At 65.1% G+C, this 52,770-nt stretch carries 65 protein-coding genes (1 of these 65 only partly in view); 33 read left to right on the forward strand and 32 right to left on the reverse strand.

Features of this window, described 5'->3' with window-relative positions; genetic code table 11:
* Positions 1-186 precede the first annotated feature (186 nt).
* Positions 187-993, forward strand: a complete 807-nt coding sequence (locus B5X69_RS09455) for a class I mannose-6-phosphate isomerase (protein ID WP_079638466.1) — start codon at positions 187-189, stop codon at positions 991-993.
* 22 nt (positions 994-1,015) lie between these two features.
* On the opposite strand, the gene B5X69_RS09460 is transcribed toward B5X69_RS09455, so the two are convergent.
* The 3 genes from B5X69_RS09460 to ygfZ are packed head-to-tail and all read right to left on the reverse strand — an operon-like array spanning position 1,016 to position 2,993.
* Positions 1,016-1,567 (reverse strand): retropepsin-like aspartic protease family protein, encoded by a 552-nt coding sequence (locus tag B5X69_RS09460; RefSeq protein WP_079638467.1) that lies wholly within the window; start codon positions 1,565-1,567, stop codon positions 1,016-1,018.
* Positions 1,568-1,618: 51 nt separating this feature from the next.
* Positions 1,619-2,227 (reverse strand): hypothetical protein, encoded by a 609-nt coding sequence (locus tag B5X69_RS09465; protein ID WP_079638468.1) that lies wholly within the window; start codon positions 2,225-2,227, stop codon positions 1,619-1,621.
* Between the two features lie 34 nt (positions 2,228-2,261).
* Complete coding sequence (gene ygfZ / locus B5X69_RS09470) at positions 2,262-2,993, reverse strand: CAF17-like 4Fe-4S cluster assembly/insertion protein YgfZ (protein ID WP_079638469.1); 732 nt, start codon at positions 2,991-2,993, stop codon at positions 2,262-2,264.
* 59 nt (positions 2,994-3,052) lie between these two features.
* Here ygfZ and pyrC point away from each other — a divergent pair, with 59 nt between their 5' ends.
* Positions 3,053-4,087 carry a dihydroorotase gene (gene pyrC, locus B5X69_RS09475; RefSeq protein WP_079638470.1) on the forward strand — a complete coding sequence of 345 codons (1,035 nt, stop codon included), beginning with the start codon at positions 3,053-3,055 and terminating at the stop codon, positions 4,085-4,087.
* A gap of 4 nt (positions 4,088-4,091) precedes the next feature.
* Here the strand turns inward: pyrC and rarD are convergent, their stop codons facing one another.
* Both rarD and B5X69_RS09485 read right to left on the reverse strand, forming a co-directional pair.
* Positions 4,092-5,009, reverse strand: a complete 918-nt coding sequence (rarD, locus tag B5X69_RS09480) for an EamA family transporter RarD (protein WP_079638471.1) — start codon at positions 5,007-5,009, stop codon at positions 4,092-4,094.
* A 28-nt stretch (positions 5,010-5,037) separates the two neighbouring features.
* Positions 5,038-5,259 carry a hypothetical protein gene (locus B5X69_RS09485; protein WP_079638472.1) on the reverse strand — a complete coding sequence of 74 codons (222 nt, stop codon included), beginning with the start codon at positions 5,257-5,259 and terminating at the stop codon, positions 5,038-5,040.
* A gap of 179 nt (positions 5,260-5,438) precedes the next feature.
* Here B5X69_RS09485 and B5X69_RS09490 point away from each other — a divergent pair, with 179 nt between their 5' ends.
* The 4 genes from B5X69_RS09490 (at position 5,439) to B5X69_RS09505 (ending at position 7,850) form a co-directional block, all read left to right on the forward strand.
* On the forward strand, positions 5,439-5,843 hold the full coding sequence (locus tag B5X69_RS09490) for a glycine zipper 2TM domain-containing protein (protein ID WP_079638597.1): 405 nt from the start codon (positions 5,439-5,441) through the stop codon (positions 5,841-5,843).
* 184 nt (positions 5,844-6,027) lie between these two features.
* Positions 6,028-6,579: a GNAT family N-acetyltransferase gene (locus tag B5X69_RS09495; RefSeq protein ID WP_079638473.1), complete on the forward strand. Its 552-nt coding sequence runs from the start codon at positions 6,028-6,030 to the stop codon at positions 6,577-6,579.
* On the forward strand, positions 6,576-7,016 hold the full coding sequence (locus B5X69_RS09500; RefSeq protein WP_079638474.1) for a DUF1330 domain-containing protein: 441 nt from the start codon (positions 6,576-6,578) through the stop codon (positions 7,014-7,016). Before B5X69_RS09495 ends, B5X69_RS09500 begins: the two co-directional genes overlap by 4 nt.
* Before the next feature lie 87 nt (positions 7,017-7,103).
* Positions 7,104-7,850 carry a hypothetical protein gene (locus B5X69_RS09505; protein WP_079638475.1) on the forward strand — a complete coding sequence of 249 codons (747 nt, stop codon included), beginning with the start codon at positions 7,104-7,106 and terminating at the stop codon, positions 7,848-7,850.
* Between the two features lie 4 nt (positions 7,851-7,854).
* On the opposite strand, the gene B5X69_RS09510 is transcribed toward B5X69_RS09505, so the two are convergent.
* Complete coding sequence (locus B5X69_RS09510; RefSeq protein WP_079638476.1) at positions 7,855-8,589, reverse strand: Crp/Fnr family transcriptional regulator; 735 nt, start codon at positions 8,587-8,589, stop codon at positions 7,855-7,857.
* Between the two features lie 125 nt (positions 8,590-8,714).
* On the opposite strand from B5X69_RS09510, the gene B5X69_RS09515 reads away from it, so the two are divergent.
* Entirely contained in the window at positions 8,715-10,112 is a 1,398-nt protein-coding gene (locus B5X69_RS09515; protein WP_079638477.1) for a DUF1254 domain-containing protein, read from the forward strand.
* A 71-nt stretch (positions 10,113-10,183) separates the two neighbouring features.
* On the opposite strand, the gene B5X69_RS09520 is transcribed toward B5X69_RS09515, so the two are convergent.
* The 4 genes from B5X69_RS09520 to thiS all read right to left on the reverse strand — a co-directional run bounded on the left by B5X69_RS09520 (position 10,184) and on the right by thiS (position 11,802).
* Positions 10,184-10,366, reverse strand: coding sequence for a CsbD family protein (locus tag B5X69_RS09520; protein WP_053553872.1), 183 nt, complete (start codon positions 10,364-10,366; stop codon positions 10,184-10,186).
* A 106-nt stretch (positions 10,367-10,472) separates the two neighbouring features.
* Positions 10,473-11,249 carry a bifunctional sulfur carrier protein/thiazole synthase protein gene (locus B5X69_RS09525; RefSeq protein ID WP_079638478.1) on the reverse strand — a complete coding sequence of 259 codons (777 nt, stop codon included), beginning with the start codon at positions 11,247-11,249 and terminating at the stop codon, positions 10,473-10,475.
* Positions 11,246-11,602 carry a VOC family protein gene (locus tag B5X69_RS09530; protein WP_079638479.1) on the reverse strand — a complete coding sequence of 119 codons (357 nt, stop codon included), beginning with the start codon at positions 11,600-11,602 and terminating at the stop codon, positions 11,246-11,248. Before B5X69_RS09530 ends, B5X69_RS09525 begins: the two co-directional genes overlap by 4 nt.
* Positions 11,602-11,802 (reverse strand): sulfur carrier protein ThiS, encoded by a 201-nt coding sequence (gene thiS, locus B5X69_RS09535; RefSeq protein WP_176141558.1) that lies wholly within the window; start codon positions 11,800-11,802, stop codon positions 11,602-11,604. The genes B5X69_RS09530 and thiS overlap by 1 nt, the downstream gene beginning before the upstream one ends.
* 78 nt (positions 11,803-11,880) lie before the next feature.
* On the opposite strand from thiS, the gene B5X69_RS09540 reads away from it, so the two are divergent.
* The 4 genes from B5X69_RS09540 to B5X69_RS09555 all read left to right on the forward strand — a co-directional run bounded on the left by B5X69_RS09540 (position 11,881) and on the right by B5X69_RS09555 (position 15,790).
* Positions 11,881-12,321: a type II 3-dehydroquinate dehydratase gene (locus B5X69_RS09540; protein WP_079638480.1), complete on the forward strand. Its 441-nt coding sequence runs from the start codon at positions 11,881-11,883 to the stop codon at positions 12,319-12,321.
* Positions 12,322-12,390: 69 nt separating this feature from the next.
* Positions 12,391-12,876 carry an acetyl-CoA carboxylase biotin carboxyl carrier protein gene (gene accB / locus B5X69_RS09545; RefSeq protein ID WP_079638481.1) on the forward strand — a complete coding sequence of 162 codons (486 nt, stop codon included), beginning with the start codon at positions 12,391-12,393 and terminating at the stop codon, positions 12,874-12,876.
* 8 nt (positions 12,877-12,884) lie between these two features.
* On the forward strand, positions 12,885-14,240 hold the full coding sequence (accC, locus tag B5X69_RS09550) for an acetyl-CoA carboxylase biotin carboxylase subunit (RefSeq protein WP_079638482.1): 1,356 nt from the start codon (positions 12,885-12,887) through the stop codon (positions 14,238-14,240).
* A 155-nt stretch (positions 14,241-14,395) separates the two neighbouring features.
* Positions 14,396-15,790, forward strand: a complete 1,395-nt coding sequence (locus B5X69_RS09555) for a L,D-transpeptidase family protein (RefSeq protein WP_079638599.1) — start codon at positions 14,396-14,398, stop codon at positions 15,788-15,790.
* Between the two features lie 89 nt (positions 15,791-15,879).
* On the opposite strand, the gene B5X69_RS09560 is transcribed toward B5X69_RS09555, so the two are convergent.
* Entirely contained in the window at positions 15,880-16,602 is a 723-nt protein-coding gene (locus B5X69_RS09560) for a murein L,D-transpeptidase catalytic domain family protein (RefSeq protein WP_245798696.1), read from the reverse strand.
* 206 nt (positions 16,603-16,808) lie between these two features.
* Here B5X69_RS09560 and arsC point away from each other — a divergent pair, with 206 nt between their 5' ends.
* Positions 16,809-17,153: an arsenate reductase (glutaredoxin) gene (gene arsC, locus B5X69_RS09565; RefSeq protein ID WP_079638483.1), complete on the forward strand. Its 345-nt coding sequence runs from the start codon at positions 16,809-16,811 to the stop codon at positions 17,151-17,153.
* Positions 17,154-17,266: 113 nt separating this feature from the next.
* Here arsC and recF read toward each other — a convergent pair whose 3' ends face one another.
* Positions 17,267-18,376, reverse strand: coding sequence for a DNA replication/repair protein RecF (gene recF / locus B5X69_RS09570; protein WP_079638601.1), 1,110 nt, complete (start codon positions 18,374-18,376; stop codon positions 17,267-17,269).
* 31 nt (positions 18,377-18,407) lie between these two features.
* On the opposite strand from recF, the gene B5X69_RS21430 reads away from it, so the two are divergent.
* The 3 genes from B5X69_RS21430 to B5X69_RS09575 all read left to right on the forward strand — a co-directional run bounded on the left by B5X69_RS21430 (position 18,408) and on the right by B5X69_RS09575 (position 19,040).
* A complete protein-coding gene (locus B5X69_RS21430; protein WP_176141559.1) occupies positions 18,408-18,596 on the forward strand; it encodes a hypothetical protein in 189 nt (62 codons plus the stop codon).
* A gap of 74 nt (positions 18,597-18,670) precedes the next feature.
* On the forward strand, positions 18,671-18,799 hold the full coding sequence (locus tag B5X69_RS22240; RefSeq protein WP_281250927.1) for a hypothetical protein: 129 nt from the start codon (positions 18,671-18,673) through the stop codon (positions 18,797-18,799).
* Positions 18,800-18,860: 61 nt separating this feature from the next.
* Complete coding sequence (locus B5X69_RS09575; protein WP_079638484.1) at positions 18,861-19,040, forward strand: PspC domain-containing protein; 180 nt, start codon at positions 18,861-18,863, stop codon at positions 19,038-19,040.
* Between the two features lie 91 nt (positions 19,041-19,131).
* Here the strand turns inward: B5X69_RS09575 and B5X69_RS09580 are convergent, their stop codons facing one another.
* The gene (locus B5X69_RS09580) at positions 19,132-19,833 is read right to left on the reverse strand and encodes a hypothetical protein (RefSeq protein WP_079638485.1); all 702 of its coding nucleotides are present in this window, start codon (positions 19,831-19,833) and stop codon (positions 19,132-19,134) included.
* A 78-nt stretch (positions 19,834-19,911) separates the two neighbouring features.
* A complete protein-coding gene (locus B5X69_RS09585; RefSeq protein ID WP_245798686.1) occupies positions 19,912-20,517 on the reverse strand; it encodes a TetR/AcrR family transcriptional regulator in 606 nt (201 codons plus the stop codon).
* Positions 20,518-20,604: 87 nt separating this feature from the next.
* Between B5X69_RS09585 and B5X69_RS09590 the strand changes: the two genes are divergently transcribed.
* Both B5X69_RS09590 and B5X69_RS09595 read left to right on the forward strand, forming a co-directional pair.
* Positions 20,605-22,044: an 8'-apo-carotenoid 13,14-cleaving dioxygenase gene (locus tag B5X69_RS09590; protein WP_079638487.1), complete on the forward strand. Its 1,440-nt coding sequence runs from the start codon at positions 20,605-20,607 to the stop codon at positions 22,042-22,044.
* Between the two features lie 205 nt (positions 22,045-22,249).
* Positions 22,250-23,260, forward strand: coding sequence for a hypothetical protein (locus B5X69_RS09595; RefSeq protein ID WP_079638488.1), 1,011 nt, complete (start codon positions 22,250-22,252; stop codon positions 23,258-23,260).
* A 102-nt stretch (positions 23,261-23,362) separates the two neighbouring features.
* Here the strand turns inward: B5X69_RS09595 and rplL are convergent, their stop codons facing one another.
* From rplL to B5X69_RS09615, 4 genes are all read right to left on the reverse strand, one after another.
* Positions 23,363-23,740, reverse strand: coding sequence for a 50S ribosomal protein L7/L12 (rplL, locus tag B5X69_RS09600; RefSeq protein WP_053553858.1), 378 nt, complete (start codon positions 23,738-23,740; stop codon positions 23,363-23,365).
* Positions 23,741-23,795: 55 nt separating this feature from the next.
* The gene (gene rplJ / locus B5X69_RS09605) at positions 23,796-24,311 is read right to left on the reverse strand and encodes a 50S ribosomal protein L10 (protein ID WP_079638489.1); all 516 of its coding nucleotides are present in this window, start codon (positions 24,309-24,311) and stop codon (positions 23,796-23,798) included.
* A 332-nt stretch (positions 24,312-24,643) separates the two neighbouring features.
* A complete protein-coding gene (locus B5X69_RS09610; protein ID WP_079638490.1) occupies positions 24,644-25,582 on the reverse strand; it encodes a hypothetical protein in 939 nt (312 codons plus the stop codon).
* Entirely contained in the window at positions 25,579-26,997 is a 1,419-nt protein-coding gene (locus tag B5X69_RS09615) for a glycosyltransferase family 2 protein (RefSeq protein WP_079638491.1), read from the reverse strand. Before B5X69_RS09615 ends, B5X69_RS09610 begins: the two co-directional genes overlap by 4 nt.
* A 391-nt stretch (positions 26,998-27,388) precedes the next feature.
* On the opposite strand from B5X69_RS09615, the gene B5X69_RS09620 reads away from it, so the two are divergent.
* Positions 27,389-27,994, forward strand: a complete 606-nt coding sequence (locus tag B5X69_RS09620) for a PadR family transcriptional regulator (RefSeq protein ID WP_425441511.1) — start codon at positions 27,389-27,391, stop codon at positions 27,992-27,994.
* A 328-nt stretch (positions 27,995-28,322) separates the two neighbouring features.
* Here B5X69_RS09620 and B5X69_RS09630 read toward each other — a convergent pair whose 3' ends face one another.
* On the reverse strand, positions 28,323-28,658 hold the full coding sequence (locus tag B5X69_RS09630) for a 4a-hydroxytetrahydrobiopterin dehydratase (protein ID WP_079638492.1): 336 nt from the start codon (positions 28,656-28,658) through the stop codon (positions 28,323-28,325).
* 13 nt (positions 28,659-28,671) lie between these two features.
* Here B5X69_RS09630 and B5X69_RS09635 point away from each other — a divergent pair, with 13 nt between their 5' ends.
* The 6 genes from B5X69_RS09635 (at position 28,672) to B5X69_RS09660 (ending at position 32,020) form a co-directional block, all read left to right on the forward strand.
* Positions 28,672-29,100, forward strand: coding sequence for a metallopeptidase family protein (locus tag B5X69_RS09635; RefSeq protein ID WP_139375736.1), 429 nt, complete (start codon positions 28,672-28,674; stop codon positions 29,098-29,100).
* Positions 29,097-29,681 (forward strand): heme ABC exporter ATP-binding protein CcmA, encoded by a 585-nt coding sequence (ccmA, locus tag B5X69_RS09640; RefSeq protein ID WP_245798687.1) that lies wholly within the window; start codon positions 29,097-29,099, stop codon positions 29,679-29,681. The genes B5X69_RS09635 and ccmA overlap by 4 nt, the downstream gene beginning before the upstream one ends.
* A complete protein-coding gene (locus B5X69_RS09645) occupies positions 29,678-30,325 on the forward strand; it encodes a heme exporter protein CcmB (RefSeq protein ID WP_079638494.1) in 648 nt (215 codons plus the stop codon). Before ccmA ends, B5X69_RS09645 begins: the two co-directional genes overlap by 4 nt.
* 429 nt (positions 30,326-30,754) lie before the next feature.
* Positions 30,755-31,084, forward strand: coding sequence for an autorepressor SdpR family transcription factor (locus B5X69_RS09650; RefSeq protein ID WP_079638495.1), 330 nt, complete (start codon positions 30,755-30,757; stop codon positions 31,082-31,084).
* Complete coding sequence (locus B5X69_RS09655; RefSeq protein ID WP_079638496.1) at positions 31,081-31,515, forward strand: SdpI family protein; 435 nt, start codon at positions 31,081-31,083, stop codon at positions 31,513-31,515. The genes B5X69_RS09650 and B5X69_RS09655 overlap by 4 nt, the downstream gene beginning before the upstream one ends.
* A gap of 118 nt (positions 31,516-31,633) precedes the next feature.
* Positions 31,634-32,020, forward strand: coding sequence for a hypothetical protein (locus B5X69_RS09660; RefSeq protein WP_079638497.1), 387 nt, complete (start codon positions 31,634-31,636; stop codon positions 32,018-32,020).
* Positions 32,021-32,346: 326 nt separating this feature from the next.
* Here the strand turns inward: B5X69_RS09660 and rplA are convergent, their stop codons facing one another.
* From rplA to secE, 5 genes are all read right to left on the reverse strand, one after another.
* Complete coding sequence (gene rplA / locus B5X69_RS09665) at positions 32,347-33,042, reverse strand: 50S ribosomal protein L1 (RefSeq protein WP_053553851.1); 696 nt, start codon at positions 33,040-33,042, stop codon at positions 32,347-32,349.
* Positions 33,043-33,046: 4 nt separating this feature from the next.
* On the reverse strand, positions 33,047-33,478 hold the full coding sequence (gene rplK / locus B5X69_RS09670; protein ID WP_079638498.1) for a 50S ribosomal protein L11: 432 nt from the start codon (positions 33,476-33,478) through the stop codon (positions 33,047-33,049).
* Positions 33,479-33,644: 166 nt separating this feature from the next.
* Entirely contained in the window at positions 33,645-34,532 is an 888-nt protein-coding gene (locus B5X69_RS09675) for an acyl-CoA thioesterase (RefSeq protein WP_079638499.1), read from the reverse strand.
* A 127-nt stretch (positions 34,533-34,659) separates the two neighbouring features.
* Entirely contained in the window at positions 34,660-35,196 is a 537-nt protein-coding gene (gene nusG, locus B5X69_RS09680; RefSeq protein ID WP_079638500.1) for a transcription termination/antitermination protein NusG, read from the reverse strand.
* A gap of 27 nt (positions 35,197-35,223) precedes the next feature.
* Positions 35,224-35,421: a preprotein translocase subunit SecE gene (gene secE, locus B5X69_RS09685; RefSeq protein WP_079638501.1), complete on the reverse strand. Its 198-nt coding sequence runs from the start codon at positions 35,419-35,421 to the stop codon at positions 35,224-35,226.
* 511 nt (positions 35,422-35,932) lie between these two features.
* On the opposite strand from secE, the gene B5X69_RS09690 reads away from it, so the two are divergent.
* Entirely contained in the window at positions 35,933-36,553 is a 621-nt protein-coding gene (locus B5X69_RS09690) for a PilZ domain-containing protein (protein ID WP_079638502.1), read from the forward strand.
* Positions 36,554-36,573: 20 nt separating this feature from the next.
* On the opposite strand, the gene sugE is transcribed toward B5X69_RS09690, so the two are convergent.
* The 4 genes from sugE to B5X69_RS09710 form a co-directional block, all read right to left on the reverse strand.
* Complete coding sequence (gene sugE / locus B5X69_RS09695) at positions 36,574-36,894, reverse strand: quaternary ammonium compound efflux SMR transporter SugE (protein WP_079638503.1); 321 nt, start codon at positions 36,892-36,894, stop codon at positions 36,574-36,576.
* A gap of 157 nt (positions 36,895-37,051) precedes the next feature.
* Complete coding sequence (locus B5X69_RS09700) at positions 37,052-39,145, reverse strand: malate synthase G (protein ID WP_079638504.1); 2,094 nt, start codon at positions 39,143-39,145, stop codon at positions 37,052-37,054.
* 105 nt (positions 39,146-39,250) lie between these two features.
* Positions 39,251-40,462, reverse strand: coding sequence for a GGDEF domain-containing protein (locus B5X69_RS09705; protein WP_079638505.1), 1,212 nt, complete (start codon positions 40,460-40,462; stop codon positions 39,251-39,253).
* A gap of 277 nt (positions 40,463-40,739) precedes the next feature.
* Entirely contained in the window at positions 40,740-42,449 is a 1,710-nt protein-coding gene (locus tag B5X69_RS09710) for a chloride channel protein (protein ID WP_079638603.1), read from the reverse strand.
* Positions 42,450-42,585: 136 nt separating this feature from the next.
* Between B5X69_RS09710 and B5X69_RS09715 the strand changes: the two genes are divergently transcribed.
* Positions 42,586-42,999, forward strand: coding sequence for a MarR family winged helix-turn-helix transcriptional regulator (locus tag B5X69_RS09715; RefSeq protein WP_079638604.1), 414 nt, complete (start codon positions 42,586-42,588; stop codon positions 42,997-42,999).
* 302 nt (positions 43,000-43,301) lie between these two features.
* Here B5X69_RS09715 and B5X69_RS22245 read toward each other — a convergent pair whose 3' ends face one another.
* Positions 43,302-43,436, reverse strand: a complete 135-nt coding sequence (locus B5X69_RS22245) for a hypothetical protein (RefSeq protein WP_281250928.1) — start codon at positions 43,434-43,436, stop codon at positions 43,302-43,304.
* A gap of 196 nt (positions 43,437-43,632) precedes the next feature.
* On the opposite strand from B5X69_RS22245, the gene B5X69_RS09725 reads away from it, so the two are divergent.
* Genes B5X69_RS09725 through grpE form a run of 5 tightly spaced genes read left to right on the forward strand, consistent with a single transcriptional unit; the run spans position 43,633 to position 48,770 of the window.
* Complete coding sequence (locus B5X69_RS09725; RefSeq protein ID WP_079638507.1) at positions 43,633-44,841, forward strand: hydrolase; 1,209 nt, start codon at positions 43,633-43,635, stop codon at positions 44,839-44,841.
* Complete coding sequence (locus tag B5X69_RS09730; RefSeq protein ID WP_079638508.1) at positions 44,838-45,839, forward strand: arginine N-succinyltransferase; 1,002 nt, start codon at positions 44,838-44,840, stop codon at positions 45,837-45,839. The genes B5X69_RS09725 and B5X69_RS09730 overlap by 4 nt, the downstream gene beginning before the upstream one ends.
* Positions 45,840-47,090, forward strand: a complete 1,251-nt coding sequence (locus B5X69_RS09735) for an N-succinylarginine dihydrolase (protein WP_079638509.1) — start codon at positions 45,840-45,842, stop codon at positions 47,088-47,090.
* 59 nt (positions 47,091-47,149) lie between these two features.
* Positions 47,150-48,193 (forward strand): heat-inducible transcriptional repressor HrcA, encoded by a 1,044-nt coding sequence (gene hrcA / locus B5X69_RS09740; protein WP_079638510.1) that lies wholly within the window; start codon positions 47,150-47,152, stop codon positions 48,191-48,193.
* A 4-nt stretch (positions 48,194-48,197) separates the two neighbouring features.
* Positions 48,198-48,770, forward strand: coding sequence for a nucleotide exchange factor GrpE (grpE, locus tag B5X69_RS09745; RefSeq protein WP_079638511.1), 573 nt, complete (start codon positions 48,198-48,200; stop codon positions 48,768-48,770).
* Positions 48,771-48,861: 91 nt separating this feature from the next.
* Here the strand turns inward: grpE and def are convergent, their stop codons facing one another.
* Positions 48,862-49,395, reverse strand: a complete 534-nt coding sequence (gene def, locus B5X69_RS09750) for a peptide deformylase (RefSeq protein WP_079638512.1) — start codon at positions 49,393-49,395, stop codon at positions 48,862-48,864.
* A 463-nt stretch (positions 49,396-49,858) separates the two neighbouring features.
* Complete coding sequence (recR, locus tag B5X69_RS09755) at positions 49,859-50,455, reverse strand: recombination mediator RecR (protein ID WP_079638513.1); 597 nt, start codon at positions 50,453-50,455, stop codon at positions 49,859-49,861.
* 35 nt (positions 50,456-50,490) lie between these two features.
* On the opposite strand from recR, the gene fmt reads away from it, so the two are divergent.
* Positions 50,491-51,411, forward strand: a complete 921-nt coding sequence (gene fmt, locus B5X69_RS09760) for a methionyl-tRNA formyltransferase (RefSeq protein WP_079638605.1) — start codon at positions 50,491-50,493, stop codon at positions 51,409-51,411.
* On the forward strand, positions 51,408-52,148 hold the full coding sequence (gene truA, locus B5X69_RS09765; RefSeq protein WP_079638514.1) for a tRNA pseudouridine(38-40) synthase TruA: 741 nt from the start codon (positions 51,408-51,410) through the stop codon (positions 52,146-52,148). Before fmt ends, truA begins: the two co-directional genes overlap by 4 nt.
* 425 nt (positions 52,149-52,573) lie before the next feature.
* Here truA and B5X69_RS09770 read toward each other — a convergent pair whose 3' ends face one another.
* Positions 52,574-52,770: the 3' portion of a CarD family transcriptional regulator gene (locus tag B5X69_RS09770; RefSeq protein ID WP_053553831.1), read on the reverse strand. Its footprint extends 331 nt past the window's final position; 197 of the gene's 528 nt are visible here — the last part of the coding sequence; the start codon falls outside the window, past its right edge; the stop codon is at positions 52,574-52,576.

Genomic DNA, 52,770 nt, shown 5'->3' on the forward strand with positions numbered 1-52,770 from the left:
GACGCAGCGGAGGCACTCGGCCTGCTCAAACGCCCGCTGCCGCCAACGATTGATCTTCCCCAAGAACAACATCGCCACGAATAAGAGCGGTTAGGGAAGCGCCTTCCCTTCCCGCCGTACCCGTTCCCTCGGGCGGCTTGACCTATAAGACTTGACCTACCGGGACCCGCACCCGATCTTCGCCCCATGTTGACGCGCCTCGAAACGATCATCGTCGAAAAGCCCTGGGGCCGCACCGACATCCCGCCCACCTTCGGCGACTTTGCAGGCCGGCGGATCGGCGAAATCTGGTTCGCCCATCCCTCAGGTGACGATGCCCCCATCCTTGTCAAATTTCTGTTCACATCCGAGCGGCTGTCGATCCAGGTTCACCCGGGTGACGAGGCCGCGCGCGCAGCGGGCTATCCGCGCGGCAAGGAAGAATGCTGGCTCATCCTCTCCGCCGATCCCGGAGCCGAACTCGGCGTCGGACTGACCGAGAAGACGACGCGCGATGCGCTGCGAGCCGCAGCGCTCGACGGCAGCATCACGGACATGATCGACTGGCGCGCGTCGAAGCCCAATGATTTCGTCTACAACCGCGCTGGCACGATCCACGCGATCGGCGGCGGGCTGACGGTCGTCGAGGTCCAGCAGAATGTCGACTGCACCTACCGGCTCTATGATTACGGCCGCCCGCGCGAATTGCATCTCGACGAAGGGCTAAGGGTCGCGACGCCTGGCCCGGTCCACGACCCGCGCGATACCGTCGTCGATCCGCAGGCGAGCCGGATGCTGGTCGAAGGGCCGCATTTCCACCTTGCCCATCTGTCCGGGCCATTCGATCGCAAGATGATCGGGCGCATCGCGGGCGAGGCCACATTCGTCCCGCTTTCGCGGGGATGCCGGGCGGAGGGAGAGGCGTTCACGCTCGGTGAGGCCGTTTTGCTCACCGACCCAGGGTCGATCGAGCTCGATGAGGGCGCCCGCGCCCTGCTTACCTGGCCCGCCTGACCGACAGCAGCCCGGCCGTCCCTCACCGCAAGGTCATCGTGTCGCCCTCGATTGTGACGGCGCCGAGTTTCGCAAGATAGCTCTGTCCGAGGAGCGATACGCCCATATCGGCATCGACGACCGCAGCCGGCACCCCGCGAACCTCGATGCCGTCGACATCGACGCTTGTGAGCGTCAGCCTCCGCATCGGCACATCGCCCCCCGCGGTGCGCGCGGTCCCTGAAACTGGCAGCCGATCGACATCGACCCCGACCGCCTCAGCGTCAGCCCTCGTGAGCGCGACGATGGAAGCGCCGCTGTCGACCATCATCCTCACCGGACGGCCATTGATCTCGGCATCGGCATAAAAATGCGAATCTCCAGCGCGGCTCAGTCGGACCTCGCCCGCGCTTTCGCGTGGAGAGGCCTCGGTCCAGCCACCGTGTTTGCGGCTTTCGGTCGTCCAATTGGAATTTTCATCGCCCGCGTCCAACGTGGATGGCGCGCGATCGGAAGCCGAGCGGCTGGCAATCCCCGCCATGCCGACCGACACGGCCGCAATCCCCGCGGCCAGACCGATAAATCGCCCCAACATAGACTGCTTTTCGCATGCGATGCGTTGGAGAAGGGTTAAGATGGGCTGCGTTCAGCCGCGCTCGACGAACGCCCGCCAGCTCGGCACGCCGCCGCGCAGCGAATAGGTGATGCGCGCGCAGGCAAAGGGCCGCCCCGCACGGTTGTCCGCCTCGTCCGCGGTTTCCGGCCAGAGCTGCACGCCGCCCTCCCCCGCCGCCCAGCAGACCAGCGCCTCGGCCTCGGGCTTCGCTTCGATCTCGGCGCGGTCGGCGGCGCTATAGCCCGCGGGAATGCTCCAGCCGAAAATTCTGCGCTCGATGGGCCCGGAGGCCGCGAACAGCGGCGCGAACGCAGCGCAGCGGTCGGCAAGCAGCGCGGCGACCGCCTCGCGCTTTGCAGCCCCCAGCCAGCGTCCGCCGAGAAGCGGCTCCCAGCGCGCGGCCTCGCGTGAGCGGAGCGCCGGAAAAAGCTCGTCCGCCGCCGCAGCGAAGCGAGGCAGCCAGGGCGAATCCGCGGCGAGCGGCGCAAGCCTCGCAGGCTGGGTGGCGGGTTCGGGTTCGATCGGCACCAGCGGCTCTCCCACTTCGACCGGCGGAACGGAGGCCCTGCAATCCTGCGCCTTCGCGGGAAGTGCAGCGAATGCGGCGAGGAGCGCCGAGGAGAGCAGAAGAGCGCGCATGGCCCCAATATAATATCACGTCCGGCCGGGCGCGTCACGAAGCGGGCGCAGCGAGCCCTGCGCGAAGCCATTCCGGCGCCTTCGCGGCGTCGATCGTCTCGACGCGGCGATGCTCGACCGACCAGCCGAGATCGGGATAGGCGATGATCTGGCGCGCGGGCTCCGCCGCGGCGAGCGGCACCACGACCAGACGCCGGTTGACCTTCTGCCGCCAGTTCATGCGCGCGGTATTTTCCTGCCCGACATAGCAGCCCTTGGTGAAACTGACGCCATTGAGCTCAGCGGCATTGCATTCGAGCCAGAGCGTTGTGCCATCGCCAAGCTCGGCGCGTCCTTCGGTAACGCCAAGCGAGAGCCGATGTGCGCGCCAATCGGCATCAGCGCCGCCCTCGCCCGCGTCCCGCGGCGCGAGCCAGCGTTGGCCGAGCGCAGCGAGCCTCGGGTCGGGGGCGCCGAGGTCGCCAAACGGCGCCCAATGCACGGCAAGCTCCTCCTCGCGCGCAATGCTGATCGCGCGGCGGAGGCGATAGAGAGTCAGGCGCCTGGCGAGTTCCTCGGACGCGTCGCGCTCGCAATCGAGGAGCAGATCATCCTCGTCGCCCCAGACGAGGAAGTCGAAAAGCACCTTTCCCTGCGGCGTCAAGAGCGAAGCCCAGACGGGCAAATTGCCGGCGACGTCGTTGGTGACGAGCCCCTGGAGGAAGCCTCGGACATCGTCACCTGAGAGGCGGATGAGGGCGCGGTCGTTGAGGGTGGTATTGGCCATTGCGATAATCTAGGGACGCGCGAGCCAAAGCCAAGCCACGATCTGCCGAAGGCCATCTTATGACCGACCGCCTCACCATCCGCCGCCCCGACGACTGGCACGTCCATTTGCGCGACGGCGCGATGCTGACGCATGTCGCCCCTTATACCGCGCGCCAGTTCGCGCGCGCGATCGTGATGCCGAACCTCTCGCCGCCGGTGACGACGGTCGCCGAGGGCATTGCCTACCGGGATCGCATCCGTTCAGCGGTTCCTGCCGAACTCGATTTCACCCCGCTCATCGTTGCTTATCTCACCGATAGAAGCGACGCGGACGAATTGGCGCGCGGCCATGGCGAGGGCATCTTCACCGCTGCAAAGCTCTATCCCGCGCATGCCACCACCGGAAGCGCGCACGGCGTCACCGATATCGCGAACATCATGCCGGTTCTGGAGCGGATGCAGGCAATCGGCATGCCTTTGCTCGTCCACGGCGAAGTCACCGACGCCGAGGTCGACATTTTCGACCGCGAGGCCGTGTTCATCGAGCGAACCCTCGCGCCGCTCGCAAAGGCGCTGCCCGCACTCAAGATCGTCCTTGAACATATTACCACAGCCGAAGCCGCGCAGTTTGTCGCCGACGCAGCGGCGACCATCGCTGCGACCATCACCCCGCAGCATCTTCATATCAACCGCAATGCAATGCTCGTCGGCGGCATCCGCCCGCACGCCTATTGCCTGCCCGTCGCCAAACGCGAGCATCACCGCCTCGCCGTCCGCGCCGCCGCGACCTCGGGATCGCCCAAATTCTTCCTCGGCACCGACAGCGCGCCGCACGCGGTCCACACCAAGGAAGCCGCGTGCGGTTGCGCAGGGATCTTCAACGCGCCCTATGCGCTCGAAAGCTATATCCAGGCCTTCGACGAGGACGGGGCGCTCGCCCATTTCGAGGGATTTGCAAGCGAGCATGGCCCGCGTTTCTACGGGCTCCCGCTCAACGAGGGCTGCATCACCCTCGAGCGCGGCCCTACCCCTGTTCCCGAACGGATCGGAGACGTCATCCCCTTCCACGCGGGCGAGACGCTCGCATGGCGCCTTGCCGGGCAAGGCGCCTGAAGGTTCAGGCTGCGACCGCCGCGCGTTCAGCGCGCCGCTTGCGCCAGATGTCGAAGCTGAAGACCGCGACGCTCGTCCAGATGAGCAGGAAGCAAAGGAACTGGGCGGGCTTCAGCGGCTCGCCAAAGGCGAAGAGGCCCAGCAGGAACTGGAGCGTGGGGGCGAGAAACTGGACGAAACCGAGCGTCGCGTAGCTCATTCGCCGCGCCGCAGTGGCAAAAAGGAGGAGCGGCACTGCGGTGACAACGCCGCCGGCTGCAAGAATCCAGCTGATCCCCGTGTCGCTTCCGAAGCCGGCGCCGTCGCCGATCCAGATATAATAGAGCGCCGCCGCGGCCGCGAGCGGCAGCAGAAGCGTCGTTTCGATCGCAAGGCCCGGCAATGAGCCGACAGGTGCGATCTTGCGGATCAGGCCATAGAGGCCAAAGCTGAAGGCAAGCGTCAGGCTGATCCACAGCGTATCGAGCGCGCCTGCGAGGAGGATGGCCACTCCCAAAGCCGCGATCGCCGCCGCGAGCATCTGAAGCTTGCTCAGTCGCTCGCCGAGGACGAGCATGCCGAGCATCACATTGACGAGCGGGTTCAGATAATAGCCAAGGCTCGCGGCAAGCACATGATCCGTGAAGATCGCGTAGATATAGACGAGCCAGTTGAGCGCGATCAGCAGCGCACTGGCGAGCAACAGTCTTAGAACGCGCACATTCTTGAGGGCCGCGAGAAAGTCGTAGATCTGATGCCGGGCGAGCATGATGACGACGCAAAGCGGGAGCGACCAGATGATGCGCTGCGCGAGCACTTCGACCGGCGGCACGCTTTCGAGAAGCTTGAAGAAAAGCGGAACGAAACCCCAGATTCCGTAAGCCGCCAGCGCGTAGGGCAGTCCCCCCTGGTTGCTCCCCGCGGGGGCCTTTGGGTCGGTCATGATCTTGCTCTTCGGGAAAAAAGAAGGATCAGAAAAGGCCGCCGCCGAGCATCAGGCGCACAACGCCGACGACGATCACGACAATATTGAGATTGCGGCCGCTGGTCCGGTTCGACATCGCGCCGAGCGCAAGCCCGACAACCGCGATCGGCACCACGATCCAGTTCGCCCAGCCGAGAAGCGGGATGAAAGCCGGAATGGCCAAAATCAAGGCGATAACGCCGATGACGATCGATGCGAAGTTGAGCATTGTCCCCAATGTTGCACTTCATCGGGGGCACGGCAAGAGCCTTTCGGTTCATCGCCGCCAGCGCTCCTCTCGTCTTGTTGCCGAGGGTTCATGCAACGCAGTTCAGTTTGGAGCCGTTCTCACAGCGAAACGCCGGGTACCGTCGGGCATCAAGGCGTCGAACCAGGAAAGGACTTATGATGCGTAATCTCACCAAAAGCCTGCTCGGAGCGGCTGCGGCAATTGGCGTTGCCGCCACTGCCCCCGCCTATGCCGGCGTTTCGCCCGCCGCGCCGGCGCCCGGCCATGTCTTCGCGAGCGCCGACCAGGATGCAGGCTTCTATCGCAAGGACCGCGATCGCCGCCATTATGCGCGCGATCAGCGCATCAACAGGAATACGCGCATCTGGCGCGGCAGCGACGGCCGCTATCGCTGCAAGAAGGACAATGGCACGACGGGTCTTTTGATCGGCGGCGCCGTCGGCGGGCTTGCGGGTCATGAGATCGCCGGCGACGGCGACAAGCTGCTCGGAACGGTGCTCGGCGCCGCGGGCGGCGCGCTGCTCGGCCGCGAAATCGACCGCGACAAATATCGCTGCCGCTAAAGGCAGAGGAAAACCATTGCGGGTGCGGGTTTCGGACCCCTCCACCCGCATCTCGTGATGGAGAGGGCGTCGTCTTCGGACGGCGCCCTCGTCTGTTTCGCGCCCCACAATTGCACCTTGCTCCTGCTTTCCTCATCGCCCAGAAGCGCAAGGCTCACCTCGCCGCCTCGCCGAAAGGACTGTCATGCTCAATGGACCTCTTCTCGTCACCGAGCGGTTGATCCTGCGCCCGCCCGCCGCTGAGGATTTCGACGCATTCGCCGCGATGTGCGCCGAGGAGGAGACGATGCGCTTCCTCGGCGGGACCTGTCCGCGCGCGCAGGCATGGCGCTTGTGGTGCACGCTGGCAGGCGCGTGGCACATCCGCGGCTTTTCGATGTTCTCGGTCATTGAGCGCGCAACAGGCGAATGGGTCGGACGGCTCGGCCCCTGGGAACCCGATGGCTGGCCGGGCCCCGAAATCGGCTATGGCGTGCGCGCGAAATTCGCGGGCAAGGGCTATGCTTTCGAAGGCGCAGTCGCCGCGTGCGACTTTGCCGTCGAGTTTCTGAACTGGCCCGAGCTCATGCACAGCATCGATCCCGCCAATCGCCGCTCGCAGGCACTCGCCAAACGCCTCGGCGCCGCGAACAGCGGCCCGACCCGTCTTCCCGCCCCCTTCGAGGACGCGCCCGTGGACGCATGGAGGCAAAGCGCCCAGCAGTGGCGACAAAAGCGCAAGGAGTTCAAACCATGACCGACCATCATGTCGACCCCGAGCGCGCGCAATTCGACGCCTTCAAGGCACTGCCGCGCGACACGCTCATCCACATGCTCAACCTCGTCCGCTTTCGTGAGCAGGCCGCTTATCCCGCCGGCCATGCGCTCGCGGGCCAAGATCTCACCGGCGCCGAGGCCTATCGTCATTATGGCGCGGAGAGCGGGGCAGTCTTCCAGCGCGTCGGGGGCCGGATTGTCTGGCGCGGTACGATGGAGGCGATGGTGATCGGTCCCGACGGCGAGCGCTGGGACGCGGTCTTTATCGCTGAATATCCGACGAGCAGCGCCTTCATGGAAATGGTCACCGACCCCGTTTACCGGGAGGCCGTTATCCACCGGCAGGCGGCGGTCGAAACCTCGCGCCTCATCCGCTTGAGTCCGGATGCGTCTCGCTCCGAGACAGTTTTCGGCTAATAAAGCCTTACCGGTTAACGCTTTTTCCTCACATCTTCTTAACCAGAATTCGGCTAGTCCGGATGAAAGATTAAGGGAGTGTTAGCGATGATCTTGCGGGGAAAATGGCTCGTTGCCGGTTTGCTGATCGCGACCGCAGGGCTCGCGGGCTGCCGGGACAATCCCGAAAAGGCCGATCTTGCACCACTCGACGATGGGCTGACGGGCGGCGACCCTGCGATCAAGGGGGCGCTTGAAGACAAGATCATGGTCGACCCCAAGCTTGCGGGTCAGGCCAATCGCAACGCGGTGGGCCCGGGAAATCGTCCGGTCGAGGGCGGCGTCCCCGGCGTCGCTGCCGGCAAGGCTGCGACCGCTGCCGAGGCGGCAGCGGCGATGAAGGCGGGCAAGCTTCTCGCCGCTCCCAAGGCGCTTCCGATGGAGGAAGGCTGCGGCGGAGACTGCGCCGCCAAGCGCGCCGTCACCATTGGCGCGCTCGCGCGCGAGCAGACCAAGGGCAGCTGCGATGCGAAGCTCACCTATTCCAACGGCTGGGCCGACCGCATGCCCGCGGCCTTCCCGGTCTATCCGCGCGCGACGCTGCGCGAAGCGGCGGGTGTCGACGGCGGCAAGTGCAACATCCGCGTTGTCAATTTCCAGACCGCCGCATCGATCCAGGGCGTGCTCGACTATTATCACACGATGGCCGTGCGTGCAGGCTATACGAGCGATCACCGCGTGCGCGGCAACGAGCATATGCTCGGCGGCACCAAGGGCGATCTTGCCTATGTCGTGATGCTGCGCCGCGACGGCGGGATGACCGACGTCGACATCGTCGCCTCGGGCGGTCGCTGAGGCATTAGCCCTCCCGCGCGATGGCCTCGAGTGCAGCGGTATCGCGGATCGTGATGCGATTATAATCGATCGCGATCCATGCAGCGCGCTCCATGTCGCGCAGCACGCGGTTGACGCTCTGCCGCGTCACGCCAAGCATCGCGCCCAGTTGCTCCTGCGGCAGGCGGAGCCCGACTTCTATGCCTTCTTCCGCCGCAATGCCGTGAATCCGGCCAAGCTGAGCCAGCGTCGCCGCCATCCGCTGTTCGAGCGAGCCGAGCGTCTGGTTGTGGAGAAGGCGCAGACTGTCGCCGTGCCGGGTGCAAAGGAGGAGCGCGACGTCGCGCCAGAGGATGGGCTCAGCATCGAGGATCGCGGTCAGTGCATCGCACGGCAGGTGCAGCAGGACGCTCTCGGCATAGGCCCGAAATTCATAAGGGAGCCGTACCTTCGAGAAAAGCAGCACGAGCGCAAGCACATCGGGCGCGCCGGCAAGGCCGAGGACGAAGCGCTTGCCCTCGGCTGAACCGCTGCAGATCTCGACGCCGCCCTTGGCGATCACAATCACCTCGCGGCGCGGCGCCCTTTGCGCGCCGATGTCGGCGCCGCGCGCGTAAGATTGGGCGCGGGCGACTGCGCCAAGCTCGCCAAGCCGCGCCTCGGGCCAGTCGCGAAAGAGCGGACAAAGCCGGAGCGCCCGCACCCGCTCCTCCTTCCCCCAATGCCCCTGCGATCGGTCGGCCTCGAGCCTCCTGCGCATATCAACTCCCCTTCCCCCGCCGTTCTAGGCCGCGCGCGATCGATTCCCAAAGAGATTGTCGGCTCATTGACAGACTTGGCGGCGGAGGGCGCGTAGGCGAGACGCCGAGAGGAGACCCATGCATCATGAAAATGTTTCTTGCCCTTGCCGCGATGGCAGCAGCACTTCTCGCCGGACCGGTGAAAGCCGCAGCCGAAGCCGTGCCGGCGACCGAAGAGGAGGCCTACGCCATCGGCCTTGAGGCCTATATCTACGCCTATCCGATGGTACTGATGGAGGTAACGCGCCGCGTCTCGACCCATGCGAGCGAAGGACGGCTGCGCGCGCCGATGAACCAGTTCGCGCATATGAAGACCTATCCGGACGCAAGTTTCAAGGAGGTGGTGCGTCCGAACGCCGACACCCTTTATTCGACCCTCTGGTTCGATGTCGGCAAGGAACCGCTGATATTGACGCTGCCGGACACCGCGAGCCGCTATCATGTGGTCCCCATCATGGACATGTGGAGCGAAGTGTTCGCAGCGCTCGGCACGCGCACCACAGGGAACGGCGGCGGCACCGCCGCGCTCGTCGGCCCGCGCTGGGCGGGAAAGCTTCCTGAGGGCGTGCGGATCATTCGCAGCCCCACCGAGCAGGGATGGATCATCGGGCGCATCCAGACCAATGGCGCGGCCGACTATGATCATGTGCATGAGCTCCAGGCCGGGTTCGCCGCGGCGCCCTTGTCGCAATGGGGAAAATCCCGCCCCGTGCAAGCGGTGAGCTTCGACCCTGACGTCGACATGAAGACCCCGCCCGTGGAGCAGGTCGCGCAGATGACGCCCGCCGCCTTCTTTGCGCTCTTTGCCGAGACGCTGAAGCGCAACCCGCCGCACGCAAGCGACTATGCGATGCTGCTGCGCATGGAGCGTATCGGGCTGGTGCCGGGGCAAAGCTTCGATCTTGCCGCCGCACACCCTGCGGTCGAGCGCGGGCTCACCCGCGCGGCGGCCGATGCCCATCGCCGCATCGCCGAGAGGCGCCGGGGCCTCAGTCTCACGAAAAATGGCTGGGTCGCGCTCGGCAACGCGCTCGGCGTCTACGGCAACGACTATCTGCAGCGCGCCTTCATCAGCTTTACGGGGCTTGGCGCCCTGCCGCCCGAAGACGCCATCTATCCGATGGTGCCGCTCGATAGCGAGGGCAAGCTGCTCACTGGCAAGGCGCGATATATTCTTCATTTTGAGAAGGAGGAACTCCCTCCCGCCGACGCCTTCTGGTCACTGACCATGTACGGGCCCGACCAGCTCTTCGTCGCCAATCCGATCGACCGCTTTGCGATTGGCGACCGCGACAAGCTTAAGTTCAACGCAGACGGCTCGCTCGATCTCTATATCCAGAACGCCAGTCCAGGCGCTGAAAAGGAGGCCAATTGGCTGCCGGCCCCGGGCGGGCCCTTCACGATGAACCTGCGCCTGTACCTGCCGCGGCGCGAAGCGATCGACGGCGGCTGGACGCCGCCGCCCGTCCAGCGGCTGCCCTGATCGGACACGCAGCAAGAAAAAAGGCCCCCGAGCATTGCCGGAGGCCTTTTCCTCGATCGAGGGAGGGGGCGTCAGATCTTGTCGCCAAGCGCGCCCTTCACCTTGCCGGTCAGATTCTGGGCCTCGCCCTTTCTTTCCTGCGCTGCGCCTTCGGCGCGCAGCCGCTCATTGTCCGTCGCATCGCCAACCGCCTGCTTGGCATTGCCGGCCGCTTCATTGGCGAGGCCTTTCGTTTTGTCCTTGAATTCACCCACGGGGAGATCTCCTTGTCTGAAACGAGGCACATGCCTCACAACAGATCAACGAGGGGGCGCCGTCAGCGTTCCGCTTGAGCGCCCCACCAAAAAGGCGAAAATTAATCTAGATCAACCCGGCGAGCGGGCTCGAGGGATCCGCGTAGCGGCGCTGGCCCATCCGTCCTCCTAGATAGGCATCGCGCCCCGCTTCGACCGCGAGCTTCATCGCGCGCGCCATGCGGACGGGGTCCTTCGCCTCGGCAATCGCGGTGTTCATTAGCACGCCGTCGCAGCCAAGTTCCATCGCCACCGCCGCATCGCTTGCGGTGCCGACGCCGGCATCGACAAGCACCGGCACCGAGGCGCCCTCGACGATGAGGCGGATCGTGACCCGGTTCTGGATGCCGAGCCCCGAGCCGATCGGCGCGCCAAGCGGCATGATGGCGACTGCGCCGGCGTCCTCGAGCTGCTTCGCGGCGATCGGATCATCGACGCAGTAGACCATCGGCAAAAAGCCCTCCTTGGCGAGCACCTCGGTGGCTTCGAGCGTCTCGCGCATATTGGGGTAGAGCGTCTTTGCCTCGCCGAGCACTTCGAGCTTCACAAGGTCCCATCCCCCCGCCTCGCGCGCGAGCCTCAGCGTGCGGATCGCGTCGTCGGCGTTGAAGCAGCCTGCCGTATTGGGAAGGTAGGTGATCTTCTTGGGGTCGATATAGTCGGTGAGCATCGGCGCTCCTGGATCCGAGACATTGACCCGGCGCACCGCAACGGTGACGATCTCGGCCCCTGAGGCTTCGACCGCCGCGGCATTCTGCTCGAAATCCTTGTACTTCCCGGTGCCGACGATCAGCCGCGACGTGAATGTCCGCCCGGCAACGCTCCAACTGTCGATACTGCTCACACTCGATCCTTATTCTGTACGATATTCGCAATGTCGCCGAGCGGATCGCGAACGAAGAAGCGGCGGACACCCCAAGGCTCGTCGCGCAGGGCATAAACGATCTCGTGCCCCGCCTCGATGGCGCGCGCGTGGACCGCATCGACGTCGTCGACCCCGACCGAATAGGCGGGACGCAGGCCCGAGGGGTCCTCGCTGAGGATGCTGATCTGCGCCATGGGCTGCGCGGCCGAACGGTAGATGGTGATGAAATCCATCGCCATCGCGGTTTCGAGCCCCAGCACATCGTTGAAGAAGCCAGCCCCCGCCTTGGGATCGCCGGTGTAGCGATTGGGTACGATCCTCGCAGCGGCCATCAGCCGCCTCCCACGAAATGAACGATTTCCAGTGCGTCGCCCTCGGCGAGCGCGACATCGGCGAGCGTCGAGCGCGGCACAATCTCACGGTTGCGTTCGACGGCGACCTTCTTCACATCGAGCCCCAGCGAGGCGACGAGATCGGCAATGCTGCCGCTTCGTACCTGCCGCTGTTCGCCGTTGAGGACGATCGAAATCACCGCTGCACCCTTGCTTTGCCTTTTGCCAAGCAGCCCATATAGGGGGAGCGTGATTTGCCGCAACCGAAAGCCCGCCTTTTGACCGACAAGCCCATCGTCTACGTCCTCTCCGGTCCCAATCTCAATCTGCTCGGCACGCGCGAGCCGGAGATTTACGGCCATGACACGCTCAATGACATTCACGCCCGGCTCGAGGCGCAGGCGGAAAAGCTCGGCCTCTCGCTCGAATGCAGGCAGACGAACCATGAAGGCGTGCTCATCGACTGGCTGCACGAGGCCTATGTCGCCGGCGCGAAAGCTGTGCTTCTCAACGCGGGCGGCTATACGCACAGCTCGATCGCGATCCACGACGCGATCAAGTCGATCAAGGTGCCGGTGATCGAGGTTCATCTCTCGGACCCGATGAAGCGCGAAAAATTCCGTCATATCAGCTATGTGGGCATGGCAGCGGCCGCCCAGTTCGCGGGGCACGGCGCCGAGAGTTACACGCTGGCGCTGGACGCCGCCGCGCGCTTCTGACAAGAGGCGCGATCATAAACAGGGGTCAGGGCGCCTGCGATCCGGCGCCGCAGCAACAGGAAAATATCTATGGGTGACCATAAAGAGCAGGGCATCAACATCGATCCGGCCTTCGTGCGCGCGCTTGCCGAACTGCTCGACGACACGCAGCTTTCGGAAATCGAGGTCGAGGATGGCGATCGCAAGGTGCGCGTCGCGCGCACCCTGACCGCGGCTGCTGCGCCAATAGCCTATGCCCCTGCCGCGGCCGCGGCGCCCGCAGCCCCCGCTCCGGCGGCCGCGCCGGCGGCAGCTCCTGCAGCCCCCGCTGCCGATGCCTTTGCCGATGCCGTGCGCTCGCCGATGGTCGGCACCGTCTATCTCGCTCCTGAACCTGGCGCGCCCAATTTTGCAAGCGCTGGCGCAGCGGTGAAGGAAGGCGACACCATCCTCATCATCGAGGCGATGAAGGTGATGAACCCGATCACCGCGCCGAGGTCCGGCACGCTTCAGTCAGTGCATGTCGAGAACAGCCAGCCGGTCGAGTTCGACCAGCCGCTGTTCACTATCGGCTGATCCAGCCCATGAGCATCGAGAAACTTCTGATCGCCAATCGCGGCGAGATCGCGCTGCGCATCCACCGCGCGTGCCACGAAATGGGCATCAAGACCGTCGCGGTCCATTCGACCGCCGATGCCGACGCCATGCATGTCCGCCTCGCCGACGAGGCGGTCTGCATCGGCCCGCCCGCGGCAAAAGACAGCTATCTCAATATTCCGGCGATCATTTCGGCCGCCGAAGTCACCAACGCCAACGCAATTCATCCAGGCTACGGATTTCTCTCCGAAAACGCCCGTTTCGCCGAGATCATCGAGGCGCACAACCTCATCTTCGTCGGCCCGAAGGCCGAGCATATCCGCACGATGGGCGACAAGGTCGAGGCGAAGCGTACCGCGGTCGAGCTCGGGCTGCCGGTGGTCCCGGGCTCGCCCGGCGCCGTCAACTATGGCGAGGAGACGAAGCGGCTTGCACGCGAGATCGGCTATCCGGTGCTGATCAAGGCCGCCTCGGGCGGCGGCGGGCGCGGCATGAAGGTAGTACCCGACGAGGCGAGCCTTGAAAGCCTGATGGGCCAGGCTTCGTCCGAGGCGGCGGCGGCGTTCGGCGATCCGACCGTCTATATGGAAAAATATCTCGGCAATCCGCGCCACATCGAGTTCCAGGTGTTCGGGGACGGCCAGGGCAATGCAATCCATCTTGGCGAGCGCGACTGCTCGCTCCAGCGGCGCCACCAGAAAGTGCTTGAGGAAGCGCCCTCGCCGGTTATCTCGGCCGAGGAGCGCGCACGCATGGGCAAGATTTGCGCCGATGCCATGGCCAAGATGGGGTATCGCGGCGCGGGAACCATCGAGTTTCTGTGGGAAAATGGCGAGTTCTTCTTCATCGAGATGAACACCCGCATCCAGGTCGAGCATCCGGTGACCGAGATGATCACCGGCTTCGACCTCGTGCGCGAACAGATCCGCATCGCCGATGGGCGCGGCCTGTCGGTGCGGCAGGAGGATCTTGAATTTCGCGGTCATGCGATGGAATGCCGCATCAATGCCGAGGATCCGCGCAGCTTCCTTCCTTCACCCGGCAAGGTCACCCAATATCATCCCGCGGGCGGCATGCATGTCCGCGTCGATAGCGGGCTCTACGCGGGCTATGCGATCCCGCCCTATTACGACAGCATGATCGGCAAGCTCATCGTCTACGGCCGCACGCGCGAGAGCTGCATGATGCGAATGCGCCGCGCGCTTGAGGAAATGGTGGTGAGCGGGGTCAAGACCAACATCCCGCTCCATCAGGCGCTGCTCGCTGCGCCCGACGTGATCGACGGCGACTATACGATCAAATGGCTCGAGGAGTGGCTCGCGCAGCAGGACGGCGCCGCCTAGCCCGCTTCAAGTCCGCTCCTCCTTGCGAGAGACGAAACGAAGCGATCCAAAGAGTTAGGCCTGCCGGGGTCGCATGGCTGCGCTTGCAAGGAGGCGCCCCCGCGCGCTGCCGGCGCGCCTTCCAAAGCCCTTTCAATTTGGCTATGGCAAGCGCCATGGTCAAAAACTCTCCCTTTTCCGCGTCTGCCGCGGCGCTCCTCCTCCCGCTCACGCTCGCGGCCGTCCCGGCATTTGCGCAGACCGCGCCGACCGACGTCAAGGAGGATTCGGTCATCCTTCAGCCCGACAAGGTTACCGACGACGCCCCTGTCGTTGAAACGCTTGCCGAGGCAAATCTGCCGAGCTGGTCCAAGGACAATGCCCGCGCGCTGCTCGATTTCATCGCGGCGGTCGAGGGCGAGGGACTTTTCGCGAAGGATTATGATCCGCAAGCGATCGAGGCCGCGCTCGCGAGCGGCAACCAGGCACAGCTCGACAAGGTGGCAACCGACAGCTTTCTTCTGCTCGCGACGCATCTTCGCGACGGCCGCACGCCGAACGCCGCGCGCAAGCAGTGGTTCATGACCGACAGCGACGCCGATAGCACCCCGCTGCTTCCGCTGCTGAGCTATGCATTGACCGCGAACGATATTCCCCTCGTGCTGGGCGGGCTCAATCCCGTTCACCCGAGCTTTGCGCTGCTCAAGGCCGCGCTCGCCTCGGCCAAGACCCCGGCGGAAGCCGATGTTATCCGCGTTAACATGGAGCGCTGGCGCTGGATGCCGCGCGACCTTGGCGCAGGCTATGTCGTGAGCAACGTTCCTGAATATATGACCCGCGTCGTCCACGAGGGCGTCGTCATCGCGACGCACAAGGCCGTCGTCGGCAAGCCCTCGACCCCGACGCCGCAGCTCAACCCGTTGGCGACCGGCATCATCGTCAACCCGACGTGGACGCTGCCGCGGAGCATCATCAACGAGGGTATTGGCGCCACCATCGCGAGCAATCCCGCCCGCGCCCGCGCGCAGGGCTACACCTGGACCGGCAAGGGCAACACACTCTCGGTTGTCCAGCAGCCGGGGCCGGGCAACGCGCTCGGCGTGATGAAGATGGAGATGCTGAACCCGCACGCGATCTACCTCCACGACACGCCGTCGAAGGGCGCCTTTGCGGCAGAGAAGCGCGCGTTCAGCCACGGCTGTATCCGTACCGAAAAGGCGCTCCATTTCTCGGGCCTCATGGCAGTGATGTTCGCGGGCAAGTCGCCTGAGGAATTCGGCGAGGCGATCGCGAGCGGCAAGACGACGCGCTTCGGCTTTGACAAGCCCTTCCCCGTCTATGTCGCCTATTGGACAGTCGTCCCCGACGGAAAGGGCGGCGTGAAGAAGCTTGCCGACCTCTACGGGCGCGACGCGCCCGTCGTCGCGAGCTTCTCCAAGCCCGGCCGCCCCGCCGCGGTGCTGGTCTCCCCCGCCCCGCCACAGATTGTTCCCACCGTCGCCGCCGCGCGCCCCGCGGCGTCCGCGAGCGCGCCGCGCGCGGCCGCGCCGGGGATGTCGGGGATTTATTAAGCGATTATCCGGAGCCGGGTGCTCGATCCGGCAAAGGGCTAAGGAGGCTGAGCGGCCTGCTCGTGGCAGCCACGCAGCCTGCTGACGCTTTAGTCGGCGGTTCCCGGCAACGCGCCGCCTGGCGCCCCGGTGCGGACAATATTCTCCGTCCCCGGCAGCGGTGGCAGCACGGGTTGGGGCGGCGGGGCGCTCAGCCGGTCGGCGAACAACAACCGCCCGGGTCCAAGCTTGTAAAGGATCTGCGGCAGCAATTCCTCGCCGAACACGAAACAGCCCTCGCTACGTCCAAGCTTGCCCTGCGTCGCGATGAGCGAGGGATTGGCGTACCAGGCGCCGTGGACGACGATCGCGCGCATGTCGGCATTGCTGTTGTCGGGGTCGAGCCCAACCAGCCGCATCGATGATCCGTTTGCGCCCCAATAATAGTCGCTGGTGCGGTAGGCCCCGCGCGAGGTCGCAAGGCTGCCCGGCCTGTTCGAAAAACTCTTGAGCCAGCCGTCGTGCTGCGGGTCCGATCCGCGGCCGTGGGTCACCGGATACATATCGATCCGTCCCGCAACCATGTCGACGAGCGCAAAGCGCGGTCGATAGGAAGGAAGCCCGAAATCGACGATGCCGACGCGGTCGGTCACCGCAATCCGATTGCCCTCGCGGGCAAGCTGCGCGCGCGCCACCGCCAGATAATCAACGGGCGCCGCCGCGGGCGCCTGGGGGTGCTGCGAAATCCAGCCCGGGACCTGCGCGCGCGCGTTGGTCGCGGCCAAGGCCCCCGCACTTGCGAGCCCCGCCAGCATCGACCTGCGATCGATCATCTTCGTCACTTGCAACCCAACCCCGCATGCCGCCTCTGGCGGTCCTTCGTCGGGAGAATAGCCGCAACTTGCCACAAAAAGGCAAGACGCATCTTCTTCGTCATGCGGGGTATTGTGCCATAATTGCCATGAACAACGGGTTTACACGGCGGGCGGCATACTGGCCCGCCCTTGCCCCATCCGTGGCGGAGCGATAAAGCGTCCGCATGAAAGCGACTATCTGGCACAATCCCGCTTGCGGCACCTCGCGCAAGACGCTCGCAATCCTCGAAGAAACGCCGGGCGTCGAGGTGACCGTCGTCGAATATCTCAAAACGCCCTACACCGCCGAGAAGCTGCGGCAGATTTTCAGGGACGCCGGCCTTACCGCCAAGGAGGCGCTCCGCCTTCGCGGAACCGACGCTGAAGAGCGCGGCCTTGCAGATGCGAGCGAGGACGAGATCATCGCCGCGATGGTTGCCAATCCCGCCTATGTGAACCGCCCGTTCGTCGAGACCGACAAGGGCGTCCGCTTCTGCCGCCCGCAGGATCTGGTGCGCGAGATTCTTTAGTCGGTCGCCCCGCTGGAAAACATGGCTCTCGCCACTCGGGCCGAACAGATCAGGCGCATCATTCTCTCCCGACGGGTCAACGCACTCACCCTATGGGTGGAACGCCCCTCTTCCTACCCTGCAATGATCCGCCCCCCGGCGATCCGGAAACGCGTCACCGGCCCCGGCATATCCTCAAGCAGCGCCGCCTCGGTCCCGGTCAGCCACGCCTGCCCCCCCTGCCCTGCAAGCCGTTCGTAGAGCGCCGCGCGGCGCGAGGGGTCGAGATGCGCGGCGACCTCGTCAAGGAGCAGAACCGGCCGCCGCGCACGCGCGCGGGCAACGCAGTCGCTGTGCGCGAGGACGAGCGAGAGCAGCATCGCCTTCTGCTCGCCGGTTGAGCAGCGCGCAGCCGCACGGCCGCTCGCGGCGTGGACCGCGGCAAGATCGTCCCGGTGAGGTCCCGCGGTCGCGCGCCCTGCCGCCGCGTCGATCCGGCGGCGCCCGGCGAAAAGATCGCGCAAGGCCTCCTCGCTCCAGGGCTCTCCGCGCGCCCTGCCCTCGCTGTCGACGAGGTCAAGGAGCGGCCGCGCAAAGGGTGTGTCGGGCTGCTCGGCGAGTTCGGCTGAAAGCGCTGCGAGCGTGCGCTGCCGCGCCGCGTCGATCGCGGCGCCATGCTCGGCAAGCTGCGCCTCGAGGCTCGCGAGCCACTGCGCGTCAGCAAGGGCGAGATCGGCAAGCAGCTTGCCGCGCGCGCGCAGCGCCGCCTCATAGCGATTGCCATGCTGCGCGTGCCTCGGATCGAGGGCGAGAACAAGCCGGTCGAGGAAGCGCCGCCGGTTTCCCGCAGTTTCGACGAACAGCCGGTCCATCGCGGGGGTCAGCCATAATATTGCGAGCCAGTCACCGAGCGCCGTCGCCGCCGCCGGACTTCCGTTGATCCGCACGAGCCGCCGCCCGGGGTGAGAAGGCTCGATCCCCGTGCCGAGTGCCACCGGGGCAAGCCCTTCGCCGCTCATCACTTCGGCAAAGACGGCAAAACCGCCGCTTGCACCGTCGCGCACCATCTCGGCGAGCGGCGCGCGCCGCAAGCCGCGACCCGGGGCGAGCAGCGAAATCGCTTCCAATATATTGGTCTTGCCTGCGCCATTGTCGCCATAAAGCGCGACAAGTCCCGCCCCCGCGCCCAGGTCCGCGCCCGCGTGATTGCGAAAATCCGTCAGCGAAAGGCGGGTCAGCGTCATCGCAAGAGCGCCTAGGATATTTCCGCCGCCGATGGAAATCCCTCTTTCCCGCAGCGCCATCTCGGTGCCGGTCGGCGATCGCGGTCCGCAGGGCCGCCCGGTCTCAAGAGGTTGCAGCAAAATTTTCCTTTCATCGGTAATTTTTCCCATCACACCGCAGAATCCGCAGCGCAATAATATTCCAAGAGCGGAAAAACGACGCTTAACCGCGGCTGAATGAAATTGGCACGCCTCCTGCAAGAGTATCGGCATCCAGCCGGATGGTCCGGATGGGAGGAAAGAAAGGATAGGAAAATGGCTCACTTCAACACCGAATCGCTCAAGAGCTACGCGATCGCTGCGGCCGCCTCGCTCTACTGCTCGCTGATGTTCCTGGCCGCTGCCGGCCCGAACGCTGCCGAACTCGGCCGTCTGGTCATCTGACCAGCGGCCGGTTCGCTCCCTCCATGACGCCGGCGCTCGCGCCGGGATCGAAAGGAAAGACATGAAACAGGGTTTTCGCAAGAATCGTCGCGATGGCATGGTCTTCGGCGTCTGCGCCGGCATGGCCGACCATTTCGGCTTCGACGTCTTGTGGACGCGCGTCGCCTTTGTGGCGCTGACCTTGCTGGGCTTCGGCCTGCCGCTGCTGCTCTATCTGACCGTCGCGATCCTCGCGCCCTAGCAGCACCGGGCCGGCCGCCGTCACGGCGCAGTTCCGCCGGCCCCTCACATTCCCATGGCCAGGGGCCTACCGGCCAAGCCGGTGGGCCCTTCTATTTGGGCCGGACCGTGAAGCGATAGGGGATGTAGAGAAACACCTCAGTCGCGCTCGCCTGCGCCCAGATCAATTGCTCGTTGAGCCCCGCGACCTCGACCCCATAGCCGGAGCCGAACGCCGCCGCGGTCTTCAGCGCCTCGGCTGCGATCAGCCCGACGATCGGATCGCGATACTGGTCGGGGTTGATGATCGTCAGCGTAATGCTGCCGCGCTTTTCGATCAGCGCGCGCCCTGTCGCCGGCACCGACTTGATGAAATTGTCGATCCGCCCCTGCGCGCTCCCCACCGACCCTGCGAGGCTTGCCTTGACGAACAGGCCGATCTCGCTCGTGTCGGGCCGCGCGCCGCGCGCGAACGCCAGATCCTTGTAGTTTGCCAGCGTCACCTTCGAAAGTTCGAAGTCGCCGGTCGCCAGTTCGGCCCCCGCCGCGTCGGCCCGCCGGATCGCCGCTTCCAGCATCGCGTGGATTTCACGCTTGCGCATATCCTCATCGCGCGAGTCCGATGTGAATTTCACCGGCTGGATCGCGCTGTCGGCGGTGCGGCGCAGACCGACCACTGTCTGCTCGTCGGACAGATAGTCGGCAGAGGCGCGCTGCCCCGTCACCACCACCTCGCCCACAATATTGCTGTTGTCCTGCGCTATGGCCGCCGTCGTCGCCGCAAACAGCGCCGCACCAAAGATAAAAGCCCGCATCTTCCCCCTCCTCCCGATCAGGAAGGGAACCTATCAGCTTGCGGACAAAGGGGAAGGACTATCCCCCAATCCTCTGCGTCAATCGACTCCGCCGAATGTCAGTCCCACCACGCGCGCGACCATCGCCTCGTCCCACGCGACGCGCCGGTCGAGGATCAGCATCGCAAGGCCGTGAACGAGCGCCCAGGCGTGCAGCGCGGCGGCGTCGACCGACTCGGCTGGAAACACCTCGCCGACGCCAGCGCGCAAGAGATTATAGGCAACCTCGCCGCCGTCGCCCTCCTCGCCCTTGCGCTCGGGCATCTGGCGCGTGAAGCTCAAACGGAAGAGTGCAGGCTCGTCGTGTGCGAAGCGGACATAGGCGATGCCGGTCGCCTTGAACCCCGCGCGCCCGCCGCCTGCCTTCAGCCAGGCTTGTGCCTGGAGGGCGCCGAGCCGCCGCAGCCCTTCTTCTGCGAGCGCGTCGAGCAGCGCCTCCTTGTCGGGGAAATGCCGGTAGAGCGCGGTCGCGCTCACCCCGACATCGCGCGCCAGCGCACGCAGCCCGAGCTCGCGCGCATCGCCCTCGCCAAGCCGCTTCAGCCCCGCGGAAATCACCGCCGCGCGCAAATCGCCATGATGATAGCTGCGTGCGGATTTCGGGAGCGCCTCTTTTATGTTGACACTGTTATCTTTGCTTGCCATCATGTTTCCACTGTAAACATAGTGAGTCGTTTCCGCAACCCGCGCATCGCGGCATCCTCGTCACCTTCGGGCTTAAGGAGAAGTGCCATGGCCAGCAATGTCGAAACCCTGATCCGCAGCGCGGTCACCAAAGGCATCGGCAAGGTCGCAGGGTTTAACCGAAAGCGCCTCCCCCGCCCGGTCGACGCCCACCCCTATCTCACCGGCATCCATCGGCCGATGGACGAGGAATTGACGCTCGATGAACTGCGGGTCGAGGGCGAAATCCCCGCGGCGCTTTCGGGCCGCTATCTGCGCAATGGCCCGAACCCGGCTCTCCCCCCCGATCCGGCAAGCTACCACTGGTTTACCGGCGCCGGCATGGTTCATGGCATCCGCATCGAGGGCGGCGCCGCGCGTTGGTATCGCAATCGCTGGGTGCGCGGCGCAGAGGCGTGCTCAAGGCTTGGCGAGGAGATTCCTCGCGGCCCGCGCACCGAGGGATCCGATGCGCCCAACACCAATGTCGTCGGCCTCGCGGGGCGCACCTTCGCGATCGTCGAGGCGGGCGGCAAGCCCGTTGAATTGTCGGATACGCTAGGCACCATCGCGCACAACCCGTTCGATGCAACGCTTGCGGGCCCCTATACCGCTCACCCCCACCACGATCCCTTCGCGAACGAAACCCATGCGATCACCTATCAGGGCGACCAGCCGAACACCGTCTGGCATGTCGTCCTCGATGCCAATGCGCATGTCGTTCGCGAGGAAGCCATTTCGGTCGCCGATGGCCCCTCGATCCACGACTGCGCGATCACCGAAAATTATGTCCTCGTCTTCGATCTGCCCGTGACCTTCTCGATGAAGTCGCTGCTCGCAGGCTACCGCTTCCCCTATGCATGGAACCCGGCGCATCCCGCGCGGATCGGCCTTCTCCCCCGGACGGGCGCGGGCCGCGAGGTCATCTGGGTCCCGGTCGAGCCCTGCTACGTCTTTCATCCCGCCAATGCTTTCGAAACGGAGGACGGCAAGGTGATCGTCGACGTCGCGGCGCACGAGACGATGTTTGCCCAATCGAAACGCGGCCCCGACAGCCCGCGCTCGCGCATGGAGCGCTGGACGATCGATCCCGTCCGCGGGGTGACAACCCGCACCGTCATCGACGATCATAACCAGGAATTCCCTCGTTATGACGAACGGCGCACGACGCGTCCCTATCGCTTCATCTACAGCGTCGCGCTGCCCGATGGACCGGGCGAGCTCGAAATCGCGGACACGCGGCTTTTCCGCCACGACCTCGACCGGGGCGTCACCGATATCCGCAACTTCGGCCCCCGGCGCCACCCCGGCGAATTTGTCTTCGTGCCGCGCGCGGCCGAAGGCGCCGAAGACGATGGCTGGCTGATCGGACTTGTCGTCGACATGAACGACGAAACCACCGACCTTGTGATCCTCAACGCTGACGATTTTACGGGGCCACCCCAAGCCATCGTTCACCTTCCGCACCGCGTCCCGCCCGGCTTTCACGGCAATTGGGTGGCCGACTGAGGCTGGCCGGATCCGGAGCCCGGACCTGCTTTTCTGAGGCCCTGGACGAGGCCTCAATCGGCGCACTCAGCCGACGATCAAGACGGGCCCTGATGGCGCCAAAAGCGGCGCAATTCTTCATCATGCCGTCCGGCAGCCACCGCTCATCGTGAAATTTGGGGGTTTTGCGCAGCGCTTTGGGCGCGCTGCCCGTTTCTCCTGCACTATGAACAAGAATTTCCCCCTCTCCCGTCCCGCCACGAGCGCGATTGCCGCGTTCCTGGCTATCACCGCTCCTGCCGCTTTTGCGCAGGAGGCCCCCAATGTTCCGATGACCTCGCCCGTGGCCGCGCCGCCGCCCGTCATCATACCCGCGCCGGCCCCGGCGACCCCGACGGTCGAGGAGACCGCGCCGGCGCCCAAGCCCGTGATCCGCGTACCGCTCGATCTTCCCGCGCCTGCCGAGCCCGCGCCCGCGGCGGAAGCCGAGGTAGCCCCGCCCCCCCAGCGCGCTGCGCGCCCTGTGGCGGCAGAGCGCAGCGAACGCGCGCCTGCTGCGGCTCCCAGAATTTCGCCGCCGGCGCCGGCTGAGGCCCCGTCCGCCGCCGCCGCCCCCGCAGCCCCCGCGGACACCCCAGCCGAGCCGGTGGCCATTCCCATGACGAGCCAGAGCGAGCCGGTGGCGGACAACGCGCCGGCCGCAGCAGATGAGCGCGCCGCCGCGGACAATGGCTTTCCCTGGGAGCTTGTCGGCGGAGCCGCTGCGCTGCTCCTTGCGGGCGGGGCGGGTCTCGCTTTCTTGCGGCGCCGCCGCGGCGCTGGAGAAATCGCGCCTGGCATGAGCTATGAGGCGATGGCAGCGGCCGAGGCGATGCCCTATAATCCCCCCGTTACACCGGAGCGCACTCCGCCGGCTGCGCGGCGCGCAATGCCGGCCTTCCCGTTACCCCACGGTAGCATGGGCCGCCATCAGGCGCTGGCAATGGCGGGGCCGACGCCCGAAAACCCTTTCGCGACGCTCTCCAAGCGGTTGAAGCGTGCGCGCTTCCTCGACCAGAAGGAGCGCCAGGCCTATGCAGATACACTTGGCGACCAGAAGGATCTGCGCCGCAAGCCCGCGAGCGCCTGGGAGGTGTCGCAGCGTGCCGAGCCTGCGCCCCTTAAGCAGGAGGTCCATCGCCCTGAAGCGGCTGCGGCCCGCAAGGGCCCGCTCCGCCCGGGATGGTATCGTCCCTGATTTTGCCGGCAACGCATGAAAAAAGGGCGGCGCCGCGTGGCACCGCCCTTTCTCTTGTCGCAAAACGAGGGCCGGCGAACCGACCCTCGACCCTGAGCTGAATTACTTCAGTTCGACGGTCGCGCCGGCAGCTTCGAGCTTCTTCTTCAGCTCTTCGGCTTCGGCCTTGTTCACGCCTTCCTTGACGGCCTTCGGCGCGCCTTCGACGAGCGCCTTGGCTTCGCCAAGACCCAGGCCGGTGATCGCGCGGACTTCCTTGATGACGTTGATCTTCTGACCACCGTCGCCCGTCAGGATGACGTCGAATTCGTCCTTCTCTTCAGCGGCGGGAGCAGCAGCACCCGCACCGCCCGGAGCGGCAACCGCCACGGCAGCGGCGGCCGAAACGCCCCACTTTTCTTCGAGCAGCTTCGAAAGCTCGGCAGCTTCCAGAACGGTCAGCGCCGACAGGTCGTCAACGATCTTAGCAAGATCAGCCATTTTCATTCTCCATCAGAACCGGGGAAAGCCCGGTGAATTGTTAGGGTAGGTAAAATTATGCCGCTTCCTTGGCGCCATAGGCACCAAAGACCCGCGCCAGCTGACCAGCCGGGGCCGCCGCAATCTGGGCAACCTTGGTGGCCGGAGCCTGGAGCAGGCCAACGAGCTTGCCGCGCAGTTCGTCAAGCGACGGCAGCGCCGCGAGCGCCTTCACGCCTTCCACGTCGAGGACCACGTCCCCCATGCCGCCACCGACGATCTCAAGCTTGTCGTTGGTCTTGGCAAATTCCACCGCGATCTTCGCCGCCGCCACCGCATCGGTGGAAGCCGCAATGGCCGTGGGGCCGGTCAGCAGATCGCTGATGCCGGTGTAGGGCGTGCCATCGAGCGCGATCTTGGCCAGGCGGTTCTTCGCGACCTTGAAGCTCGCGCCGGCGTCACGCATCTGCTGACGAAGCACCGTCGACTGGGCGACGGTAAGACCCAGGTTGCGAACAATCACAACCGAGGCAGCATTCGACAGCGTAGCGTTCAGCGCAGATACGGCTTCGGCCTTTTCAGCACGATCCATGCCTGTTTCTCCACTCTTGCCCGGATGCGAGCGTGCACAAGGCACGCACACCGCCGGGCGGCTAACACACGCAGACAGACGCGGGACGAATCCCGCCTCAACCTGCGCAACGATGTCCGATGGGGTCGGTCAGGCCGCGACGCCGTCTGGGGCGAGCGACCGATAAAGACTGTTCCCCGTCTCGGCTGGAAATTAAGAAGGGCAAAGTCCCTTCACCAACTGTCTCGGACGGAATCGCCGGGACCGAGCCCGCGGCGATACGGGGTCGGCTCTTAGCGGCGGGCGCCTCGAAGTCAAGGCGCAAAGCGCACCGCGAGGGTGGAGGCGCGAGCCTAAAAGGCGCGGGCAATCCCGAGCATTGCCTGCCCATAATCATAGGCACCGCTGTTTTGCGGGATATTATTATACTGGAGGCTCGCCTTCCCATACCAGCCGCGGCCGACCTCGGGACTCGTGACCTCGGCGGCAGCAAAATAGGAGGCCCGCCAATCGCTGATCGCATCGCGCTGCGCGCCCACTCCGCCCGCGACCATGTAACGCCAGCCCCCGCTGAAGCGCCGCATCTGAAGGACGGGGAGGATCTGGACATACCAGCGCGGCGAATAATAATCATATTCACCGGGCCGGGTGCTGCGGAAATAGCGGGTGCGAAGCTGCGCGCTCAGGCCCCATTCGGGCTTCACCCCATGCACATAGCTGGCGCGCGCATGCAGGCGGACATTCTTGCCCGTGAATTCCTGCGCGCCCGCAACGATGGTGAAGCTGTTACGATCATCGACCGGAAGGTCGAGCGCTGCCCCGGCGAAAGTGTAATAAATGCCCTCATTCACCCCGCGCGGCGTCTCAACGACGTCGCGCTCGATGAAAAATTCCTTCCGCATAGCGGCGTCGTCATGGATCGAGGCGGATCCGATCACCGTATCGCCGTCGGTGCCTACCTGCGCGTTCCAGGCCCAATGCCCGCCGCTGTCGGCATAGCGCAGGAAGACGCGCTCCTTGCCCACCGTCTGTTGGCCGAGTGGCCGGTACCAGGCCTTTTCGACGCGCACGCCCAGATAATCCTGCTGGCCGCGATAGCGAAGGTCGAAGTTGAGGCCCGCGCGGTAGACGTCGGTGTTGTCGGCGTCGGTCGAGACAAAAAGGTCCATCCCCACCGCGCGGCTCGCCGGAGCTTCCGCTTTGGTGGGCACCTGCGCGCCCTCCTGCGCTGCCGCGGGCAAGCCCGTCGAGGCGAGGAGTGCGGCCGCGGCGGTGATCGATGCCCGTTTCACTTGGTATCCCATTTTTTCTTCATCCCGATGATCTCGACGACATAACCCCACACGCACACTGGCTGCATCAGCAGGCTGTAGGCCAAAGCATAAAAGAGGAATCCCATGGGATTGCGCCGCACTTTCAGATCCTCGCCCTCAAAAACGCCGCGCTGAATTCGGAAAATGACAATGTTCCAGAGCGCCGCGAGCGGCAGCACCGCGAGCGTCAGGGGCCCTGCGATATAATAATGGCCGAACATGGCGAGGATCAGTCCGGGAATGAAGACGAAGCTGTAAACGAGATCGAGCGGCAGAAAGCACACGTTCCACCAGATGAACAGCGTCGTCATCCGCCGCTTGAACAGCAGCCGCCAATGCGCCTTGAACGCCTCCATCAGGCCGCGCGACCAGCGCTTGCGTTGCAACGCGAACTGGCGGAATCCTTCGGGCACGTTGGTGAAGGCCAGCGCATTGTCGGCATAGCCGATACGATAGTCGCGCTCGAGCAGCGCCCACGAAACGACGATGTCCTCGCCGACGCATTCGGGCCATCCGCCGACTTCTTCGAGCGCATCGCGGCGATAGAGCGAGAAGGCACCCTGCGCGACGAGCGTGCCGTGATACATGCCCTGCATCCGCTTCACCGACGCGATGCCGTGGAAATAATCCCACTCCTGCGCGCGGGTCAGCAGGTTGCTGCGCGAGTTGCGGACCATTACCGCACCCGCCACCGCGACCGTGTTGTCGGGGTCGGACAGATAGCGACTGACGATTTGGGTCAGCGCGTTGGTACGCATCCAGCAATCACCGTCGACTGTCACGATCAACTCGTGCTCGGCTGCGCGCAAGCCATCGTTGAGCACTGCCGACTTGCCACGGTTGACCGGGAAGTCGTGAAGAGTGAAGGCCGCACAGTCCGGCAGCGTCAGCGAGGCCAGCAGCTCGCGCACGATGGTCGCGGTCTCGTCTGACGACCCGTCGTTGAGGACGAGGACCTCGAGCGGGCCGCGATAATCCTGACGCGCGAGGCTGGTCAGCGTGTCACGAATAGCGCTCGCCTCATTATAGGCCGCAACGAGAACGGTGACGCCCGGCAGGGCCTCGGCAGGCGCCCGGGCGACCGGCCTGCGATCGAGCGACAGCGTCGCGATCAGAAAGGCGTTCATGAAGCCTGGCACATAGGCGATGAAAATGATCGACACGAGCGCGAAGGTCCAGTTGGTGACCGCAGCCAGATCGACAAGCCAGCGCTGCGAAAGCCAGACGCTCAGCGCCGTCCACAGGAGCGCGATCAGGAGCGCAAGCAGGAACTTGCCGCGCACGCCCAGATAGAGGCGGCGCCAATGCTCCTCGCGCACCGACGCTTTCAGCCGTGCGCGGTCCTTCGCGGCGACGGCTGCACGCCCTCGCGCCGAGGTGGTTGTTCCCGACATGGTTTTAGTTTCACAATCTCGTATACTGGTCCGCGACGAGAGGCGGCGGCGCTTAAGCCCCGCAATAAATCCGATGAACCACCCGCCTGCGAGCCGTTTGATATTTCAGCGAAAACTCCGCATTGGCCTTTGGGCCGCGGCGGTACGCACGCGCGCCGTCTGGCCCAGCAATTTTGCGGCCGCATCCTTGGCGGTCTCAGCGAGGCGCGCTCCTAGTTCGATCTGAAATCAAGTCAAGCCACGACGTTGTTCAGAATCGACGAACCGAGTGTCGCACTGCCGATCCTGCAACTTCCTCGAGCCCTGAGCGATTGCCGAACGACAAATTTCCTCTTGGCAAACGAGATCTAAGATATATCTTAGAAATATCTTTATACGCTAAGGATGATGTATGATGCGCATTCACAACAATCTTCACGCCCGCTGCAACCAACAGCACACAATGCATCGCGGGGGCCGGGGCCACGGTCTCGGCCATGGCTTCGGGCGCGGTTTTGGCGGGCGCCACGGCGATGACACCGGCGGCCGCGGTCCGCGGCGGCGAATGTTCGACAGCGGCGAGCTGCGGCTCGTCCTTTTAAAGCTGATCGCCGACGAACCGCGCCACGGCTACGACCTCATCCGCCGGATCGAGGAGCTGACGGGCGGTGCCTATGCACCGAGCCCCGGGGTCATATACCCTACCCTCACCTTGCTGGACGACATGGGCCAGATCGCCGCGCAGCAGAGCGAGGGTTCCAAGAAGCTCTTCGCTATCACGCCCGAGGGCCAGGCAGAGCTCGATATCAACGAGGAACGCATCGAAGCCCTGATCGCGCGGTTGCGTGCGATCGGGAAAGAACGCCAGCGCCCCGATGCTGCGTCCGTCCGCCGCGCCATGGGCAATTTGCGCCAGGTGCTGATCAACCGCTTGGGCAGCCGCGAGGCGGACACCGAAACGCTCAACGCCATTGTCGCCCTCATCGACGAGGCGGCGCAGAAGATCGAGAGGCTGTGAGCGGGGGCAGCATCGCCCTATCCGCCGCGGCGCATGTCCCCCCGCTCCATACAAGCAAATCTCTGCAGCAGCTCTGCGCGCGCTGGCAGCATAATCTGGACGTGGGCTTCACCCCCGAACGCTTCCAGATAAGCTTCCCCAGCGAGGCGTGAGGTGCCGACTGGCCGGGCAATGCGCTCGTGGCGCTGCGCACGGGCTCGACGTGCAACTCGAGGCGAGTGCGGTGGGACAGCTTGAGGCGCTCAAAGGCGCTGCCGCGCGCCATCTCGGCCGCCTTGCATTTCCGCGAGGCCCCACTCGCCTTTGACTGGCGGACGCTGCCGAGCGGCTAGGCCGACCCGGCCAGCCGCTCGATGGCTTCGGCAAGACGGGCGTCGCGCTCCGACAGACCATCGCAATCATGCGTGGTCAGCAGGATGTCGACGCGATTGTAGACGTTCGACCATTCGGGATGATGGTCCATCTTCTCCGCGATGATCGCGACGCTCGCCATGAAGCCGAACGCCTGCGCGAAGTCGGCGAACTGGAAACGCCGCTGGATCGCGTCGCGCGCCGGATCGTGCGTCCAATCGGGAAAGCGAGCAAGCAGCGCGGCGCGCGCCTCATCACCGAGTTTGTGAGCCACCTTTTCTTCTCCCGCTGGCCAAGCCGTGCCGCCCGCCATAAGGAAGGGCGCGATGAGCGACAAGCCCGCCCCCCTCGATCTTCCCGACGGCTGGACCGGCCGCGCGCCCGATACGGACGCCTTTCACGCGATGGCGGAAGCTGCGCTCGCGACGCTGCCCGCCGTTTTCGCCCCGCATATCGCCAACCTCGTCGTCGCGATCGAGGAGATCGCCGACGATGAAATCCTTGCATCGCTCGGCATCGGCCATCCCTATGAACTCACCGGTCTCTACGAAGGCCGCCCGTTGACCGAGCGCAGCATCGACCAGAGCGGCGGCATGCCCGACCGCGTCACTCTCTATCGCATACCGATTCTCGTCGAATGGATCGAGGAAGGCGAGCGGCTCGACCGCCTCGTTCGCCACGTGCTGATCCACGAGATCGGCCATCATTTCGGATTCTCCGACGACGATATGCACGCGCTGGAAGATATGGCGTGACCGAGCTGCTGCTCTTCGACGGCGTCGCTTGTATCCGCGGCGACCGGCTGCTGTTCGAGGGGCTTTCCCTGACTCTGAACCGCGGCGGCGCCCTATGGCTGCGCGGCCCCAATGGCGCAGGAAAGTCGAGCCTGATCCGCCTTGCTGCCGGGTTGCTACGCCCCGCCGCAGGCATGGTGACGCGCCGCGAGCGCACTGCACTGGCCGACGAAGCGACGGCGCTCGACCCCGAACGGCCGCTGCGCCGCGCGCTCGACTTCTGGGCGCGGATCGACACAGTCGACGGGCACGCCGTTGACCGGGCGATGGACGCGATGGCGCTCGGCAATCTCGCCGACGTGCCAGTATCCATGCTCTCGACCGGGCAGCGCAAGCGCGCCGCTCTTGTTCGTGTCATAGCCAGCGGCGCGCCGATCTGGCTGCTCGACGAGCCTGCCAATGGCATGGACGAGGCGGCGCAGGCTCGCCTCGTTGCCGCGGTCGCTGCGCACCGCGCCAATGGCGGTGCGGTGCTGCTGGCCTCGCACTTTGCGCTGGGTATTCCCGACCTGGCGGAGATTGACATGGGGACGCTGACATGACCGCCCTCGCCGCGCTCTTCTGGCGTGACCTGCGCCGCGCGTGGGGCAGCGGGGCGCTGTGGCTTCCGATTGTCTTCTTCCTGCTCGTCGCGGCGTCCTTTCCCTTTGCGGTCGGTCCCGACGCGCCCTTGCTCGCCAGGACCGGCGGCGGCATGGTCTGGGTCGCGGCGCTGCTCGCGGCGCTGCTGCCGATCGACCGGCTGGTACGGCCCGACCGCGACGCCGGGATACTCGACCAGCTCGCGGTTCGAGGCTTTGCCGACGAGGTCGTCGCGGCGGTGAAAATCGCGGCGCACGCTATCGGTTTCGGGCTGCCGCTGCTCGTCGCACTACTCCCCGCCGCCGCGCTCCTCGCGCAGGACGGCGCGCGCGTCGCGATGCTGGCAAGCGGGCTCGCCGCCGCCATCCCCGCCCTCGCCGCGCTTGCAGTGCTGAGCGCCGCGCTGACTGCAAACCTCAAGGGTGGCAGCCCGATCGGCGGCCTGCTCGTCCTGCCGCTCGCCGTTCCGCTCCTGATCTTTGGCGCCGGAATGCTCGATCCGTCGGGGCGCGGCGCGGCCAAGCTGCTCGCCGCTGCAAGCCTGCTTCTGACCGCGATCGGACCCTTCGCCACTGGCGCGGCGCTCAGGGGGCTAAGAGAATGACGTGAGCCGGCCCCATTGTTGGCGATCGGCTATCTCCTTCGCTCCCCGAGCCTTGCCCTTAGTTCAGGTCCCCTCAAAGGCAGGAGCGGGGCTGCAAGCGGATTTTCATGATGTGAGCGGGCGCCCTTCCGCTTTCGCACGCCATGACGTCCGGGCAGCGAGCGCGTGCCCGTCAGGGGAAGCGCACCTGCGTAGCAGTCGCCGCCGACTGACGGGCTGCCCGCCCCGCCCGCGAACGCGCGGATGATCGGATCATCAACGAGCCCGATCGAGTGAGAACGCCGGAGGGGCGGCCAGGCGATCGATGGGCGTGGCCGCTTTATGCCAACCCCTGTGTCCGGGCCGCCGCGCTCGAGCCATCGACATATATTTAGTCATTCATCGAAATTTGTCTTGATTTAATTTCGATGATTAGCTAAATACCAACTTATGAATGCCGTCTTCAAGGCCCTCGCCGACCCCACCCGCCGCAAAGTGCTGGAACTTTTGCGTAAGCAGCCGATGACAGCGGGGGAGCTGGCCGACCATTTCCCGGTCTCGCGCCCGACCATGTCGGCGCATTTTGCCGTGCTGCGCGAGGCCGATCTGATCGAGTCGACCAAGATCGGCACGACGATCACCTACCACTTGAAACTGTCGGTGCTGGAAGATGCGCTGCTGGGGTTCGCCCGCTTGTTCGGTACCGAAGCTCCGAATGCGACGGCGAATGCCACCCAGGCGATCGAACCCGGCCATGCCCAGAAAGGATCCACGCAATGAGCGACGATACCACCATTCGCGCCAAAAAAGCCATCCGTAGCGCCGTCATCCTCGCTGGCATGCAATTGGCTGGCGCATTGATCCTGGCGCTTTCCAACAAGATATTCGGCTGGATCGACGACGAGACCGTGACGCGGGGCGTGATGGTCTTGATCGGCCTGGGGCTCATAACCATCGGTAATGCTATGCCGAAGAAGCAGGAAGGACAGCCCATTCAGACGGTCCAGGACATCGCGATAAGGCAATCCATTACTCGCGTCGGCGGCTGGATGATGATGCTGGGCGGTTTCATTTGGATCGGCCTTTGGGTTTTCGCACCCCGCGACTTGGCCGTATCGGGTGGCATCGTTGCCGTCGGCGCAACGACGCTGGTGATGGTCGCCTATGCGATGTGGCGCGTTCGCACCCACCCAAGGTCCTCGCCTTCTTAAGGTGCGAGGATCGGGTCGGGCCGCGATGGCCGGCACCGACCGCTTCTGTCAAATGCGGACTTTATCAACAGCATCGACCGGTTGCGGACCTCTGGATATTGCGTAAAGCTCAGGTCCTGTGACAGACTATTGGCCTTTGGAACTGGCGGCCCTTGAGGCGATCGGGACAGAGTCTGCCGAATGGGCAGCGATTGTCGATCAGCTTTCCAAGCGCGGTAAGGTGCGTTCACGGGACAACACAGGTGGCGGGTTCTTCGTGGAGATAGATCCTGGGCCCGGTGGCACTGAGATTGCCCGGAAACGTCAGGTCTCTCAGAAAGATGTGTGGCTCGGCGTCGAGCGGCTGGATCACGGCCTCGGGATTATCCTTCATCTGAATGGTGATGGCATAGCACTATTAGAGGGGTATGCGGTCGGTCTCGAGGACACATTGAAGATCGATTTTGAGCGAGCCCGCTTTGAAGTCACTAACAAGCCCGGACCGCTAGCAACGAACGACAGCTAACCACCCCAAAGCAGCCAATCGAGTAGGAGGAATCCTCGCCCCCCCACACCACCGGGCATACGGGCCTCGTGCCACGGCGGTTTCCGGCCTGTTGTAACGCGGTGTAATGGCCGACAAGGCTGACAAGGCCAAGTCGGTCGAACCATGCGAGGTTCATGGCTTCGGCAGCCGGGGGCCCCGCCTCACGTTGACGCAGTTGTTTTTGGCTAGCGGTTCCGTTCAGCGGCCCGCAGAGGACTTACACCTCCAGTCATCAACGCCATGCCTGGCACACAGAAAAGGGCCGGAATTTCCCCCGGCCCTTCCCTATAACCTATGCGCGTCGATCAGGCGCCGATTTCGGCGGTGTCGACCTTCACGCCCGGCCCCATCGACGACGACAGCGCGATCTTGCGGACATATTTGCCCTTCGCACCGGCGGGCTTCGCCTTGACGATCGCATCGACGAACGCGTCGAAGTTCTGGCGGAGCTTTTCCTCGCCGAACGACAGCTTGCCGAGGCCAGCGTGGATGATGCCTGCCTTTTCGACGCGGAATTCGATCTGACCGCCCTTGGCCGCCTTCACGGCTTCAGCCACGTTCGGAGTCACGGTGCCAAGCTTCGGGTTCGGCATCAGGCCCTTGGGGCCGAGCGTCTTGCCGAGACGGCCGACGATGCCCATCATGTCCGGCGTCGCAATGACGCGGCCATAGTCGAGATTGCCCGCGAGCATGTCTTCCATCAGGTCTTCAGCGCCCACCTTGTCGGCGCCGGCGGCCAGCGCCTTCTCGGCATTGTCGCCGCGCGCGAACACGGCAACTTTGACGTCCTTGCCGGTACCGGCAGGCAGCGTGACGACGCCGCGGACCATCTGGTCGGCGTGGCGCGGATCGACACCAAGGTTCATCGCGATTTCGAGCGTCTCGTCGAACTTGGCCGAGGCCAGCTCGCGAACGGTCTTCAGCGCCTCGTCCACGCTGTGGAGCTTGAGGCTGTCAACCTTGCCCTCGAGGGCCTTCTGCTTCTTGGTCAGCTTAGCCATCGGTTCAGCCCTCCGTCACTTCGAGGCCCATCGAGCGGGCGCTGCCTTCGATGATCTTCGTCGCCTGCTCGATGTCGTTGGCGTTCAGATCCTTCATCTTGATTTCGGCGATCTCCGCAAGCTTCGAGCGCGCGATCTTGCCGCCGCTTACCTTGCCCGGCTCCTTCGAACCCGACTTCAGATTCGCGGCCTTCTTGATCAGATAGGTCGCCGGCGGCGACTTGGTGACGAAGGAAAAGCTCTTGTCGGCATAGACGGTAATGATGGTCGGCGTCGGCGTGCCCTTGTCGAGCCCGTCGGTCGCGGCGTTGAACGCCTTGCAGAATTCCATGATGTTGACGCCGCGCTGACCCAGCGCCGGGCCGAGCGGCGGCGAAGGGTTGGCAGTGCCCGCAGGCACCTGCAGCTTGATGTAGCCGCTAATCTTCTTGGCCATGATGGCCTCCTTTCTTTCTATCGCCCCAGACAGGTCCGGGGCTCAAAATAAGCGGTCAAACAGAAGGGCATCACCCCTTCCTCCCGCGCGGACTCGCGCCCTTTTCTGGCGCGAAGCGGCGCCCCTAGCGGGAAGGCCGTGCAAAAGCAAGCAATTTGGCGGGTTTTCAGTCCTGCACCGAGAGCCGCAACAACCCCTCCTGCACCGCCGAGGCAATGAGCGTGCCGTCGCGGCGATAAATGGAGCCGCGATTGAGGCCGCGGCTCCCCCCCGACCAGTCGCTATCCATTACATAAACGAACCACTCGTCGACGCGGATATCGTCATGGAACCACATCGCATGATCGAGGCTGGTCGAAAAAAGGCCCGGCGTCGACCAATTGAGGCCGTGCGGCAGCATCGCCGAGGAAAGAAGCCCCATGTCCGAAGCAAATGCGAGGAAGGCGCGGTGTATCAGCGGGTCGTCACCGATCGGCGCCGCCACCCGAAACCATTGATAATGCTGCGTCGCCCCAAGTGGACGGTGGTTTCGAAGCTCGAAAGCGCGGCTGCGCGCCATATGATCGAATGCGTCTTCCGACACGCTAGCGTCGGCCGCGATCGACTCGAGAAAATCGGCGCACGCCTCGGGCGGGAGGAGGTCGGGCATCGGCACCTGGTGCGCAAGGCCCGGCGTCGGCCGCTGGAAAGAGGCGGTGAGGTTGAAAATGACCTTGCCGTCCTGTCGCACCACGACGCGCCGATTGGCGAAGCTTCTCCCATCGAAATCGCGGTGGACCCGAAAATGCAGCGGCTTGGTTTCGTCGCCCCCGCGCAGGAAATAGGCATGAAGCGAATGCACCGTCTTGCCCGTCTCCACGGTGCGCGCTGCCGCGATCATCGCCTGAGCGATGACCTGGCCGCCAAAGATGCGGTCGCGCGCGGTAGTCGCGAGCGCTGGAAAGACGAACTCATCCTCAACGCCCGGAACCGGTTCGAGCGTGAACAGCCGTGCAACATCCTGAACCACGGCTTCGGCCGACACTTTGGCGTTGATCGCACGGGCCCGCGCCATGCGAGCCTCAATCTCGGCGGGAGAGAGAGATGTCACGGGCGGGCCCCTTTTGCCGTCATCCCCGCGCAAGCCGGGATCGCTCACCGTTACCTGCGCCAGCCATCCCGGCTTTTCGCCGGACTGGGGCTTATTTCATGCGTTCAACCTGCTCGAAATCGAGCTCGACGGGCGTCGCACGGCCGAAGATCGACACCGACACCTTGACCCGCGCCTTGTCGAAGTCGAGTTCCTCGACCACGCCGTTGAAGCTCGCAAACGGACCTTCGAGCACCTTGACCTGATCGCCGATCTCGTAGTCGACGCGGATTTCGGTCTTGGGACGCGCTGCGGCCTCTTCCTTGCTGTTGAGGATCCGGGCGGCCTCGGCTTCGCTGATCGGCTGGGGCTTGCCCGACGAGCCCAGAAAGCCCGTGACCTTCGGCGTGTTCTTGACAAGGTGATAGACATCGTCGGTCATCGTCAGCTTGGCGAGGACATAGCCGGGGAAGAATTTCCGCTCGGCCTGCACCTTCTTGCCGCGCTTGACCTCAGTGACGGTCTCGACCGGCACCTCGACCGCTTCGACGAAATCGGTAAGCCCCATGCGCTCGGCTTCGGCGAGAACCGAATCGCGAACCTTGTTCTCGAAACCCGAATAGGCGTGAATGATGTACCAGCGCGCCATAATCTGCGTATCCCTGTGTGAGTGCGCTTAGCGCGCGAGCGACGTCAGCCAGCCGACGATCGCGTTGAAAACCGTGTCGATGCCGAGGAAGAACAACGCCAGCAATGTCGTCATGATCAGCACCATGATCGTCGTCTGCATCGTCTGGCGGCCGGTCGGCCACACGATCTTGGTGGCTTCGGTCTTCACCTGGTTGACGAATTCGCCAATCTTCGGCCTCGCCATGTCGATCGTCCTGTTCCTGCCTGTCCAATGGTTTCGGCCAGATGGGTTGCCGCCCCGTCCGCGTCAAGCGCGTTTCGGGCAATAGTCCGCCCACCCTCCCCGGGCGTGCCGGCGAAAGGCGGAAGGAAAAACGGCGCATCTGTCCGAATGAAAGGGGCCTTTAGCCGGGCCCCCAGCCCTTGGCAAGCAATTGCCGCATCGCACGGGGCCTTAGCAAAAGCCATCCGGCAAGGGCCAAGCGCCTGCGCCCGCCTTTTCGCGCCCCGGGGTGTCCCTCTTTGCGTCAGGAGGCGGAAAGGATCGCGGCCAAAGCGGCAACGCCGTGCATCATCCGGCTGAAAAATCACAACAAATTTTATTGCTGTGTGCGGCCGATGATTAACATTAGATTAGGGATGTTGCGGCGATAAGCTTTCTAAATTTACATCAGGGGCAATGGGCGCCACATGTTAGTCAACCATAACATTCGCTGGCTCTGTCTGGGCGCGCAGTCTTTGATACGGAGAATGGCATGAATGTATCCCGGGCCCCCCACCCAACGGGACTCACGTCGGACCTCGCCGACAGCGACAGGCGGACGAGCAACCGCCACTGCACCGTCTACCGCATTGCGGCGGTCGAGCGAGAGGGCGACGCAGGCTTCTGGCGCGTGCGCAATATTTCGGACAATGGCATGATGCTCGCCGCGAGCGTCGATGTCGCACCCGGCGAGCGCCTCCAGATTGCCCTTTCGGACACCGCCCGCCTGACGGGTGAAGTCGTCTGGGCCGAAAACGGGCGCTGCGGCGTCGCGTTCGACGCGCCAATCAATGCTTCCGAGCTGCTGAAGCAGCTCGCCGCCGAGCAGAAGGCGTCGAGCTATCGCGCGCCCCGACTGGCCGTGCGCAGCCATGCAACCATCGTGACCGACGAGGGCAGCCGAGAGGTCGACGTGGTCAACCTGTCGCAACAGGGCGCCGGGCTCGCTCACGAGGGCGACCTTCCCGTCGGAACCAAGCTCGAGCTGATCCTCGAGGGCGGCATCCGCCGCCGCGGTATCGTGCGCTGGTCGCGCAAAGGACAAAGCGGCGTCTGGCTGACCGCCCCGCTCGAACAGGCCGACCTTGAGAGCATCCGGCGCTTCGAGGACTGACTTGGGATAAGGCCGCCGGTTCAGCTCTGCGACGAGAGTTTCATCAGCACAAGCCCGGCGAGGATCAGAAGCGCGGCGGCGATGCGCGCCGCGCTCGCTCCCTCGCCGAGAACCCAGACGCCGACAAGAAAGGCTCCCACCGCGCCGATGCCGGTCCAGACGGCATAAGCCGTGCCAAGCGGCAGCGTCTTCATCGATAGCGCCAGTAAGGCAAAACTGGCGAGCATGGCGACGATCGCGACGAGCGACGGACCGAGCCGGCTGAAGCCGTCCGACTGCTTCATGGCAAAGGCCCAGACGATTTCGAGAAGTCCGGCAATCACGAGAAAAATCCACGCCACGGGGGGCAGCCTCCTTCGAAGGGCCGCCGGGCCGTCCCGGACTTCAAACCCGCAAGCCAAGCGGGCGGGGACGTGGCCCCGGCGCGGGCCCAGGAGGGCCGCGGCGACGCCTTTACCCCGGACGCCGCCGACCGGCAATGCCGAAGCGGCCCGTGCGTCAGGCCGCCTTCTTCGCCTGCCGGAACTTGTGGAGCAGCGGCTCGGTATAGCCCGAAGGCTGCGTGACGCCCTCGAAGATCAGCGCCCGCGCCGCCTGCCAGGCGATGCCGTCGGGGGTGAGCTTTTCATAAAGCGGATCGCCGGCGTTCTGCGCATCAACCTTCGCCGCCATCCGCGCAAGCGCTGCATCGACCTGGGCTTCGGTGCAGACGCCGTGGAGCAGCCAATTGGCGAGCGCCTGCGAACTGATGCGGAGCGTCGCCCTGTCCTCCATCAGTCCGACATCATCGATGTCGGGGACTTTCGAGCAGCCGACGCCCTGGTCGATCCAGCGCACGACATAGCCCAATATGCCCTGGCAATTATTGTCGAGCTCGCGGATCACCTCCGCCTCGCTCCAGTTGCGGCCGTTCGCAACCGGAATGGCGAGCAAGCGATCGAGGCCCGGCGCCGCCTCGCCGGCAATCTCTCTCTGGCGCTCAAAGACGTCGACCTGATGATAGTGGAGCGCGTGCAGCGTCGCGGCGGTCGGCGAGGGAACCCATGCCGTGTTCGCTCCCGATTTGGGATGGCCGATCTTGGCATCCAGCATCGCGCGCATCATGTCGGGCATCGCCCACATGCCCTTGCCGATCTGCGCCTTTCCGCTGAGCCCGCAGGCAAGACCGATGCGCACGTTGCGATCCTCATAGGCGGCGATCCAGTCCGATGCCTTCATCTCCCCCTTGGGGATCATCGGGCCGGCGCGCATCGAGGTGTGGATCTCGTCGCCTGTGCGGTCGAGGAAGCCTGTATTGATGAAGACGATCCGGTCCTTCACCGCTTCGATGCAGGCGGCAAGATTGGCGCTCGTGCGCCGTTCCTCGTCCATCACGCCGACCTTGATCGTGTGGCGCGCAAGGCCCAGCATATCTTCGGCCGCGTCGAACAGCCGGTCGGTGAAACCGCATTCCTCGGGACCATGCTGCTTGGGCTTGACGATATAGATGCTTCCAGCGCGGCTGTTCGTGAGGGTGCCAAGGCCCTTCAAATCATGGAGTGCGCAAAGGCTGGTGATCACCGCGTCGCAAATTCCCTCGGGCGCCTCGGCGCCATCGGGAAGCCGGATCATCGGCGTTGTCATCAGATGGCCGACATTGCGCACGAACATCACGCTGCGTCCATGGAGCGTGAAGGGCTCGCCCGAAGGCGACGTCCATTCGCGGTCCGTCGCCATCGCGCGGGTCACCGTCCTGCCGCCCTTCTCGAAGCTTTCGACAAGGTCGCCGCGCATCAGCCCAAGCCAGTTGGAATAGCCAAGAACCTTGTCCGCCCCGTCGACCGCGGCAACGCTATCCTCCAGATCGATGATCGTCGTTAGCGCGGCCTCGAGGAGGATGTCGGCGACCCCGGCAGGGTCGGTCTTGCCGATCGCGCTCTCCGGAGCGACGACGAGCTCGATGTGAAGGCCGTTATGCCGCAAGAGGATTCCGCCGGGCTTCTTGCCCACCCATTGCGAGGGATTGGCGAGAGCAGGCTCGCCGCCCTGCCAGTCCGCCCAGCTTCCTGCCGCGAGCGGCACGGCCTCGTCGAGAAAGGCCTTTGCGCGCGCGATCACCGCGGCGCCGCGCTCTTCATCATAGCCACCGGGCCTTGCCGCGGGCGCTTCGAGCGCGTCGGTGCCGTAAAAGGCGTCGTAGAGACTGCCCCAGCGCGCATTGGCGGCATTGAGGGCAAAGCGCGCGTTAAGCGCGGGCACGACGAGCTGCGGGCCCGCCATCGTCGCTATCTCGGGGTCGACGTTCGCCGTGCCCACGGCAAAGGGCGCGGGCTCGGGAACCAGATAACCGATCTCGCGCAGGAAGGCCTCATAGGCGGCGCTATCGTGCGGCTGGTCGGTGCGCGCCTGGTGCCAGGCGTCGATCTTCGCCTGCAGTTCCTCGCGCTTCGCGAGCAGCGCCGCATTTTCGGGCGCAAAGCGGGCGAGCAGTGCGCCAAAATCGGTCCAGAAGGCGGCCGCATCGACCCCGGTTCCCGGGATCGCCCGATCCTCGATGAAGGAGACGAGACGCGAATCGACCGACAGACCGCCACGATCGAGAAATTCAGTCATGCATACACTCTTTGGTCAGCGCGAGCGCGCGTGGGACCCGGGGAGGAAAGGGCCCGCGCCCTATGACGCGAATGGCGCAAGATGGCAACCGCCTCGCGCGGGGCTTCATCGACCGCGCTGGCCCGATGCCGCCCGGACCCCGAGCGGCGTCGGCGATGGCGGCAGTTCATGGAGCGCGACGCAAACCTGGTTCCGGCCGCCTGCTTTCGCCCTGTAAAGTGCGGTGTCGGCGCGCCGCGAGAGGTCGAAAAGCGTATCGCCGGGCATCACCTGAGCAACACCGAACGAGGCCGAGACACGGGCATCGATCCCGAGATCCTCGAGCGACGCGGCGCTAAAGGCGGTGCGCGCAGCCTCGGCCCGCCGGCGCCCCTCGGAAAGATCGGCGCCCGTGATCAGGACCGCGAACTCCTCGCCCCCCAGCCGGCTCACGACTGCACTCTCGCTCACGCTCTCGCGCAGCACGTCGGCAAAATGCGCGATCACGCCGTCACCCGCTGCATGCCCAAAGCGGTCGTTGATAGTCTTGAAATGGTCGAGGTCGGCGGCGATCATCACCGTCGGCGTCCCGGTGCGCAGCGCGCGTGCGATGCGCCGCTCGGCATGCCGGTCAAAGCCCCGCCGGTTGAGCAGCCCCGAGAGCGAATCGGTCTCGGAGCGGACGAGCATCTCCGCTGTGGCATCGCGCATCATTACAAGCAGCAGCACAAGCGCGAGCGCCACCAGCGTCACCGCGCCCATGCTCTGCGAAATTGCGGCATAGGTCGAGGCTATATAGGATTGAGGCGTGCTCGCCGCCCCGATCGTCGCAGCGATGAAGGGTTTGACCGCATAGAGCAGCGCTGACAGCGCGGTCAGCCCGACCAAAAGCAGGTCGAGCGCCTGGCGCCTTTGCGACTGGAGCACGACGACGCCGACGAGCAATTGCGTCGCGACATAGGGCAATTGATAAAGGATCCGCCGCAGCATCGAAGGGCCCGGCATGGTGAAGAGAAAAGGCACGGCAAGAAGGGTAAGCAGCCAGATCGCGGCAAGCGTCCTGAAAGGCGGCGTGACGCCATAGTGGCGCGCGATCCCGATCACGCAGAGCGTCAGCGCGAGCAGATAGGTCAGGAATATGCCGATGCCCACCAGCGTCGGATCCGACTGCAGCGGCAGCAGAAATTCGAGGGCAACGTCAAGGATGCCCATCGCATAACCCGACGCAATCCATGCCGCCCCCCGCGCGCGCCGCTGCGTCGCGGCGACCACGCCAAAGGCAATCGCGAAAATTCCCGCGATAACCATGTTGATAACCAGAATGAACGCCGCCGTCATATTGCGCCCTGCTTAGCGAATTTTACGGCGGCGTGCGCTGCAAAACTTTTAAAGATGGGCATGCCTGTTCAACCTTTGGCGGCAGCGAGAATTGGGAAGCGCCCTCACCCGCGCCCCATCCCCCCGATCTGCCCCGGGTTTCCGCTCGAGCTTTTCCCGGCAAATGCGGCCCTTGCCCAGCCTTGCCCGATCGCGGGCATCGGTGAAAACCTGGCACGAGGCCGCCCGCAGACCTTTCCAAAACGAGCGCCAGCCCGAACGCCCCTTTAACCCCTCATTATTTCCCCGCAGCTTCGGCTCGAAAGCGCGACCGCGCGGTCTCCATCTGCCGGTGGCTATGGCGCGCTTTCAATAGGTCATGGCGCGAGAGCAACCCCACGACGCGGCGCGTTACGGGATCGACGATCGGGATGCGCCCGACCCCCGTTTCGACGATGAGGTCAGCAACATGACCGACCGGGGTTTCCGCATAGGCGACGGGCTGCGCCGCATCGGAGACAAGGTCGGCGAGCGTCCGGTCGGCGGGCATGTCGGCGACCCGCCAGCCGAGCGCATCGGTGCGCGACGCGAGGCCGAGCAGCCGGCCCGCCGCATCGACGACCGGGTAGCTGCGGTGATCGGCCTCTTCGGCAAAGAAGCGCAGGGCATCGCCGGCGGTCATCGTTCCCGGCAGCGTCGCGGGGTCCGCCGTCATCAGGTCACGCGCCTGCATCAGGTCCATCGGGTCGACGACATATTCCTGGCGGATATGGCGGCCGCGCCGCGCGATCTTTTCGGTTAGGATCGACCGGCGCATGATGAGGACGCTGACGGCATAGGCGGTGCCCGCGCTCGCGACAGACAGTGGAAGCGCTGCGAACAGTCCCGTCACTTCGGCGGCGAAGAGCGCGCCGGTCAGCGGCGCGCGCATCGCGCCGCTCAGGATCCCCGCCATGCCGGCAAGCGCCCACAAACCCGGGTCGCCGAGCCACAAATGCCCCGCGAGCGCTCCCGCCGCGCCGCCGAGGATCAGCAGCGGGGCCAATATGCCGCCCGACGTGCCCGACCCAAGCGCGACGAGCCAGACGACGCCCTTGACGACCAGCAGCGCGAGCACGACGCGCAGCCCGAGCGCCCCGTCGAGCAGCGCCTGGATGCTGCCATAACCCGCGCCAAGAACATGCGCGTCGACAACACCGCCCAGCCCGACGACGATGCCGCCGATCGCAGGCCACCACATCCAGTGAACCGGGAGCCGGTCGAACAAATCTTCGATGCGATAGAGGAGCGCAGACAGCAGCGTCGCCTGCAGCCCGACAGCAATGCCGAGCAACCCCGCCGCCGCGAGCGCAGGACCCGTCGCAGGCAAGCGGGCCGTCATCGGGAACATCGGTCCGCTGCCAATGAGCGCGGGCCGGCAGGCGGCCGCGACGAGCACCGCGATGACGACGGGGACGAAGCTGCGCGGCTTCCATTCGAACAAGAGCACTTCGAGCGCGAGAAGAATCGCGGCGAGCGGCGTGCCGAAGATCGCGGTCATTCCCGCCGCGGCGCCCGCAACGAGCAGCGCCTTGCGCTCAGCGGCGCTCAGGCGGAAGCATTGGGCAAACAGCGACCCGATCGCGCCGCCGGTCATGATGATCGGCCCTTCGGCCCCGAAGGGCCCGCCGCTGCCGATTGAAATCGCCGAGGAGATCGGCTTCAGGATCGCAACTTTGAGGGAAAGGCGGCTCTGCCCGTAGAGAATCGCCTCGATCGCCTCAGGGATGCCGTGGCCGCGGATCTTGTCTGATCCGAAACGCGCCATAAGCCCGACGATCAGACTGCCAAGAGCGGGGATTGCCACGATGAAGAGCCCGACGGGCGCGTCGGTGATCGCGGCATGATCAGCCGAGAGGCGCGCGAACCAGAAAAAATTGGTCGCCAGCGCAATGAGCTTGAGCAGCACCCACGCGCCGAGCGCGCCGCCCGCGCCGACGACGAGCGCCATCGCGGCGAGCAGCAGCATACGCTTGTCGGCGCTATGGTCCGAGAGTTTGGGGACGGCGGCGGCGGATTGCGATAACACGGCTTGTCCGGCATGGGTGGAAGGGGCGGAGGGCCAATATATCGCAGCGCGACATAATTCAATTGCAAGGATGATGATGCCGAAAATCGACGCCCCCCTGACCGACGCGGACTATGCCGCGCTCGCCGATTTTCGCCATGCGCTGCGCCAGTTCGTCGCCTTCAGCGAGGCGCGGGCAGCCGAAAAGGGGCTGACGCCGCAGCAACATCAGGCCTTGCTCGCGATCCGCGGCGCGGCGCCGGAGGCGCCGACGATCGGCACTGTTGCGCAGCGACTGATGCTGAAGCCGCACAGCGCAAGCGGTCTGATTGACCGGCTCGAGCTTCTGGGCCTCGTCCGCCGCGAGATCGCGCGAGACGACCGCCGGCGAGCGACCCTCTATCTCACCGAAAAGGCGCACAAGGTGCTGCAATCCCTGTCGGCGGTCCACCGCGACGAGATTCGCCGCCTCCGCCCCGCGCTCGAGGACATGCTGAGCCATATCGGCTGAGACGCGCGCCCGGCTTCAGGCCGCGGCGCGTGCTGTCCGCTGCTCGGCGATGCTGGCAAGCTCTGCGCGCGCCTGGCGGATGATCTGGCATCCCCGTTGATCCCAAGGCTTGCAAGGATGCCCGCGACGATGGGGTCGGACCAGCCGGTGCCGAAAACGCCGGGCCGAGCGGCGACCACCGCTAAATTGGCGATTGCGTCGCTGCGCGAGCATCTCGAGGCCGAACGGCGGTTCGCCTCGCCCTCGGCGCCGCCGCAGCATGAGAGCGCGGGCGATACTCGCCGCAAGCGCGATGAGGCCAATCACGCCCATCGCGGTAGCATATCGCCAAGAAGAACGATTGCGCCGGACTGTAGTGCGGCCGACGCTGCGGCAATGCCGCCGACGATCCCGACCGCGAACATGCCGGCGTTGATCGCAAGCGCAATCCAGGGCACCGCCGCCGCGCCGGATCGCCGTGGACGCCTCCGCCCGCGCATCCGCAGCGACCGCCAGCCATGTTCGCATCCGCGGCTCGCCGCTCGGGCCCCCAGCCGAGCGGGCCGCGGGCGCGGGGGTCAAGCATCGGGGCCGCCCGCAACAAAATGACAAGACGGGGTGCAAAAGCATCGCGGCCCCCGCTATAGCCGTGCAATGACCAGCCCCACCGCCACCGAGACCGCGACGCTGGAGCGCGCCTCCGACGCGCCGATGCTCGCGCAGGTCGAGCGCTGGGCAGCGGTCAACAGCGGCACCGGCAACCTCGCAGGGCTGAAGACCGTCGCCGGACTCCTGGCCGACGCCTTTGCAGCGCTTCCCGGCGAAGTGCGGCTCGTCCCGCCCGCGCCTGTGGAAAGCGTCGATCCTGAGGGCACGGTGCAAGCGATCGAGCGGGGCGAACATCTTCACGTCCGCGTGCGGCCCGATGCTCCGGTGCAGCTGCTTCTTACCGGGCATATGGACACGGTGTTCGCCGCCGACCATCCCTTCCAGTCGCTCCGCTGGCTTGACGACGGCGTTCTCAACGGGCCCGGCACCGCCGACATGAAGGGCGGCATCGCAGTCATCCTTGCGGCGCTTTCGGCGCTCGAAGCGTCGCCTCTTGCGGACCGCGTCGGCTATGACGTGATGATCAACAGCGACGAAGAAACGGGCAGTCACGCCTCGGCCGCCCTCATCGCCGCGCTCGCCGCGGGCAAGACCGCTGCCCTCACCTTCGAACCCGCGCTTGCCGACGGCACGCTTGCAGGGGCGCGGCCCGGGAGCGGAAATTTCAGCATTCTCATCCACGGCCGCTCCGCCCATGCGGGCCGCAACCCTGATGAGGGGCGCAATGCTCTCGTCGCCGCTGCCGACCTCGCATTACGCCTCAATGCGCTCAAATCGCTCGATCTCAAGGTCAATCCGGCGAAAATCGACGGAGGCGGCCCCAATAATGTCGTTCCCGACCAGGCCATCCTGCGCGTCAATCTCCGCCCCGCGAGCCTTGAAGCCATGGCCGCCGCCGAGGCCGCGCTGCGCAGCCATATTGCCGGCATCGAGCGCGACCATGACGTTCACTGCCACCTTCACGGCGGCTTCAACCGCCCGCCCAAGCCGCTCGACGCCGCAGCGACGCGTCTTTTCGAACTCGTGCGCGAATGCGGCGGGGCGCTCGGCATCGACATCGCATGGAAAGCGACCGGCGGCGTGTGCGACGGCAACAATATCGCCGCCTGCGGCATCCCGGTCGTCGACACCATGGGTCCACGCGGAGGCGCTATTCACAGCGCCGACGAATTTCTGATCACCGGCAGCCTCGCCGAGCGGGCACAGCTGTCGGCGCTCGTCATGATGAGACTAGCAGAACGGGGGACCGTGTGAACTATGTGATCCGGGCGGCCAGGCCGGGCGATTTGCAGAGCATATATGAGATGGCGAAGCTGACGGGCGGCGGTTTCACCAATCTTCCCCCCGACAAGAAGGCGCTTCGCGCCAAGCTCGAGCGCGCCGAGGCAAGCTTTGCCTCCGACAGGGAATATCCCTCGGACGAGCTCTACTTGCTCGTTCTGGAAGACAGCGACACGGGTGAAGTGCGCGGCACCTGCCAGATTTTCGGGCAGGTGGGCCAACGCTGGCCTTTCTATTCTTATCGTATCGGCACCGACAGCAAGCACAGCGAGCAGCTCGGCCGCACCTTCCACGCGCAGATCCTGATGCTCAGCAACGATCTTAACGGGGCGAGCGAGGTCGGCGGTCTCTTCCTCCACCCCGCGGCGCGCGCTGGCGGACTCGGGCTCTTGCTCGCGCGCTCACGTTATCTCTTCATCGCCCGCCACCGCGCGCGCTTCGGCGACCGCATACTTGCCGAGCTGCGCGGGGTCATCGATGAGGCGGGCGGCTCGCCCTTCTGGGACGGGGTCGCCGGCAAATTCTTCGGCATGAGCTTCCAGGAAGCCGACCAGTTCAACGCGGTGCACGGCAACCAGTTCATCGCCGACCTCATGCCCAAGCACCCCGTCTATATCGCGATGCTGCCCGAAAGCGCGCGCGCGGTGATCGGCGTGCCCCACCCGAGCGGACGCGCCGCGATGCGGATGCTCGAGAATGAGGGCTTCGCCTTTGAAGATTATATCGACATCTTCGACGGCGGCCCCACCATGACCGCGCGTACCGACCAGGTGATGAGCGTGCGCGATGCGAAACATATCGAGGTCACCGGGATCGGCGAAGAGGGCGAGGAAGCGCTGATTGCGACCGGGCGGCTTGCTGACTTTCGCTGCTGCTTCGGAAAAGTCGGCGCCGATGGGACGATCGACGCCGACAGCGCCCGCTTGCTCCGCATCGGGGCGGGCGATGGGGTCAGCTGGATCGGGCGCTAGATGCTCACCGAAATCAACTTCGATGGCATCGTCGGCCCGACGCACAATTATGCAGGGCTGAGCCGCGGCAATATCGCCTCGGCAAGCCACGCCGGCAACGTCTCGCAGCCACGCGCGGCGGCGCTGCAAGGCATCGAGAAGATGCGCCACAATCTCGCACTCGGCTTGCCGCAGGGATTTCTGGTGCCGCTCGATCGCCCCGATATCACCTGGCTCGAGACGCTCGGGACGAGCCTCGAGGCCGCCGAGCCGCATCTCAGAGCGCAGGCCTGGTCGGCGTCGTCGATGTGGGCCGCCAACGCCGCGACCGTCTCGCCCGCGCCCGATAGCGGCGATGGCAAATGCCATCTCACCGTCGCCAACCTCGTCACCATGCCGCACCGAAGCCACGAGTGGCAAGGCACGCTCGCCCAGCTGCGCATAGCCTTTGCCGACCCCGCCTTTGCGGTGCACGGCCCCGTCCCCGCCCCCTTCGGCGACGAGGGCGCGGCAAACCATATGCGGCTTTGCGCGGGGCACGGCGCGCCGGGCGTCGAGATTTTCGTCTATGGCATCGGCGGGGGGCGTTTCCCGGCGCGCCAGCATCTCGATGCTTCGAAAGCGATCGCGCGCCGCCACCGCCTCGATCCTGCACGCACCCTGTTCCTGCGCCAGTCGGACGTCGCGATTCAGGGCGGGGCCTTTCACAACGACGTCGTCGCGGTCGCGAATGAGCAGCTGCTCTTCACCCACCAGAGCGCGTTTCACGACCGCGAGGCGGCGCACGCCGAGATCCGGGCGGCCTTTCCCGAGGTCGAAATTGTCGAGGTGCCGTCCGCCGCTGTCAGCCTTGCGGACGCGGTCAAATCCTATCTTTTCAACGCTCAGCTTGTGAGCCTTACAGAAGGCGGGGGCATGGGCCTCGTATTGCCGACCGAGGCGAAGGACACACCCGCGGTATGGAGCTGGCTTGAGACCATGGTAGCGGGGAACGGCCCGATCCGTCAGCTCCTCCCGGTTGATGTCCGTCAGTCGATGGCGAATGGCGGCGGTCCCGCCTGCCTCAGGCTGCGCGTTGTGGCCGATCCCGCGACAGTCGACCCGCGTTTTCTCGCCGATGAGGCGAAGCTCGACCGGATCGCAGCGGTGGTCGCAAGCCATTGGCCCGAGGCGATTGCGCCAGGCGATCTCGCATCGGCCGCGCTCGTGGCAGATGTGCGCAAGGCACGGGCTTCCCTCCTCGACGCGCTCGAACTCACCGCCCTCCTCTAAGAGACCTTGAGACGGACGCGAGGCTTGCCCCCGCCCCTTGCGATGCCTACATCTTTCGCATGACGACGCCGCCCATCACCGAACTCACCACGCGCGCGCGCGACGTGTTTCGGCTGGTTGTCGATGCCTATCTCGACACCGGACAGCCGGTCGGCTCGCGCACGCTCTCCAAGCTTGCAGCGCTCAATCTTTCGCCGGCCTCAATCCGCAATGTGATGCAGGATCTCGAAGAACTCGGCCTTCTCGCCAGTCCGCACACAAGCGCTGGTCGGCTTCCCACCGAACAGGGACTGCGGCTCTTTGTCGACGGGATGATGCAGGTCGCTGAACCGAGCGCGGAGGACCGGGCGCAGATCGAGGCGAGTCTCGTCGACGCCGGCCCGATCGAAAGCGCGCTCGCCCAGGCGACCGCTGCGCTTTCCGGGCTCTCGGCCTGCGCCGGTCTCGTCCTGGTGCCCAAGCATGAGCGGTTGCTCAAGCAGGTCGCCTTCGTGCCGATGTCGGCGAACCAGGCGCTTGTCGTCCTCGTTGCAGACGACGGCACGGTCGAGAACCGGGTGATCGACATCCCGCCCGGTCTCCAGCCCTCGGCGCTGGTAGAGGCGGGCAATTATATCTCGGCAATGCTCAGGGGGATGACACTCGCCGAGGCGCAGACACGCGTGCGGCGCGAGATCGAGGCCGAGCGCATCGCGATCGACCGCGCTGCCGCTGATCTTGTGTCACGCGGGCTCGCAATCTGGTCGTCGGATGGCGCCGACCGTCCGGTGCTGATCGTACGCGGACAGGCCAACCTGCTCGACGAAGCGGCAGTCGGCGACCTCGACCGGGTACGGCAGCTCCTCGACGAGCTAGAGACCAAGCAGGACATTGCGCAGCTTCTTGAAAGCGCGCGCGAAGGCAGCGCGACCCGTATCTTCATCGGGTCGGAGAATAAGCTCTTTTCGCTCTCGGGCTCGTCGGTTATCGCCGCGCCCTATCGCGGATCGGATGGGCGCGTCGTCGGCGTCGTCGGGGTTATCGGCCCGACGCGCTTGAACTATGCGCGCATCGTACCCATGGTGGATTTCACCGCACAATCGCTCTCCAGACTGATACGATAGGTTTATGACAAACACCGAAAATGAGACGCCCGTCGAAGACGGAACGCCCCTTGACGCTGAAACTGCCGAAGCCACTGCGGCCGATGCCCCTGCGGGCGAAGGCGAGCCGCAGGACGAGGCGGTAAAGCTTGCTGAACAGATCGCATCGCTGCAGCAGGACCTGCTCTACGCGCGCGCGGAGACGCAGAATGTCACCCGGCGCAAGGACAAGGAAATCGCCGACGCGCATGCCTATGCTGCGACCAAATTTGCGCGCGACATCCTGTCGGTCGCGGACAATCTCGGCCGCGCGCTCGCCGCAATCGGCGATGAGCAGCGCGAGGACGAGAAGTTCAAGCCCTTTGTCGCAGGTCTCGAGGCGACCGAGCGCGAGCTGATGAGCGTCTTCGAACGCCACGGAATTACCCGCATTGCAGCGATCGGACTGCCGCTCGACCCCAACCAGCATCAGGCGATGCTCGAAGTTCCAAGCGACAAGGAGCCTGGCACGATCGTGCAGGAGATGCAGGCCGGCTACATGATGAAGGACCGTCTGCTGCGCCCCGCAATGGTGGGGGTTGCAAAGAAGGCGGACTGAGCGTGATGCGTCGCCCCAGCGAAAGCTGGGGCGCGCTACCCTTCGATCAATGATTGTCGGCGACGCAGACTTTTTCGCCTAGCGACGGCGATCAGGCCGCCTTGCGCATTTTGGCGAGCTTCTTGAGCACCATTTCGCGCTTCAGACGCGACAGATGGTCGATGAAGAGAATGCCTTCCAGATGATCATGCTCGTGCTGGATGCATGTCGCCATGAGACCGGTCATGCGTTCGCGGTGATGATGGCCGTCCTCGTCCTGCCAATCGACCGTGACTTCGGCAGGGCGCGTCACCTCGGCATATTGCTCGGGGACCGACAGACAGCCTTCCTGATAGACGCTATGCTCTTCTGAGAAATCGGAGAAAACAGGATTGATGAAGACGCGCGGATTGCGGATCACGCGCTTGCCCTCTTCATCCTCCGGATCGACTTCCTGAAGGTCGATCACGAGGATGCGCTTCGCCACCCCCACCTGAATCGCCGCAAGACCGATCCCGGGCGCGTCGTACATCGTCTCGAACATGTCGGAGACGAGCTGCTTCAGCTCGGCGTCGAACCTCTCGACCGGTTTTGAAATGACGCGCAGCCGGGGGTCCGGGGTCTCTATGATGGGAAGCAGAGCCATGGGTGCGAGGTATGATCGCGGGGGCGCGGGGTCAAGGGGCTGCGCGTTTCTCGCAATCGAGATAGGGTTCGTCCAGAAGGATCGCAAAGCCACTCCCCGAGGCCATTGCGCTCGATCCGCCCACCGGCGGGCAAAATATCGTAGCTTTTCGGCTTCGTGCGACCCGCTATAATCGATTGCCTGTCCGCGCGCTCCAGCTTGAACGCGGTCATCCGCGCGGCAAAATTTTCCAGTCGCTCCAAGCTTTTCTCGCGCTTCGAGGCTGCCGCTCTCTCCTGGGCGAAAATTGGAAAGCGACCATAGGTTCGCCGTCAGCCCTCACGGTTTCCCACGCACCTATGCCCATCGAGGAGCCCTTTTTCCGCTTTGCGATTTCACCCCCCGGTCGGATGAACATTCTTCGAGGAAGAACAAGCCGACAATAGCAGCACTGAGACGAGGCATACCGATGGCAAGTTCATTGTCATCCCACCGGCCGCCTCGCCCGAAGCGCCTGCGCCAGCGTTCCTTCGTCGAGATAGTCGAGCTCGCCGCCGACCGGGAGGCCGTGTGCAAGCTGCGTCAGACGCACCGGATAGCTCTCGAGCCGCTCGGCGAGATAATGCGCGGTCGTCTGCCCCTCGAGCGTTGCGTTCATTGCGAGCACGACTTCATCGATGCCCCCCGCGGCGACGCGGCTTACAAGCGCGTCGATGCTGAGGTCCTGAGGCCGCACGCCCTCGAGCGCCGACAGCCGGCCGCCCAGCACATGATATTTGCCGGGAAAGAGCCGCGATTTGTCGAGCGCCCAAAGGTCCGACACCTCCTCGACGACGCACAGACTGCGCTGCTCGCGGCGCGGATCCGCGCAGATTGCGCATGGGTCCTGCGTGTCGACATTGCCGCATATCCCGCAGGTCACGAGGCGCTCCGACACGGTCTTGAGTGCAGCGAGAAGCGGCGCGAAGGCGGTCTCGCGCTTCTTCATAAGGTGCAACACGGCCCGCCGCGCCGAGCGCGGACCAAGGCCCGGGAGCCGGGCAAGTTGCTGGACGAGAGCTTCAATCTCTTGCGATGCCATGACGGATGGTCTTAAGCGGCGCGCTGGAAATGACAATGCGCATCGCCTTCATGGGAACGCCGCCCTTTGCGGTGCCGACGCTCGCCGCACTGCACGCGGCGGGGCATGAGATCGCGGCCGTCTATACCCAGCCGCCGCGTCCGGCGCAGCGCGGCAAGAAACTGCAGATGAGCGCGGTGCATCTCTGGGCCGAAGCCAACGGTCTTTTCGTGCGCACCCCGAAGAGCTTGAAGAGCGCTGAGGAACAGTCGGACTTCGCCTCGCTCGACCTCGATGTCGCGGTGGTCGCGGCCTATGGCCTCATTCTTCCGCAGGCGATCCTCGATGCGCCGCGCGCGGGATGCCTCAACGTTCACGGCTCGATCCTCCCGCGCTGGCGCGGCGCGGCGCCGGTACAGCGCGCAATCCTCGCAGGAGACGCCGAGACGGGCGTGACGATCATGCAAATGGACGCCGGGCTCGACACCGGCGCGATGCGGCTGATCGGGCGCACACCAATCGGTCAAAAGACAGCGGGCGAACTCACCGACGAGCTCGCGGCGATGGGCGCGCAGCTGATGGTGAAGGCGCTGAGCGACCTTCACGCCTTTGCGCCCGAGCCGCAGCCCGAGGAAGGCGCAACCTATGCCGCGAAGATCGACAAGAGCGAGGCGCGGCTCGATTTTCTGACCAGCGCCGTGCAGGTCGAACGCCAGATCCGCGCTTTCAACCCCGCCCCAGGCGCGTTTTTCGAGCTCGAGGGTGAACGCTACAAGCTGCTCGCAGCCGATGTGGTCCACCCGGCGGAAACAGTCGCCGGCGCGGCGCCGGGCGTGACCCTCGACGACGCGCTGACGGTCGCGTGCAATCCCGGCGCGATCCGCGCGAGGCGCGTGCAGCGGGCCGGCAAGCCGGCGATGGACGCAGCGGAACTCCTTCGCGGGCGCGCGATTCCCAAAGGGACACGGCTCGCTTGACCCGCTTCGCCCTCACCATCGAATTCGACGGCCGCCCTTTCATGGGCTGGCAGCGCCAATCGCATGGGCCGAGCGTCCAGCAGGCGATCGAGGAAGCGGCGACGCGCATTACCGGCGAGGACGCCGCCGTGCATGGCGCAGGACGCACCGATGCGGGCGTCCACGCGATCGCGATGCGCGCGCATGTCGATATCGAAAAGCCGATCACGCCCTTCCGGCTGATGGAAGCCTTGAATGCGCAGCTTCGCCCCGCCCCGGTCGCGGTTCTCGCATGCGAGACGGTCGCCGATAACTGGCATGCGCGCTTTTCGTGCATCGGACGCTCCTATGAATATCGCATCGTCAACCGCCGGGCGCCGCTGACCTGGGACAAGGGGCTATCGTGGCAGGTTGCAAAGCCGCTCGATGCCGGCGCGATGCACGGCGCCGCGCAGTTGCTCGTCGGCCGGCACGATTTCACGACGTTCCGCTCGGTGCACTGCCAGGCGGCAAGCCCGGTCAAGACCCTCGACCGGATCAGTGTCAGCCGCCATGGCGATGAGATCATCGTTGAAACCGCAGCGCGTAGCTTCCTCCACCATCAGGTGCGCTCGATGGTCGGCTGCCTCGTGATGGTTGGCGAAGGAAAATGGTCGGCGCGCGACCTCAAGGCAGCTCTCGGCGCCGCGAAGCGCAGTGCGCTCGGGCTGAATGCGCCGCCCGACGGGCTCTATTTCGTTGAAGCACGATATCCGTAGGGCAAGCCGGATGCGATCGGTCACGTGCCCTGCCCTTCCATAATCGCCGTTTCAAGATACACATTGGGCCGGGCGCAGGATTCGCATCGAAGAACCGGGGGATAGCTGCCACCGGCCTGATCCCACGTAGATCAAGCGGCGATTTTTTTGAGAAGGTCATCCTTCTTCGGCACAAGGACCCCGAGGGATGCAGCGGAAAGCAAACAGCATTCCGGCCAATATCTATCGCGCGATCATTCGCGATGCTCAGAAGGATTAGGGAACTGCCGTCATGGCCGTACCCGGCGCTGCCGAATTGACAGCAGCTGGGGAAACGCCGTTTGCAGCGTCGCTCGGATTTCCGGACGAGCGCCTGAGCGCGGAACCGCCTACGGAAAAAGGGCGGCCCTCTCGAACCGCCCTTCCTTTATAGCCTTACGAGACGCTTAGGCCTTTTCGGTGTAGTAAAGCGGCGCATGCTCGTTGAGGATCTGGAGGATCTTCGCCTGCGCGGTCTTTTCGTCGCTTTCCTCCATCGCGGCGAGTTCGCGCGCGAGGCGGCTCGATGCCGCCTCGAAGATCTGACGCTCCGAATAGCTCTGTTCGGGCTGGTCGTCGGCCCGAAACAGGTCGCGGGTCACCT

It is taken from the genome of Sphingopyxis flava (assembly GCF_900168005.1).
Lineage (GTDB): Bacteria > Pseudomonadota > Alphaproteobacteria > Sphingomonadales > Sphingomonadaceae > Sphingopyxis > Sphingopyxis flava.

What these genes read in the sequence shown, in the direction of transcription:
- rplJ (WP_079638489.1), bottom strand. Translation starts at nt 24,311, where the DNA reads ATGGATCGTGCTGAAAAGGCCGAAGCCGTATCTGCGCTGAACGCTACG.
- B5X69_RS09595 (WP_079638488.1), top strand. Translation starts at nt 22,250, where the DNA reads ATGAACAAGAATTTCCCCCTCTCCCGTCCCGCCACGAGCGCGATTGCC.
- accB (WP_079638481.1), top strand. Translation starts at nt 12,391, where the DNA reads ATGGGTGACCATAAAGAGCAGGGCATCAACATCGATCCGGCCTTCGTG.
- recR (WP_079638513.1), bottom strand. Translation starts at nt 50,455, where the DNA reads ATGGCATCGCAAGAGATTGAAGCTCTCGTCCAGCAACTTGCCCGGCTC.
- B5X69_RS09630 (WP_079638492.1), bottom strand. Translation starts at nt 28,658, where the DNA reads ATGGCGGGCGGCACGGCTTGGCCAGCGGGAGAAGAAAAGGTGGCTCAC.
- B5X69_RS09725 (WP_079638507.1), top strand. Translation starts at nt 43,633, where the DNA reads ATGACCAGCCCCACCGCCACCGAGACCGCGACGCTGGAGCGCGCCTCC.
- B5X69_RS09510 (WP_079638476.1), bottom strand. Translation starts at nt 8,589, where the DNA reads ATGCGCAGGAGGCTCGAGGCCGACCGATCGCAGGGGCATTGGGGGAAG.
- B5X69_RS09710 (WP_079638603.1), bottom strand. Translation starts at nt 42,449, where the DNA reads ATGCTGCTGCTCGCCGCGATGGCGCTCGTCGTCGGCGCGGGCGGCGCG.
- B5X69_RS09455 (WP_079638466.1), top strand. Translation starts at nt 187, where the DNA reads ATGTTGACGCGCCTCGAAACGATCATCGTCGAAAAGCCCTGGGGCCGC.
- B5X69_RS09490 (WP_079638597.1), top strand. Translation starts at nt 5,439, where the DNA reads ATGCGTAATCTCACCAAAAGCCTGCTCGGAGCGGCTGCGGCAATTGGC.
- B5X69_RS09530 (WP_079638479.1), bottom strand. Translation starts at nt 11,602, where the DNA reads ATGGCCGCTGCGAGGATCGTACCCAATCGCTACACCGGCGATCCCAAG.
- B5X69_RS09580 (WP_079638485.1), bottom strand. Translation starts at nt 19,833, where the DNA reads ATGCGGGCTTTTATCTTTGGTGCGGCGCTGTTTGCGGCGACGACGGCG.
- B5X69_RS09735 (WP_079638509.1), top strand. Translation starts at nt 45,840, where the DNA reads ATGCTCACCGAAATCAACTTCGATGGCATCGTCGGCCCGACGCACAAT.
- secE (WP_079638501.1), bottom strand. Translation starts at nt 35,421, where the DNA reads ATGGCGAGGCCGAAGATTGGCGAATTCGTCAACCAGGTGAAGACCGAA.
- B5X69_RS09700 (WP_079638504.1), bottom strand. Translation starts at nt 39,145, where the DNA reads ATGACTGAATTTCTCGATCGTGGCGGTCTGTCGGTCGATTCGCGTCTC.
- B5X69_RS09615 (WP_079638491.1), bottom strand. Translation starts at nt 26,997, where the DNA reads ATGTCGGGAACAACCACCTCGGCGCGAGGGCGTGCAGCCGTCGCCGCG.
- B5X69_RS09635 (WP_139375736.1), top strand. Translation starts at nt 28,672, where the DNA reads ATGAGCGACAAGCCCGCCCCCCTCGATCTTCCCGACGGCTGGACCGGC.
- hrcA (WP_079638510.1), top strand. Translation starts at nt 47,150, where the DNA reads ATGACGACGCCGCCCATCACCGAACTCACCACGCGCGCGCGCGACGTG.
- rplA (WP_053553851.1), bottom strand. Translation starts at nt 33,042, where the DNA reads ATGGCTAAGCTGACCAAGAAGCAGAAGGCCCTCGAGGGCAAGGTTGAC.
- fmt (WP_079638605.1), top strand. Translation starts at nt 50,491, where the DNA reads ATGCGCATCGCCTTCATGGGAACGCCGCCCTTTGCGGTGCCGACGCTC.
- B5X69_RS09560 (WP_245798696.1), bottom strand. Translation starts at nt 16,602, where the DNA reads ATGATCGATCGCAGGTCGATGCTGGCGGGGCTCGCAAGTGCGGGGGCC.
- ygfZ (WP_079638469.1), bottom strand. Translation starts at nt 2,993, where the DNA reads ATGGCCAATACCACCCTCAACGACCGCGCCCTCATCCGCCTCTCAGGT.
- rplK (WP_079638498.1), bottom strand. Translation starts at nt 33,478, where the DNA reads ATGGCCAAGAAGATTAGCGGCTACATCAAGCTGCAGGTGCCTGCGGGC.
- B5X69_RS09590 (WP_079638487.1), top strand. Translation starts at nt 20,605, where the DNA reads ATGGCCAGCAATGTCGAAACCCTGATCCGCAGCGCGGTCACCAAAGGC.
- accC (WP_079638482.1), top strand. Translation starts at nt 12,885, where the DNA reads ATGAGCATCGAGAAACTTCTGATCGCCAATCGCGGCGAGATCGCGCTG.
- B5X69_RS09690 (WP_079638502.1), top strand. Translation starts at nt 35,933, where the DNA reads ATGAATGTATCCCGGGCCCCCCACCCAACGGGACTCACGTCGGACCTC.
- B5X69_RS22240 (WP_281250927.1), top strand. Translation starts at nt 18,671, where the DNA reads ATGGCTCACTTCAACACCGAATCGCTCAAGAGCTACGCGATCGCTGCG.
- B5X69_RS21430 (WP_176141559.1), top strand. Translation starts at nt 18,408, where the DNA reads ATGGAAATCCCTCTTTCCCGCAGCGCCATCTCGGTGCCGGTCGGCGAT.
- B5X69_RS09505 (WP_079638475.1), top strand. Translation starts at nt 7,104, where the DNA reads ATGATCTTGCGGGGAAAATGGCTCGTTGCCGGTTTGCTGATCGCGACC.
- B5X69_RS09620 (WP_425441511.1), top strand. Translation starts at nt 27,389, where the DNA reads ATGATGCGCATTCACAACAATCTTCACGCCCGCTGCAACCAACAGCAC.
- B5X69_RS09465 (WP_079638468.1), bottom strand. Translation starts at nt 2,227, where the DNA reads ATGCGCGCTCTTCTGCTCTCCTCGGCGCTCCTCGCCGCATTCGCTGCA.
- pyrC (WP_079638470.1), top strand. Translation starts at nt 3,053, where the DNA reads ATGACCGACCGCCTCACCATCCGCCGCCCCGACGACTGGCACGTCCAT.
- B5X69_RS09575 (WP_079638484.1), top strand. Translation starts at nt 18,861, where the DNA reads ATGAAACAGGGTTTTCGCAAGAATCGTCGCGATGGCATGGTCTTCGGC.
- B5X69_RS09515 (WP_079638477.1), top strand. Translation starts at nt 8,715, where the DNA reads ATGAAAATGTTTCTTGCCCTTGCCGCGATGGCAGCAGCACTTCTCGCC.
- B5X69_RS09555 (WP_079638599.1), top strand. Translation starts at nt 14,396, where the DNA reads ATGGTCAAAAACTCTCCCTTTTCCGCGTCTGCCGCGGCGCTCCTCCTC.
- B5X69_RS09645 (WP_079638494.1), top strand. Translation starts at nt 29,678, where the DNA reads ATGACCGCCCTCGCCGCGCTCTTCTGGCGTGACCTGCGCCGCGCGTGG.
- B5X69_RS09675 (WP_079638499.1), bottom strand. Translation starts at nt 34,532, where the DNA reads ATGGCGCGGGCCCGTGCGATCAACGCCAAAGTGTCGGCCGAAGCCGTG.
- B5X69_RS09495 (WP_079638473.1), top strand. Translation starts at nt 6,028, where the DNA reads ATGCTCAATGGACCTCTTCTCGTCACCGAGCGGTTGATCCTGCGCCCG.
- def (WP_079638512.1), bottom strand. Translation starts at nt 49,395, where the DNA reads ATGGCTCTGCTTCCCATCATAGAGACCCCGGACCCCCGGCTGCGCGTC.
- B5X69_RS09650 (WP_079638495.1), top strand. Translation starts at nt 30,755, where the DNA reads ATGAATGCCGTCTTCAAGGCCCTCGCCGACCCCACCCGCCGCAAAGTG.
- B5X69_RS09460 (WP_079638467.1), bottom strand. Translation starts at nt 1,567, where the DNA reads ATGTTGGGGCGATTTATCGGTCTGGCCGCGGGGATTGCGGCCGTGTCG.
- recF (WP_079638601.1), bottom strand. Translation starts at nt 18,376, where the DNA reads ATGACGCTGACCCGCCTTTCGCTGACGGATTTTCGCAATCACGCGGGC.
- B5X69_RS09705 (WP_079638505.1), bottom strand. Translation starts at nt 40,462, where the DNA reads ATGACGGCGGCGTTCATTCTGGTTATCAACATGGTTATCGCGGGAATT.
- B5X69_RS09500 (WP_079638474.1), top strand. Translation starts at nt 6,576, where the DNA reads ATGACCGACCATCATGTCGACCCCGAGCGCGCGCAATTCGACGCCTTC.
- arsC (WP_079638483.1), top strand. Translation starts at nt 16,809, where the DNA reads ATGAAAGCGACTATCTGGCACAATCCCGCTTGCGGCACCTCGCGCAAG.
- nusG (WP_079638500.1), bottom strand. Translation starts at nt 35,196, where the DNA reads ATGGCGCGCTGGTACATCATTCACGCCTATTCGGGTTTCGAGAACAAG.
- rarD (WP_079638471.1), bottom strand. Translation starts at nt 5,009, where the DNA reads ATGACCGACCCAAAGGCCCCCGCGGGGAGCAACCAGGGGGGACTGCCC.
- B5X69_RS09655 (WP_079638496.1), top strand. Translation starts at nt 31,081, where the DNA reads ATGAGCGACGATACCACCATTCGCGCCAAAAAAGCCATCCGTAGCGCC.
- grpE (WP_079638511.1), top strand. Translation starts at nt 48,198, where the DNA reads ATGACAAACACCGAAAATGAGACGCCCGTCGAAGACGGAACGCCCCTT.
- B5X69_RS09485 (WP_079638472.1), bottom strand. Translation starts at nt 5,259, where the DNA reads ATGCTCAACTTCGCATCGATCGTCATCGGCGTTATCGCCTTGATTTTG.
- B5X69_RS09585 (WP_245798686.1), bottom strand. Translation starts at nt 20,517, where the DNA reads ATGGCAAGCAAAGATAACAGTGTCAACATAAAAGAGGCGCTCCCGAAA.
- B5X69_RS09715 (WP_079638604.1), top strand. Translation starts at nt 42,586, where the DNA reads ATGCCGAAAATCGACGCCCCCCTGACCGACGCGGACTATGCCGCGCTC.
- rplL (WP_053553858.1), bottom strand. Translation starts at nt 23,740, where the DNA reads ATGGCTGATCTTGCTAAGATCGTTGACGACCTGTCGGCGCTGACCGTT.